Raw genomic sequence first — 55,118 nt, 5'->3', positions numbered from 1 at the left:
CCGGACCCGGGTGCCGGGGGTGCCGCGCACCGGGGTGCGCGGCAGCGCGCGCAGCAGGTGGGCGGCGCTGAAGGTGGCGTACGGGCTGGTGAACCAGCGGGGCACCGCGGCGGGGGCGAGGCCGACCGGCAGCCGGGGCAGGCCGGAGGTGTGGGTGGCCAGGTGCAGCAGGGTGATCGGGCGCTCGTGCGGGTAGCCGGGCAGTACCTCGGCGGGCAGGTAGCGGTCGATCGGGTCGTCGTAGGACACCTCGCCGCGGGCGACCATGTCGGCGAGCAGCAGGCCGGTGAAGGTCTTGGTGACCGAGCCGAGCTCGAACCGGGTGTCGGCCCGGACCGGGCGCTCCCCGGCCCGGTCGGCGTAGCCGCGGCAGGCGACGGTGCGCTCGGTGCCGCGGATCACCGCGACGGCGAGGCCGCCCTCGGGGGCGCCGGCGGCGAACAGCGGGCGCAGCAGGTGCTCGAGGTCCGGGTCGGTTAACGGAGGCTGGGCGGTGTCGGCGCCCACGTCTCCTTCCGCTCGGGGACCCACGGCCTGGACCGGTATGGGTTCGGTTTCCTGACTGGGCATCGGTTCCTCCATGACGGAGCGGGCCGCCGGGGTGGCGACCCGCTTCTGCCGCCGACCCTAGGAACCCGGCGGGTCGTCCGCATCCGGCCGAACCCATCCGGGTCAGCGCGCCGGAGCCTGCCCCGGAATCCCCATAAAGTGGGACGAACCGATTGCCCGCTTGTCACGCGCCGTAGGATGTCAAGGAATCACCAAGAACCTGAGGCGCGCCGGGAAGTCTGGTCGGCACTGCACCACCCGTGTGTCCGCATGCCGCCCGCCCCAGGAGGTCCCCCGCCGTGGCCAGCCCGTCGTCCGACAACCGCCGTCCCTTCCTCGGCCTGCTGTCGCTGCCCGAGCGCCGCTACCTCACCGACGCGCTGCGCACCGAGACGGTCGGCGGCGTGCTGCTGCTGGTGGCCGCGGCCTGCGCGCTGGTCTGGGCGAACGTCTGGCCGCACGCGTACGAGGCGGTGCTGGCGTACACGATCGGGCCGAGCGGGCCGCTGCACCTGGACCTGCCGCTGGAGGCGTGGGCGCAGGACGGGCTGCTGACGGTCTTCTTCTTCGTGGCGGGCATCGAGCTGAAGCGCGAGTTCGTGGCCGGGGAGCTGCGGACGCCGAGCGCGGCGGTGCTGCCGGTGGTGGCGGCGGTGTGCGGGGTGCTGCTGCCCGCGGTGCTGTTCACGGTGGTCAACGTGACGGCGCCGAACGGGCACCCGGCGGGCTGGGCGATCCCGACCGCGACCGACATCGCCTTCGCGCTGGGCGTGCTGGCGGTGGTGGGCAGTCACCTGCCGTCCGCGCTGCGGGCGTTCCTGCTGACCCTGGCGGTGGTGGACGACCTGATCGCGATCCTGATCATCGCGGTCTTCTACTCGTCCGGGATCGAGTTCTGGGCGCTGGGGGCGTCGCTGGCGGGGCTGGTGCTGTTCTGGTTCCTGCACCGGCGCGGGGTGCACGGCTGGTGGCTGTACGTGCCGCTGGCGGTGGTGATCTGGGCGCTGATGCACGAGAGCGGGGTGCACGCGACGGTGGCGGGCGTGGCGATGGGCCTGCTGCTGCGCTGCTACCGCGAGGAGGGCGAGGAGCAGTCCCCCGGCGAGCACATCGAGCACCTGGTGCGGCCGCTGTCGGCGGGCCTGGCGGTGCCGGTGTTCGCGCTGTTCGCGGCGGGCGTGCCGGTGTCGGCGGAGATCCTGGGCGAGGTGTTCACCCAGCCGGCGCCGCTGGGCATCGTGATCGGCCTGTTGGTCGGCAAGTCGGTGGGCATCTTCGGCGGCACCTGGCTGGCCGCCCGCTACACCCGGGCCACCCTGAACCCGCAGCTGACCTGGTCCGACCTGGTGGCGCTGGCCACCGTCGCGGGCATCGGCTTCACGGTGTCGCTGCTGATCAGCGACCTGGCGTTCCCGGACGACCACCACCTGGCCCAGCTGTGCAAGGAGGCCGTGCTGGTCGGCTCGCTGGCCTGCGCGGTGGTCGGCTCGCTGCTGCTGAAGCGGCGCAACCGGCACTACCGGGAGCTGTACGACGAGGAGAACCGGGACGAGGACGGCGACGGCGTCCCCGATGTGTACCAACGCCAGGGATGACACGCCGTCGGGCGGGTACCCGGAGTGGTGCCCGACTCGCCGGTAGGGGCATGATGCTGAGCTGACACACACTCGCGTGACGGCCGCTCAGGACGCCTCACCCAGCCCTTCGAACGGAGACCTCCCGATGGCCGCAGGAGCCGCACCCCCGAACGGCCGCACCCCGCACGAGGGCGAGCGGACCGTCGGCGAGCTGTTCGCCGACGCCACCGCCGAGCTGTCCAGCCTGGTGCACGACGAGATCGCGCTGGCCAAGGCCGAGATCAAGGCCGACGTGGTGCGCGGCGGGATCGGCACCGCGGCGGGCGTGGTGGCGGGCGTGGTCGCGCTGGCGTCGATCCCGATGTTCTCCTTCGCCTTCGCCTGGGGCCTGCAGGCGCTGGGCATCACCACCGGCTGGTCGTTCGCCATCGTCGGCGGGGCGTACGTGCTGATCGCGCTGCTGCTGGCGTTCCTGATGGTCCGGTACTTCAAGAAGGTCCGGAAGCCGGAGCGGACCATCGCCGGCGCCCAGGCCACCGCGCAGGTGCTGAAGAACGCCAAGCCCCGGCCGGCCACCAAGGAGGAGATCGACCGGGCGCTGGGCCGGATCCAGTGAGCGGCGGCCGGTAACGGTTGCGCGCGGGCGTGGGCGCCGGGCGGGTGCGGGGGGTGCGGATGTGACAGGCTGCGGGTATGTCGTTGGACCAGAAGCCAGTGGATGAGACCGCGCCCGGGCCCGTGCCGCCCCTTCCCGGTGAGCCGTGGAGCGTCCGCTCGGCCGGGCCGTGGACGCACCGGGACCTGGCGGCGAACGGCGCGCGCTTCCACATCGCCGAGCTCGGCGAGGGGCCGCTGGTCCTGCTGGTGCACGGCTGGCCCGAGTACTGGTGGGCGTGGCGGCACCAGCTGACGGCGCTGGCCGGGGCGGGCTTCCGGGCGGTCGCGCTGGACCTGCGCGGGATGGGCGGTTCGGACCGCACCCCGCGCGGCTACGACCCGGGCAACCTGGCGCTGGACGTCACCGGCGTGATCCGCTCGCTGGGCGAGCAGCAGGCGCACCTGGTCGGGCACGCCACCGGCGGCACGCTGGCCTGGGTGGCGGCGGTGATGCGCCCCTCGGTGATCCGCAGCCTGACGGTGGTCTCGGCGGCGCACCCGCGGCACCTGCGCCGGGCGCTGCTGACCGACCGCAAGCAGATCGCCGCGTTCGAGCACGTGCTGGGCTTCCAGCGGCCGTGGATCCCGGAGCGCCGGCTGGTCGCGGACGACGGGGCGCTGGTCGGCGAGTACCTGCGGGCCTGGACCGGGCCGAACCTGCTGTCCGCGGAGGCGGTGGCGGCGTACCGCGCGGCGATCCGGGTGCCGAGCACCGCGCACTGCTCGATCGAGCCGTACCGCTGGCTGATGCGGTCGATGGCGCGGCCGGACGGCATCCAGTTCGCGCGCCGGATGAAGAAGCAGATCGGCGCGCCGGTGCTGCACGTGCAGGGCGCCTCCGATCCGGTGCTGCTGTCGCGGACGGCGCTGGGGGCGGGCGAGTACGTGTCCGCGCCGTACCGGTGGCGGCTGCTGCCGGGGGTCGGGCACTTCCCGCACGAGGAGGTTCCGGAGGAGTTCACCGCGGAGCTGATCGAGTGGGTCCGGCGGCACGAGGGGCGTTGAGCGGGGGCGGTCCAACCGGTCGCCGCTCCGGCCCAGTTGACTGCGTTCATATGACAAACGCATAGGCCAGGAGGAGGGTCCGGCGGCGGTTACTCCGGCCGGGCCGGGGGAATCCCTCCGGTATGACCTGGATGCCCGATCGAGAAGCCCAGCCGCGCCGACGCCGCCGTGGCAGCAGCAGCTCGCAGCAGCACGTGCCGCAGCCGGAATGGCCCTACGAGCCCGCCGAGCGGACGCCACGCAGCGCGGGGTACCGGCTGGGCATTCCGAAGATCATCGGACGGCGCGCCCGCTGGGTCGGCGCCCGGCTCCGCCGGGAGGGGTGAACCCGCCCGGCAGGTGCGAACGGCCGGGGCCCGGGCGGAGATCCTCCGCCCGGGCCCCGGCCGTTCGTCCGGCGGGCCGGCTCAGCTCAGCACGGTCGGCGAGATCGCGGTGGACCACAGCAGCAGCGCGAAGGTCGCCAGCGTCATCACCGGCACCAGGATCTTGGTCTCCACCTTGTTGCCGGTGCGCTTGATCAGCACGACCTCGTAACGCTCCTTGTGCGGCCACAGCAGCGGTGAGCCCTGCTTGGTCAGGCAGTCGCCCAGCAGGTGCGCCAGCGTGCCGAGGGCCACCGCGTACGGCAGCCAGCCCGGGGCGCTCGGCAGCCAGTTGAGCATGCCGAAGGTGCCGAGCGCGGCCAGGCCCATCACGGTGATCCAGCCCTGCGGCCCGTCCCCCGGCGGGTGCAGGTGCAGCGCCTTGATCGCCATCGCGAGCAGGAAGAACGTCAGGCCGATGGTGAAGTTCCGGCCCCCGTAGGTGATCCCGGCCCAGCTGCCGCCGCCCATCAGCGCCACGAACAGCAGCGAGTGGGTGGCGTGCCGGTGGCCGCCGGAGATCCAGGCCACGAACTGGCACAGCACCTTGGAGATGGGGCCGAGGAAGTTGGCGATGGTGCCGTCGTGGTGGTCCAGGTCCGGCAGCAGGGCCGCGCCCGCGCACAGCACGGTGCCCATCAGCACGTCCGCCGGCTGCAGGTGCAGGCCCATCAGCGGCGGGACGAACGGCGCGGTGGCCGCGAACAGCAGGGCGCCGCTGACCGCGTGCGAGTGACCCATCATGACGTGTGTCCGACCTCCTGTGGGGCTCCTGTCCATGGCGGCCCGGCTGGGCCGTTCGGGTGAGCTCGGCCGACGCTACCAGGCCCGGCGGACGGGCCGTCAGAGTGTGCTCGCCGAGCGGACGGTCACAGCGCGCAGCCCTCGGTGCTGACCTTCCCGCTGGCGGTGGCACCCTGCGTGACGTCGTCCTTCACCTCGGCGGAGGTCAGCACGTAGCCGGTGTCGGAGCTGTCCAGCGACTTGGCGAACACCACCCCGTACACCTGCCCCTCCGGGGTGAGCAGCGGACCGCCGCTGTTGCCCTGGCGGACCAGCGAGCGCACCGAGTAGACGTCCCGGACGACCTGGCCGCGGTGGTAGATGTCCGGGCCGTTGGCCTGGATCCGGCCGCGGATGCGGGCGGGCTGGACGTTGAACGAGCCGTTCTCGGGGAAGCCCGCGACGATCGCCGAGTCGTTGGAACGGGCCTCGCCCGCGAAGGACAGCGGCGGGGCGTTCAGCTTCGGGACGTCCAGCACCGCGATGTCGCGCTGCCAGTCGTAGCGGACCACCGTCGCGTCGTAGAGCTGGCCGGCGCCGCCGATCTGCACGGTCGGCTCGTCGACACCGCCCACCACGTGGGCGTTGGTCATCACCCGGTGCGGGGCGAACACGAAGCCGGAGCCCTCCAGGGTCTTGCCGCAGGAGGCGGCGGTGCCCAGCACCTTCACCAGCGAGCCCCTGGCCTTCAGCACGCCCGGGCTGTTGGCCAGCTCCGGGTCGGGCGGCTCCACCTCGGTGATCGGCTCCTGCTCGAACGGGTTGAACACCTGCGGGAAGCCGTTGCGGGCCAGGTCCTGGCTGAGGTCGGAGAACCAGTTCGGGGCGTCGGCGGGCAGCGCGCCCTGCACCGTGCTGAGCACCTTCGAACTGCGGACCTGCTTGGAGACGGTGGGCAGCGAGGTGCCCGCCAGCGCCGAACCGATCAGCCAGGCCACCAGCAGCATCGACAGCACGTTGACCAGCGCGCCGCCGACCGCGTCCAGGGTCTTCACCTTGGCCCGGCCGATCCGGCCGCGCAGCTTCCACCCGAAGTGCGTGGTGACCGCCTGCCCGATCGCGGCCAGCACGATCACCACCACCACGGCCACCACCGAGGCGGTGGTGCCCGGCGAGAGGTGGCGCAGCAGCAGCGGCAGCAACTGGACGGCGACCAGGCCGCCGCCCAGGAAACCCAGCACCGACAGCGCACCGACCACGAACCCCTGCCGATAGCCGGAGACGGCGAAGCCGAGCGCGGCGGCGATCAACAGCAGATCCAGGACGTTCACCCGAACACCCTCCCATGTCCCGCCGGGCGGGGGACAGCGGTCCCCGGCCGTCGCCCGATCGGGTCAGTCCGGCGGGCAGCGCGGCCGGGGCGGTTGGGACGGTCTGACCATCCGACCTTCCGCTCAGCCGACCAGGGAACAGGGAGCCGAACCATGGAACAACCCAGGTGGGACGCGCCGGTCGTGGACCGCACCGAGTTCCAGCCCGCCCTGGACATCCCGCCACCCGGCCCGCAGAACCGGCTCACCGTGCTGCTGCGCCTGCTGCTGCTGGTCCCGCAGTACGTGGTGCTGTGGCTGCTGTCGATCGTCGCCTTCGTGGTCGTGGTGATCGGCTGGTTCGGCGCGCTGTTCGCCGGCCGGCTGCCCCGGTTCGCGGCCGGCTGGCTGAGCGGGTACCTGGCGTACGACACCCGGGTCTACGCCTCCCTGCTGCTCGTCACCGACCGCTACCCGCCGTTCCGGTTCGACGCCGCCGACCACCCCGTCCGGATCGAACTGCGGGCCGGCGGGCCGCTGAACCGGCTCGCGGTGTTCTTCCGGCTGCTGCTGGCGATCCCCGCCGCGATCGTCCAGGGGCTGCTGCAGACCGGCTGGTGGGCGGTGTCCTTCATCAGCTGGCTGGTGGTGCTGGTGCTCGGGCGGATGCCGCAGGCGCTGTTCGAGGCCACCGCCGCGGTGCTGCGCTACCGGATGCGGTTCCAGGCGTACCTGATGATGCTCACCGCGGCCTACCCCAAGGCCGTGTTCGGCGACCCGGCCGACTCCGAGCCGGTGCGCTCCGCGACCCGGCCGCTTGTGCTGACCGGGGCCGCGAAGGCGCTGCTGGTGATCTACCTGGTGCTCGGGGTGATCGGGTCGGCGGCGAGCTCGGTGACCACCGACTGGGACTCGTACGAGAACGGCGACACCGTGTCGACCATGGCGCCGCTCGGGCGGTGAGCGGCCGGCGGGTCAGGAGCCGTGGCGCTGGGCCAGCGTCACGGCCTCCTCGGACAGCTCGACGGTGCGGCGGGTGTCCCAGGGGCGCTCCAGGCCGCTGAAGTGCAGCACCCGGTCGATCACCCCGGCGGTGAAGCCCCACACCAGGCGGCCGGCCACCTGGAACGCGGGACCGGTGAAGCCCGACGGGTGGCGCAGCTTCGCCCGGTTCGCCGGATCGGTCAGCTCGGCCAGCGGCACCCGGAACACCGCGCCGGTCTCCGCCGGGTCGACCACCGCGACCGGCGACTCCTCCCGCCACCAGCCCAGCACCGGCGTCACCACGAACCCGCTGACCGGGATGTACAGGGCCGGCAGCCGGGCGAACAACTGCACGCCCGCCGCGTCCAGGCCGGTCTCCTCGACCGCCTCGCGCAGCGCCGCCGCCAGCGGGCCGCCGCCCGCCGGGTCGCCGTCCTCCGGGTCCAGCGCGCCGCCCGGGAAGGACGGCTGGCCCGCGTGCGAACGCAGGCTGCGGGCCCGCTCGATCAGCAGCAGGTCCGGCCCCGCCGGACCCTCGCCGAACAGCATCAGCACCGCCGACGGGCGGCCGCCCTCGGCGGGCGGCAGGAACCGGCTCAGCTGCTCGGGCACCGCCCGCTCGGCGGCCTCCCGCACCGGCAGCAGCCACTGCGGCAGGCCGTCCCGGTGCAGCACCGGCGGGGTCGGGAACGTCGTCACGAAGCCTCCTCCGCGGTCGGCAGGGCCTGCGGGTCGGTGTCCGGCAGCGGGTGGCCGACGGCCAGTTCGGCGCGGGCCGCGGCCTCGCCCGGGAAGTCCGCCGGGGGGCGCAGGCGCTGGCCGGGCTGCCCGGCCAGCTCGTACTTGAGCAGCTTGCGGGCCTGCTCCGGGTCGGTCTCGCCGACCCCGTACGACGGGCAGAGCGGAGCGATCGGGCACGCCCCGCAGGCGGGGCGGCGGGCGTGGCAGACCCGGCGGCCGTGGAACACCACCCGGTGCGAGAGCATCGTCCACTCCGACTTCGGGAAGATCGCCATCACGTCGGCCTCGACCTTCTCCGGGTCCTCCTCGGCCGTCCAGCCGAAGCGGCGGGCCAGCCGTCCGAAGTGGGTGTCGACGGTGATGCCGGCCCCTCCGAACGCGTTCCCGATCACCACGTTGGCGGTCTTGCGGCCCACGCCCGGCAGCGTGACCAGGTCCTCCAGCTTGCGCGGCACCTCGCCGCCGAAACGGTCGCGCAGCGCGATCGACAGGCCGATCAGCGACTTCGCCTTGGCCCGGAAGAAACCCGTCGGCCGGATGATCTGCTCCAGCTCCTCGGGGACCGCCGCCGCGAGGTCCTCCGGCGCCGGGTACTTCGCGAACAGCGCCGGCGTGGTCTGGTTCACCCGCAGGTCGGTGGTCTGCGCCGACAGCACGGTCGCCACCAGCAGCTGGAACGGCCCGTCGAAGTCCAACTCCGGGTGCGCGTACGGGTACAGCTCCGCCAGCTCGCGGTTGATCCGCCGGGCCCGCCGCACCATCCCCAGATGCGTCTCGGGCTTCTTCCGCCCGACCTTCGCCACCTTGCTCTCTGCCATGCACGAAGGCTACGCCGCAGCGGGCGGGCCATGGCCGGGAATCGGCCGGGGCTGCTACCGCGGGGGGATCGAGGAGAGGGGAGGGAGGAGGGAGGAGAGAGGGGGGAGGACGGGGACGGGGACGGCCGAAGGCTACGTCGCACGGGCGGACCATGGCCGGGAATCGGCCGGGGCTGCTACCGCAGGGGGATCGGGAGGAGGGAGGAGGGGTGCGGGGACGGCTGCGTCGCAGCGGGCGGGCCATGGCCGGGGCCGGCTCGCCGGAGGGCGGGCAGTGGAGGGAGGGGTGTGGGGGAGGTCGGGTCGCGGCTTCCCTCCGGGGGAACGCCGAAGCGGCCGGGCCGCGGCCGGAGTCGGGCCGCGGGCCGGCCGCGGCCGGGGTGGGGGTCAGGGGGTGCGGGTGCGGAGGGTGAGGAGGGAGGTGAGGGCGCCGAGGAGGGCGAGGAGGGCGGCGCCGAGGAAGGCGGTGGAGAAGCCGTGGGTGAGGGCGGTGGGGTCGGTGAGTCGGCGGGAGCCGTTGGCGGCGGCGACGGCGGTCATGGCGGCCAGGCCGAGGGCGGAGCCGACCTGGTAGGAGGTGTTGACGATGCCGGAGGCGAGGCCGCCCTCGGCGGGGTCGGGGACGGCGAGGGCGGTGCCGAGGGAGGGGATGAAGGCCAGCGACATGCCGATCGCGGCGAGCAGGGAGGCGGGCAGCACGTCGACCGCGAAGCTACCGTCCGGGCGGGCCAGCGAGAGCCAGTACATGCCGGCCGCGAGGGCGGCGAGGCCGGTGGCGATCAGCGGCTTGGGGCCGAAGCGGGCGATCAGCCGGGGCGCCAGGACGATCATCATCAGCATGATCGCGGCGGTCATCGGGAGCAGTGCCGCGCCCGAGGCGAACGCCCCGAGGCCGAGCACCTGCTGCAGGTAGAGGTTGAGGAAGAACCACATCGGGATCCAGGCCGCCGCCATCAGCAGTTGGGCCAGGTTGGCTCCGGCCAGGTTCGGGCTGCGCCAGATGCCGAGCCGCATCAGCGGTTCGCGGCGGCGGGACTGCAGCAGCACGAACGCGGCGATCAGCAGCAGGCCGGCGGCGAGGGCGAGCCAGGTCCGCGCCGAGCCCCAGCCCGCTTCCGGGGCGCGGACGACGGCGAGGACGGTGACAGCGAGGCCGGCGGTGACGGTGACCGCGCCGAGCCAGTCGATCGAACCGCGGCGGGCCGCGGCGGCGGGCATCACGGACGGGGTGGCGGCGAGCACGGCCAGCGCCACCGGGATGTTGATCCAGAACACCCACTCCCAGCTGGCGTACTGGGTGATCAGGCCGCCGAGGAACACGCCCGCGGTGCCGCCGGCCGGGGCGGCCGCCCCGTACAGGGCGAACGCCTTGGGCAGTTCGGCGGGGCGGGGGCCGAAGAGCGTCATCAGCAGGGTGAGCGCCGCCGGGGCGATCAGGGCCGAGCCCGCGCCCTGCACGGCGCGGCCGACCAGTTCGACCCAGGCGGTGCCGGCCAGGCCGGCCAGCAGGGAGCCGGCGGCGAAGACCGTCCAGCCGGCCGCGAAGACGCGCTTGGCGCCGAGCAGGTCGGAGAGCCGTCCGCCGAGCAGCAGCAGGCCGCCGAAGGCGATCACGTAGGCGTTGAACACCCAGGACAGGCCCTCCGGCGAGAAGTCGAGCGCGGAGCGCATCTCGGGCAGGGCCACGCCGATGATCGAGGTGTCCATGATGACCATGAACTGGGCGAGGGCGATCAGGGTGAGCGCCGTCCAACGGCGCGGTGCGGGTGGTGCGCTGGGGTCGGACATGGTCGGGGACTCCTCCGAGATATACCGGGTGGGGGTATGCAGGGGGCGGACGGGTGCACGGGGCGGGGACAGCGGGGTCAGTGCCGGTGGGTTTCGGCGGTGAGGGTGAAGGCCGCGGTGTGGACGGTGCCCCGGTGCTGGAAGTCCAGGAAGAGGCGGTAGTCGCCCGGGCTCGGCGCGGTCGCGGTGAAGTCGATCTCCGGGCCGGGGGCAGTGGCGCCGTCGCCGGGTTCGCCGTCCGGGTGGACGTGCAGGTAGCCGAGGTCACCGGCGCGCAGGACCACCAGGTGTCCGTAGGCGGCGAGGTGCGGGTCGAGGTCGGTGACCGGGCGGCCGTCCTCGGTCACGGTGAAGGCGAGGCGGCCGGGCCGTCCCGGGGCGAGGTCGCCGGTGAGGGTGAGGGTGTAGCCGTCGACGGTGACGGTGCGGCCGGTCTGCGGGAGGGCGGCCGGGCGGTGGTCGCCGGCGGCGTGCAGGTCGGCGCCGAGGGTGAGCGGGTCGGTCTCGGCGGCTGGGGTGAAGTCGGCGAAGACCCGGTAGTCGCCGGCCGCGGCGATGTTCGCCGGGGCGGTCCAGGTGCCGTCGGCGGCGCGGACCGGGTGCAGGTGCTGGAAGTCCGTCAGGTCGCGGTTGGCGACGATCAGGTGCAGTTCCTTCTCGTGCGCGGGCCGGTAGGCGGTGAGCGGGTGCCCGTCGGGGGCCAGTACCCGGAAGCTCAGTTCGGTCGGGCCCCCGGCCGGGACGACGGTGCGGTCCAGGCTGAGGGTGTAGCCGCGTTCGGCGGCCTGCAGGCCGCCGACCTGGTGGTCGGCGTGGGCGGTGGTGCCCGCGTCGTCGGCCGGGTGGGCGGCGGGGTGCGGCTGGGAGGGGGCGGGGCCGACGGCGCGGCCGACGCCGTACGCGGCGGTGAAGGTGGCGGCGAGGCCGGCGGCGAAGGCGGTGGCCTTGAGAGCGGTGTTCACGGCGGGCTCCTGGGTGGTGGTGCGAGAGGGGGCCGGGATCGCTCCCTGGGCTCCGGGGCGTTCCGACGGCAGCGAGTAGATACCCCTGGGGGGTATGTGTCAACCAGGGCCGGGAGGGCGGGCAGGGGCGGCGGCGGTCGAGCGGGCGGCATTTCCCCAGGCCAGGAGGGAGTCGCAGGCGGGACGGGAGGGGTGCAAATTTCCGGGACGGCGAAGGGGCGGGCGACTTTTCCCGGACCGACGCTTGCGATACATACCCCCCGGGGGTACAACTGGAGACATGAAGGCGATACCCCCACCGGGTATCGCAGACCACATCGGAGGTTCCCATGTCCTGCTGCTCCAGCGAAGGCACCTGCTCCACCACCGCGACCGTGGCCGCGCCGGCCGCCGTCACCACCGTGTTCACCGTCGCCGGGATGACCTGCGGCCACTGCGAACAGGCCGTCGCGAAGGCGGTCGGCGCGCTGGAGGGCGTGCAGGCCGTGCGGGTCGACGTCGAGGGCGGGCTGGTGAGCGTCGACTCGACCGCCGGGTTGGCCGACGAGGCGGTGCGCGCCGCGATCGACGAGGCCGGTTACGAACTGACCGGCCGGGCCTGAGAGACCGACCGCAGGAACCCGGCCGCGGCCGGGAGAGACCACGAGGAGCCCTGATGACCACCCAGGCAGCACCCGCCTCCACCGAGGTGGAACTCCGCATCGGCGGCATGACGTGCGCGTCCTGCGCCGCGCGGATCGAGAAGAAGCTCAACCGCATGGACGGCGTCCGGGCCAGCGTCAACTACGCCACCGAGAAGGCCCGGGTGGTCGTCGAGGGTCCCGTGGAGGTCGCCGACCTGATCGCCACCGTCGAGGCCACCGGCTACACCGCCGCGCTGCCGGAGCCCCCGGCGGAGCAGCGGGAGGCGGCCGGAGGGGACGGGCGGGCCGACGAGCTGGCGCCGCTGCGGCAGCGGCTGGTCGCGGCCGTCGCGCTGGCGGTGCCGGTGATCGCCATGGCGATGGTGCCGGCCCTGCAGTTCGACAACTGGCAGTGGCTGTCGCTGACCCTGGCCGCGCCGGTGGTGACGTACGCCGCCTGGCCGTTCCACAAGGCCGCCTGGACCAACGCGAAGCACGGCGCGGCGACCATGGACACCCTGGTCTCGCTGGGCACCGGCGCCGCGTTCCTGTGGTCGCTGTGGGCGCTGTTCTTCGGGGACGCGGGCATGCCGGGGATGCGGCACGGCTTCGAGTTCACCATCGCCCGTTCGGACGGCTCCTCGAACATCTACCTGGAGGCGGCGGCCGGCGTCACCGCGTTCATCCTGGCCGGACGGTACTTCGAGGCCCGCTCGAAGCGGACCGCGGGCGCCGCGCTGAAGGCGCTGCTGGAACTGGATGCCAAGGACGTCGCCGTGCTGCGGGACGGGCGCGAGGTCCGCGTCCCGGTCGGTCAACTGGCGGTCGGGGACCGGTTCGTGGTGCGGCCCGGCGAGAAGGTCGCCACCGACGGCACGGTGGTCGAGGGCAGCTCCGCGGTGGACGCCTCGATGCTCACCGGCGAGTCGGTGCCGGTGGAGGTCGGGCCCGGCGACAGTGTGACCGGCGCGACCGTCAACGCGGGCGGCCGCCTGGTCGTCGAGGCGACCCGGGTCGGCGCGGACACCCGACTGGCCCGGATGGCCAAGCTGGTGGAGGACGCGCAGAACGGCAAGGCCGCCGCCCAGCGCCTGGCCGACCGGATCTCCGGCGTGTTCGTGCCGATCGTGATCACCCTGGCGCTGGCCACCCTGGGCTACTGGCTGGGCACCGGCGAGGGCTGGAGCGCGGCGTTCACCGCGGCCGTCGCGGTGCTGATCATCGCCTGCCCGTGCGCCCTCGGCCTGGCCACCCCCACCGCCCTGTTGGTCGGCACCGGGCGCGGCGCCCAGCTCGGCATCCTGATCAAGGGCCCCGAAGTCCTGGAGAACACCCGCAAGGCCGACACCGTCGTGCTCGACAAGACCGGCACCGTCACCACCGGCCGGATGGCACTGCTGGGCGTGCACACCGCCGAGGGCACCACCGAGGACGAGGCACTGCGCCTGGCCGGCGCCCTGGAACACGCCTCCGAGCACCCGATCGCCCAGGCCGTGGCCACCGCCGCACAGGACCGGTTCGGCGACCTGCCCGCCGTCACGGACTTCGAGAACCTCCCCGGACTGGGCGTGCAGGGCGTGGTCGACGGGCACGCGGTGGTCGCCGGGCGCGAGGCGCTGCTGGCCGACTGGTCGCAGCACCTGCCAGCCGGGCTGCTCGCGGCGAAGGCCACGGCCGAGCGGGCCGGGCGGACCGCGATCGCGGTGGGCTGGGACGGGACGGCCCGGGCCGTGCTGGAGGTCGCCGACGCGGTCAAGCCGACCAGCGCCGAGGCGATCGCCGAACTGCGCGCCCTGGGCCTGCGCCCCGTCCTGCTGACCGGCGACAACCGGCTGGTGGCGGAATCGGTGGCCGCCGAAGTCGGCATCCCGGCCGAGGACGTGATCGCCGAAGTGCTGCCCGAGGACAAGGTCGCCACCGTCCAACGGCTGCAGGCCGAGGGCCGCACCGTGGCGATGGTCGGCGACGGCGTCAACGACGCGGCCGCCCTCGCCCAGGCCGACCTCGGCCTGGCCATCGGCACCGGCACCGACGCCGCGATCGAAGCCGCCGACCTGACCCTGGTCCGCGGCGACCTGCGCTCCGCCGCCGACGCGATCCGACTCTCCCGACGCACCCTGGCCACCATCAAGGGCAACCTGTTCTGGGCCTTCGCCTACAACATCGCCGCGATCCCGCTCGCCGCCGCCGGCCTGCTCAACCCGATGATCGCGGGCGCCGCGATGGCCTTCTCCTCGCTGTTCGTGGTCGGCAACAGCCTGCGGTTGCGGACCTTCAAGGCCCGCTGAGGCCGTCGACGCCGCAGTGGAGTCCGGCCCGGGGCCGGGCTCCACTGCTTTTGGCTTTGGCTTTGGCTTTGGCCTTGGCTTTTGGCGCGACCGGTCGAGCCGGTCAGTTTCCGAGAAGCCGGGAGGGCCGCCCGGTTCCTAGGATCGGTGACGACGGAGAACGGAAACGGGAGGACCGGCCATGGCGGAGAAGCACGAGGGTTTCACGGCGGACGAGCGCGCGGCGATGAAGGAGCGCGCCAAGGAGCTGAAGGCGGAGTCCAAGCGGGCCTCGGCCGCGGCAAAGGCGGCCGAGGCCGAGCAGGACCTGCTGGCGAAGATCGAGGAGATGCCGGAGGAGGACCGGGTGCTCGCCCGGCGCTTCCACGAGATCGTCGCCGAGGCGGCGCCGCAGCTGGCCCCGAAGACCTGGTACGGCATGCCCGCGTACAACAACGCGGACGGCAAGCCGGTGTGCTTCTTCCAGAGCGCCGCCAAGTTCAAGTCCCGGTACGCGATGATCGGTTTCAGCGACAGCGCCAAGCTGGACGACGGCGCGCTGTGGCCGACCTACTTCGCCGTCGCCGAGCTGGGCGACGCGGAGGCGGCCCGGGTCGCCGAGCTGGTGAAGCGCGCGGTGTCCTGACGCCCGATCAGCGGCTTGGTCAGCGGCCGGGTCGGCGGCTCGGTCGGCGGTCTGGCCGGAACCCGGACCAGAGGTCTGGTCAGCGGCCGGGCCGGCGGCCGGCGAGCAGGCCGTTCAGGGTGCCGTAGTCGAGCGCGCCGCCCAGCGCGCCGTACGTGCCGGTACCGAGCAGTTCGGTGGCGGCCCGATGCGCGGCGGTGTACGCGGCCTGGGCGAGTGCGGTGCCCAGGCTGATCCGGCGGACCCCGGCGGCGGCGAGTTCCGCGACGGTCGGGCCGCCCGGGACGGCCATCGCGTTGACCGGCAGCGGGGACGCGGCGGTCAGTTCCTTCAGCGCGGCGAGGTCGAGCAGGCCGGGGACGAACAGCGAGTCGGCCCCGGCCGCCGCGTACGCCTCGGCGCGGCGCACCACCTCGGCCGGGCGGCCGTCCGCCGGGCCGACCCCGAACAGGTGAACGTCGGTACGGGCGTTGACCAGCAGCCCGGGCAGGCCCGCCTCGGCGGCGGCCGCCCGGGCGGCGCGCAGCCGGGCGGACTGCTCGGCGACGGTGAACAGCGGACCGCCCGGGGCGGCCGAGTCCTCCAGGTTGACGCCGACCGCGCCCGCCGCGACCACCGCGCGGACGGTCTCGGCCACGTCCTCGGGCGCCGGGCCGTAGCCGCCCTCGACGTCGGCGGTCACCGGGACGTCCACGGCGGCCGCGATCCGGCGCACCGCCTCGGCCATCGCCGCCCGGTCCAGGCCCTGGCCGTCGCCGCGGCCCGCCGACCAGGAGACGCCGCCGCTGGTGGTGGCGATCGCGGCGGCGCCGGCCGCGGCGATCACCGCCGCGCTGCCCGCGTCCCAGGCGTTCGGGAGCAGCAGCGGCGCGTCGGCGGCGACGAGGGCGCGGAGGGTGGCGGCGTGCTCGGCGGAACGGGCGGGGAGGGTGCGGTTCGACATGCGGGGCTCGCTTCCGGTGCGGGGTGGGCACGGTGGTCGGAACCGATCCTGCCCGGCCGGGCGGGGCTGCGCCGACCGATTAAGCTGCGGCCTAATCGACGGCGGCGGATGCGGGGGTGGCTGGGTGCGGACCGGGCTGCCGCTGACGGCGGACGACCTCGCGCTGACCAGGTTCGCGGTCTCGCCGATGTGGGAGGTGGTCGCCGCCTGCCGCGCGCTGGCCGCCGACCCGGTGCCCGTGCCGCACCGCCGCTGGGCCGCGCAGGTCCGGCCCCGGCTGGCCGCCGCCGGGCTGGACCGCGGCTGGCTGGCCGAACTGGTCCCGCCGCACGGGCACCTGCCGGACTTCCTCAACCCCGTCCCGGACCGGCCGGTCACCGACCTGGCCGCCGAACTGGCCGCGATCCGGGCCACCGGCCCCGCCCTGCTCCGGCACGACCTGGACTGCCTGCACGCCGACCGCGGCGGCCGTGACGGTCGGAGCGGTCGTGACGGTCGGAGCAGCGGTGACGGTCGGAGCGGACCCCGGTTGCGGGCGCTGGAACGCGAACCCGAGCAGGCGCTGCGGCGGATCACCGCCGAGATCGAGGCGTTCTGGCAGCTCGCCCTCGCCCCGTACTGGTCGCGGATCGGAGCGGTGCTGGAGGCGGACGTCCTGCGGCGCGCCCGGCGGGCCGCCGAACGGGGCAGCGCGGCCGTGCTCGGCGAACTGCACGGGACGGTGCGCTGGGCGGACGGCACCCTGCACCTGTCGGAGCGACACTGCGCCGTCACCCGGATCCCGACCGGCGCCGGACTGCTGCTGGTGCCCTCGGTGTTCGCCTGGCCCCGGCTGCTGACCCGCACCGTCGCCCCCGACCCGCCGCAGCTCTGCTACCCCGCGCTGGGCGCCGCGACCGTCTGGGAGCACCGGCCGGCCCCGCGCGCCGAGGCGCTCGCGCCCGTGCTCGGCCGCACCCGCACCCGGCTGCTGGCCGAACTGGACGTCCCCGCCTCCACCACCGAACTCGCCGCCCGCTGCGGCGTCACCGCCCCGGCGGCCTCCCAGCACCTCACCGCGCTGCGCACCGCGGGGCTGGTCTCCTCGCACCGGGCGGGGCGCTTCGTGCTGTACGCCCGGACCGCCGTCGCGGACGGGTGGCTGGCGGCGCTGCCGTAGCGCGCAGCGCCGGTGGACGGCGGGCGGGCTCAGCCCGCGTAGGCTCGGAGGGTGCGAAGGGCGGCCAGGGTGACGCCCGGGCGGGCCTCGTGCTCGGTGGCGGCGGACCAGCGGGCCCAGGTGATCGGCCAGCCGCCGTCCGGGAGTTGGGCGGCGGCCAGGTGGTCGAGGCCGCGCTCGGTCTCGGCGTCGGTGAACCAGGCCCGGGCCAGGCTGTCCGGGGTGGGCGCGAAGTCGTGCGGGAAGTGGAACTCGCCGGGCGCGTAGCCGGGCGCCAACCGGACCTGCCCGGGGCGGACCGGGTCGAGCAGCACCAGCTGCTGCTCACGCACCAACTCCCCCAGCCGGTCGGCCTGTTGCCCGGCCCAGGCGCGGTCCGGGGCGGCGTCCAGGAATCCGACGGCGGTGATCACCTCGTACGGGTGGGTCGTCCCGATCGCCTCGATCGCGCGGCGGCAGAACTCCGCCGCGCCGGTCAGCCAGGGGTGCTGCAGTCCAGCCCTGAGCAGCGGGGCGGCGATCTGGCCGGTGGAGAGCAGTTCGGCGGGCGGGTCGTCGGCGAGCGGCAGGAAGGGCGGGTGCGGGTAGCGGCGCAGGCTGGGCAGGACGGCCGGGACGCCGCCGTCCCCGGTGGTCAACGTGGCGGCCCAGTCGCAGAGTTCGGCGCCACGCGGGCCGTTCAGGGCGTCCGCCTCGGCCAGGATCCGGGCGGCCGCGCCGGCCGCCAGCGGCTGGGCGGCGGGCCCGCGGACGTCCGGCTCCAGGCCGTACGCCCAGCCGCCGCCGGGGGCGCGGTAGGCGTCCAGGGCGGCCAGGACGCCCACCGGGTCGGGGACTTCGCCGAACAGGTGGGCGAAGCGCCGCTGTTCGAGGACCCGGCCCGCCGTCCACAGGTAACCGGCCGCCCGGTCGATCGTGCTGTCGTCGATGCGTGCCATGGTCCGAACCGTACGGGCCGGAAAAAACTTTGGCGAGGACCGATGAGTTCCGCCGGGGCGCCGCGTCTTCTCCTGTGACGGCAGCGCGCTGCGCGCAGCGCGTGGAACACGGTGCGCGGAACACGGTGCGCGGTGCGCGGAACACGGACATGGACGGAGCGAGCAGATGGGCGTCAAGGGACCGGCCAGCTACTTCCCCTCGATCGAGCAGAAGTACGGGCGCCCGATCGCCGAGTGGCAGCAGCTGATCACCGATTCGCCGCTGACCAAGCACATGGAGCTGGTGGCCTGGCTGAAGTCCGAGCACGGGCTGGGCCACGGGCACGCCAACGCGCTGGTCGCGCACACCCTGGCCGACGCCGGCAGTTGAGCGGGGCGGGGCCGGGAGCGGCCGGTCGGAAAACCAGGGCAATCAGAGCAAGCGATCAGAGCAACCAGAGCAACTAGAGCTATTTGAGAGGGAGTTGGCATGACCGAGTACGTGACCTCCGCCGACGGCACCCGGATCGCCCACCAGGTGGCGGGCGACAGCGGCCCGGCCGTGGTGATCGTGGACGGCGCGCTGTGCCACCGCGCGTTCGGGCCGTCGGGCGGTCTCGCGGCCGAACTCGCCGGGGCGCACCGGGTGTTCAGCTACGACCGGCGCGGGCGCGGGGAGAGCGGTGCGGGCGGGCCGTACGCCGTGGAGCGGGAGGTGGAGGACCTGGCGGCGGTCGTCGCGGCGGCGGGCGGCCGGGCGACGCTGCTGGGTCTGTCCTCCGGGGCGGCGCTCGCGCTGCGGGCGGCCGGGGCGGGCATCGGGGTGGAGCGGGTGGTGGCGTACGAGCCGCCGTTCAGCACCTCCGAGGAGCAGCGCGCCCGGTTCGCGGAGTACCGGGCGGGCGTCGAGAAGGACGTCCTGGCGGGCGAGCCGGGCGACGCGGTGGCCCGGTTCATGCTCTTCGTCGGCTCCCCCGGGCCGATGGTCGAACAGCTGCGGCAGTCGCCGGTGTGGCCGGCCTTCGTGGCGGTGGCGCCGACCCTGGTCAACGACGCGGAGGTGCTGGACGGGGCGGCGGGCGCGCCGGTGCCGACCGCGCTGCTGGCCGGGCTGCCGGTGCCGGTGCTGGTCGCCGACGGCGAGCTCAGCCCCGCGATGCTGCGTGACGCCGCCACCGCGACGGCCGCCGCCGCGGGCGCCGAGCACCGCACCCTGGCGGGGCAGACCCACGAGGTGGCGCCGGAGGTGCTGGGGCCGGTGGTGGCGGAGTTCGTCGCCCGGGGCTGAGACCGCGCGGGGCCGGGGCCGGGTGTTACGGGGCTTCGGCCAGGCGGCGGAGCAGGTGGCTGAGGGCGTCCGGGGTGAGGGACGGGGAGCCGTGGGCGGCCGGGGTGAAGAAAGTGCGGTCGACCGCCTCGACGGCCGGGATCGCGGCGCGGGCGAGGGCGGTGCCGCGGGGAGTGATGCGCAGGCGGCGGGCCCGGGTGTCGTCGGGGTCGGTGGTGCGGTCGAGCAGGCCCTTGGCCTCCAGTTTCCGCACCACCTGGGAGGTGGTGCGGACGTCGGTGCCGGCCTGGGCGGAGAGTTCCTGCTGGTTGGGGGTGGCGCCCTGCTCGTTGAGCCACCAGGCGCAGGAGAGCAGCACGAACTGGGGGTGCGTCAGGTCGTACGGGGCGAGGGCGGCGGCGACCTCGCGCTGCCAGCGCAGGGTGGCGTGCCAGAGCCAGAAGCCGGGGCTGTTCGCCGGGCCCTCGACCAGTCCGTCCATCGTCCCGTCCTCCTTCGTGCGTCACCGGCGTTTCCGGTCGGCCGGACCATCCAACACGGTCGGGCGGTCGACCCGGTCGGGCAGTCGCCCCGGTCGAACGGTCGGGCGGTCGTTCCGGCCAGGCGGTCAGGCGGTCCGTTCGGCGCGGGCCAGCAGGGCGGCCATCGCGTCCGGGAAGTCCTCGGTGATCATCGGGCCGAGTTCGGGGCCGAGCCGGTCGGCCTCGGGGCCGGTGATCTCCAGGCGGTGGACCACCCGGGTGCCGCCGGCGGGGAGGGCGGTGAGGGTGTGCGAGAAGTCCAGTACGGCGCCGCCGAACTCGGTGCGGTCGGCGTAGGCGCGGTCCGCCTCGATCCGGGTGATGACGGAGACGATCGGCTCCTGCCCGGTCGGGGTCATCGAGACCCGGCCGCCGACCTCGAAGGGGCCCTCCAGGGCGACGGCCTCCATCGAGGTGTCCCAGTCGGTCCAGTGGTCGAGGTCGCTGAGCACGGCCCAGACGGCACTCGGCGCGGCGGCGGTCTCGGCGGTGTACTCGTGCTGCCACATGGCGGTTCCCCCTGCGGTCGGTGTTCCATCCGATTTCCTCTACGCAGAGATTATCCCTGCGGGGACTATCCCCGCAAGGGAGGGCGCACCCCGCGTGCGGCGGGCCCGAAAGGCGCTGCAGCGGCTTCCCCGCCCCTGCTACGGTCGGGGCGAATCCACCCGCTGCAACCGCCGTACTCAGAGGAGAACCGACTCCGATGCATGATGCCCGCGTCCTGATCGACCTGGGGGACGAAGCCGTCCGGCTTCTGGCACGTCGTGGCTACCGGCTCGACCTGTCCGCGCTGGAGGCGCTGCAGTCCCGCCGCAACAGCGGCATCCAGGCCGGCGACGAGCTGCGGGCCCGCTCGAAGCAGGTCGCCCAGGAGGTGCAGCGCACCGCGAAGCAGGGCGGGGACGTCACCGAGCTGAAGGAGACCGCCCGCGCCCTCAAGGAGCAGGTGCAGCAGAACGAGGCGGAGCTGGAGCAGGTCCAGCAGGAGCTGACCGACCTGCTGCTGACCATCCCCAACCTGCCCGACGACGAGGCTCCCGACGGCTTCTCCGACGAGGACGCCCGCGAGTTGCGCCGGGTCGGCGAGCCGCAGCACTTCGACTTCACGCCCAAGGACCACGTCGACCTCGGCGAGACCATGGGCATCATGGACTTCGGCCGGGCCACCAAGCTGTCGGGCTCGCGCTTCAGCGTGCTGCGCGGCGCCGGCGCCGCCCTGGAGCGGGCGATCGTCGCCCTGCTGCTGGACGTGCACACCCGCCGGCACGGGTATGTCGAGCACGCGGTGCCGTACCTGGTCAACCGGCGCACCATGACCGGCACCGGGCAGCTGCCGAAGTTCGAGGAGGACCTGTTCCGGACCGGCGTCGCGGACCGGGACCTGTTCCTGATCCCGACCGCCGAGGTGCCGCTGACCAACCTGTACGCGGACGAGATCGTCCCGCCCGCCGAACTGCCGCTGGCGCTCACCGCGCACACCCCGTGCTTCCGCTCGGAGGCCGGCTCGTACGGGCGCGACACCCGCGGGCTGATCCGGCTGCACCAGTTCTCGAAGGTCGAGATGGTCCGGATCTGCGCCGCCGAGCAGGCCCGGGAGCAGATGCTGCTGATGGTCTCGCACGCCGAGACCTGCCTGCAGGAGCTCGAACTCGCCTACCGCGTCGTCATGTTGGCGGCCGGCGACACCGGATTCTCGTCGCGCCTGACGTACGACCTGGAGGTGTGGCTGCCCAGCCAGGACACCTACCGGGAGATCTCCTCGGTCTCGGACTTCGGCACCTTCCAGGGCCGCCGGGCCGGCATCCGCACCCGGGACGAGAAGGGCAAGCCGACCCCGGCCGCCACCGTCAACGGCTCGGGCCTGCCGCTGGGCCGGACCATCGCGGCGGTGCTGGAGCAGCACCAGCAGGCCGACGGCTCGGTCCTGCTGCCGAAGGCGCTGCGCCCGTACCTGGGCTTCGCCCGGATCGCGGCCGACGGCACGCCCGTCGAGGAGTAGGAACGCAGAAGCCGGCAGTGGCGGTGGCGCACGGTGAACTGCCGTGCGCCACCGGCGCGTTCGGGGCTGTCTGCGTGTTCGGGACCACCGGCGTGTTCAGGGCCACCAGCAACGTTCGGGGCCGTCGGCGCGTTCGGGACCGTCGGCCGCGGGGGTCAGTCCCCGGTCGGGATCCGGGCCTCGACCCGCCAGCCGGGGCCGGCCGGGTCGAGCGGGCCGGCCGCCAGTTCGCCGCCGAGCGCGGCGAGCCGGGTGCGCAGCGCGTCGAGCCCGCTGCCGCCGCCCGGGCGGGGGTGCGGGTGGGCGGGGCCGCCGTCGGTGACGGTGGCGGTGAGGCCGCTGCCGGGGGCGTGGGCGAGCGTGACGGTGACCCGGTCCGCGGCGGGGGCGTGGCGGCGGACGTTGGTGAGCGCCTCCAGCACCGCCCGGTAGGCGGCGTCCTCGACGGCGGGCGGCAGGGCGGGCAGTCCGGCCAAGCCGTGCAGGGCGGGCGGGGTCGGGAAGTGGCCGAGCAGCGCCGGGAGTTCGGCCAGGGCGTGGCGGCGGGGCGCGGCGCCGTCGGGGGCCCGCAGGGCGTCCAGGGTGTGGTCCATGGAGACCAGCGCGCGCTGCCCGGCGGCCTCCAGCCGGGCCAGCAGCCGGGCGTTCTCCGCCTCGTCGTGGCCGCCGAGCCGCGCGGCCTGCACCTCCAGCAGGATGCCGGTCAGCTCGTGGGCGACGTAGTCGTGCAGGTCCCCGGCGACGGCCAGGCGCTGTGCGCGGCGGGCGTCGTCGACCGCGCGGGTCCGCCGTTCGTCCTGTCGGCGCAGGTACAGGCCGGTGCCGACGGCCGCGGCGACCGGCACGGCGGCGATGAGCAGTCCGGCGACCGAGGCGTCCAGCGGGTGCGGCTGCCGGAGCGCGAAGCGCAGCGGCAGGGCCGGCCCGGCCAGCGCGCCGAGCGCCCCGCCCCACCAGGCCCGGCGGCCGGGCAGCCACCGGACGGCGCGCACCGTGAGCACCAGCAGCAGCGCGTACTCGACCGGCATCCAGAGCAGCGCCGGCCCGTTCTCGCCGACGTGGCCGAGGTCGGCGGCCAGCGAGAGCCCGGCGGCCCAGCACACCGCCGCCGGGCCGCCCAGCGCGGTGAGGGCGAGCACCGCGGCGGCGGTGAGCGCCGGGAGCCAGACCGGCCACGGGCCGAACGGCGCGGGGACGAGCAGCAGCAACGCGGCGGCGGCCGTCGCCGCCACCCGGCGGGTACTCACCGCCACCCGGTGAGTGCTCGCCGCCGTCCGGCGGGTGCTCACGCCGGGCCGCCCGGCAGGTCGGTGAGGTAGCCGAGCTCGAACGCCCGCATGGCGACGCCGACCCGGTTGCGGACGCCCAACTTGCGCTGGATGTGCGCGACGTGGGTCTTGACGGTGCCCGCCGAGATGAACAGCGCGGCCGCGATGTCGGCGTTGGTGCGGCCCTCGGCGACCTCCCGGGCGATCTCCGTCTCGCGCGGGGTCAGCGGCTCCGCCGGCGGGTCCGCGCCGGGGCGGCGTCCGGTGACGTGGCGCAGCAGCCGGACCGTGACGGACGGGCTGATCAGGCTGTCCCCGGCCACCGCGGCGCGCACCGCCTCGATCAGCAGCGCCGGTCCCGAGCGCTTGAGCAGGAAGCCGGACGCGCCGCCGCGCAGCGCCGGGTACACGTACTCGTCCAGGTCGAAGGTGGTCACCACGACCACCCGGACCTGCGGGTCGGCGCCCGGCCCGCACAGCTGCCGGACCACCTCCAGGCCGTCCATCCGGGGCATCCGGACGTCCACCAGGGCGACGTCCGGGCGCAGCGCGCGGGCCGCCTCGACGGCGGCGACCCCGTCGCCGGCCTCGCCGACCACGGTGAGGTCCGGCTGGGTCTCCAGGATGCGCCGCAGCCCCCGCCGCACCATCTCCTGGTCGTCGGCGATCAGCACCCGGATGGTCACCCGGCGGATTCTGCCACAGGGATGCGGCGCGCCGGGCGGGGTAGCTGACAGGGCGTTACGGTCGACGGATGGGAGAGGCGGCGAGGGCGGTGTGGCCGGCGAGGGCGGTGTGGTCGGCGCGGGCGGCGATCGGGTGCGGGCTGGCGGCGGTGCTGCTGCTGGCCGCCGGGGCCGGGCTGCGCGGGGCGCTGGTGGTGGCGGTCGGGGTGGCCGCGCTGGCGCTGATGGCGGTCGGCGGGTGGTGGGCGCTGTCGCGGCGCGGGCCGGTGCGCTGGCTGGGGGTGCTGCTGGCGGTGGCGGCCCCGGTGGGCGCGGTGGTGCTGTACGTGGGCGGCGGAACGTGGCCGTGGGTGCTGGGCGCGGTGGCGCTGTGGGCGGCGGGCCTGTGGCTGGCCCGGGTGGCGCTGCGCGCGGCCGGGCGGTCCCGGGAGATGCCGGAGCGGGAGGTCGATCCGCCGCGCAAGGCCGTCCTGATCATGAATCCGAAGTCCGGCGGCGGGAAGGTGGAGAAGTTCCACCTGGCGGAGCGGGCCCGGGAGTTGGGCGCGGAGGTGGTGCTGCTGGACCCGGACGCGCAGCAGGACGTCACCGAGCTGGCCGAGCGGGCCGTCGCGGACGGCGCCGACCTGCTGGGCGTGGCGGGCGGCGACGGCACCCAGGCGCTGGTGGCGCAGGTCGCGGCCCGGCACGGGCTGCCGTTCCTGGTGGTCTCGGCGGGCACCCGCAACCACTTCGCGCTCGACCTGGGCCTGGACCGCGACGACCCGGCCCGCTGCCTGGACGCGCTCGCCGACGGCGTCGAACTGCGGGTCGACCTCGGCGAGGTCGCGGGCCGGGCCTTCGTCAACAACGTCTCGTTCGGCACCTACGCGGAGGTGGTGCAGAACCCCGAGTACCGGGACGCGAAGGCCGCCACCGTCCTGGCCATGCTGCCGGACCTGCTGGTCGGCTACGCGGGCGCGCAGCTCGCCGCCGAGGCCGGCGGGCAGCGGCTGGAACGCCCGCAGGCCGTCCTGGTCAGCAACAACCCGTACGACGCGGGCGACCTGCTCGACCCGGGGCGGCGTTCGCGGATGGACCGCGGCGCGCTCGGCGTCCTCGGGGTCCGGGTGGACGGCGCGGCGCAGGCCGCCGACCTGGCGCTGCGTGGTACGAGTGCGGAGGCGGTGACGGTCCTGGTCGGCCGCGAGGTGCTGGTCACGGCGGATGTGGCGAGCATCCCGGTCGCGGTGGACGGCGAGGCCCTGGAACTGGACGTGCCGGTGCGCTGCACGATCCGGCCCGGTGCGCTGCGGGTGCGGGTCCCGCGCGACCGGCCGGGCACGGTGGCCCCGGTACCGGCCCTGAAGTGGAGCCGGCTGGCGCACCTGGCGTCGGGCCGGACCGATCCGAACGGCGGTGCGTAGTGCAGGCGTTGACGCGGTGGGTGCTGGCGGGACAGCGCGTGGTGGCGGACTTCTCGGCGGTGGACGAGGCGGTGTACGTCGCGGTGGCGGCGACCCCGACGCCGACCCTGGACAAGCGGCTGCGGCAGCTGTCCACGGCCGCGAACAACTCGAAGGTCTCGATCGCGGTGGCCTGCGGGCTGGCCCTGCTGCCGGGGCGGCCGCGCCGGGCCGCGCTGGTCGGCCTCGGGTCGGTGGCGGTGGCCTCGGCGGCGGCGAACCTGCTCGGCAAGACGCTGGCCCGCCGCCCGCGGCCGGACCGGGTCGGCGGGAAGGTCCCCGAGGCCCGGCACGTGCCGATGCCCGCGTCGGCGTCCTTCCCGTCCGGGCACACCGCGTCGGCGTTCGCCTTCGCCACCGGGGTCTCCTCCCAGCTGCCGTGGGCGGCGGCGCCGCTCGGGCTGCTGGCCGCGACGGTCGGCTACTCGCGGGTCCACACCGGCGTCCACTACCCGGGCGACGTCGTCGCGGGCGCGCTGCTGGGCACGGTCGCGGGCAGCGTGGTCGCGGGCCTGGACGCGTGGGTGCCCGGCCTGGGCGCGGGGCGCGGCCGGCCCTGACGGCGGGCCCGCCGGGCGCCCGCGAGACGCGACCGGGGCCCGGGGGGTCTTCTCGACTGTACGGCGCGGGAGTTGGCCTGGTGCGCGGCCGGCCGTCCCGGGCGGGGAGCGTCCGGGACGGCCTGCGCAGGGAACTGACGGTCCGTCACTTGATTGCGGCGACAGCCTGGTTGAGTTCGAGGACGTTGACGCCGGGCTGGCCGAGGAAGCCGAGCGAGCGGCCGTCGGTGTGCTCCTCGACCAGCCGGTCGAGCTGGGCCGCGGGGAGGCCGCGCTCCCGGGCGACGCGGTCGACCTGCTGCTTGGCGTAGGCGACGGAGATGTGCGGGTCGAGGCCGGAGCCGGAGGCGGTCAGCGCGTCCGGCGGGACGGTGGCCGGGTCGACGCCGTCGAAGGCGGCGACGGCGGCCCGGCGCTCCTGCACGGCCTTCAGCAGGCCGGCGCTGTTCGGGCCGAGGTTGGAGGCGCCGGAGGCGGCCGGGTCGTAGCCGCCCGCGGAGGGGCGGGGCTGGAACCACTTCGGGTCGGGCCGGGCCGGGGCGCTCGGGTCGGACTGCGGCAGGTCGAAGCGCTGGCCGAGCAGGCTGGAGCCGACCGGTTTGCCGTCGACCTCGACGATCGAGCCGTTCGCCCGTTGCCGGAAGGCGAGTTGGCTGACGCCGGTGACCAGCAGCGGGTAGGCGATGCCGAGGATCACGGTCATCACCAGCAGCATCCGCAGCGCGGTGAGGTGGGTGCGCAGGAAGGTGGGCATGTCTCGTTCTCCTCTCTTGTCAGTTGAGGCCGGGGACGAACTGGACGACCAGGTCGATCGCCTTGATGCCGACGAACGGCACGACCAGGCCGCCGATCCCGTAGATCCCGATGTTCCGGGACAGCAGCGAACTCGCTTCGGTGGGCCGGTACTTGACGCCGCGCAGGGCGAGCGGGATCAGGCCGACGATGACCAGGGCGTTGAAGACGACCGCCGAGGTGATCGCGGAGGTCGGGCTGTGCAGGCCCATGACGTTGAGGTGCCGCAGGCCCGGGTGGACGCCCGCGAACATCGCCGGGATGATCGCGAAGTACTTGGCGACGTCGTTGGCGATCGAGAAGGTCGTCAACGCGCCCCGGGTGATCAGCAGTTGCTTGCCGATCTCGACGATCTCGATCAACTTGGTGGGGTTGGAGTCGAGGTCCACCATGTTGCCGGCCTCCTTGGCCGCCATGGTGCCGGTGTTCATCGCCACGCCGACGTCGGCCTGGGCCAGCGCCGGGGCGTCGTTGGTGCCGTCGCCGGTCATCGCGACCAGCTTGCCGCCCTCCTGCTCCTGCTTGATCAGCGCCATCTTGTCCTCGGGCGTGGCCTCGGCGAGGAAGTCGTCGACGCCCGCCTCCTCGGCGATCGCCCGGGCGGTCAGCGGGTTGTCGCCGGTGATCATCACGGTCCTGATGCCCAGCCGCCGCAGCTCCTCGAAGCGCTCCCGCATGCCCTCCTTCACCACGTCCTTGAGGTGGATCACGCCGAGCACCCGCGACACGCCGCCGCCCTCGCGCTCGGCCACCACCAGCGGGGTGCCGCCCGCCGCGGAGATTCCCTCGACCAGCGCGGCCACGTCCGCGCCGACGCTGCCGCCGCTGACGGTCACCCAGTCGGCGACCGAACCGGCCGCGCCCTTGCGGACCTGCCGGCCGTCCACGTCCACGCCCGACATCCGGGTCTGCGCGGTGAACGGCACCCAGGCGGCGTGCGCCAACTCGCCCTGGGCGCGGGCCCGCAGGCCGTACCCGGTCTTGGCGAGGACGACGATCGAGCGGCCCTCCGGGGTCTCGTCCGCCAGCGAGGACAACTGCGCGGCGTCCGCCAACTCCTCGACCGTGACCCCGGACGCGGGCAGGAACTCGGCGGCCTGCCGGTTGCCGAGCGTGATGGTGCCGGTCTTGTCCAGCAGCAGCGTGTTGACGTCGCCCGCGGCCTCCACCGCCCGGCCCGACATGGCGAGCACGTTGCGCTGCACCAACCGGTCCATGCCGGCGATGCCGATCGCCGAGAGCAGCGCGCCGATCGTGGTCGGGATCAGCGCCACGATCAGCGCGACCAGCACGATCGTCGGCTGCGGGGCGCCCGCGTAGGTCGCCATCGGCTGCAGCGTCACCACGGCGACCAGGAAGACGATCGTCAGCGAGGCCAGCAGGATGTTCAGGGCGATCTCGTTCGGCGTCCGCTGCCGGGCCGCGCCCTCCACCAGGGCGATCATCCGGTCGATGAAGGTCTTGCCCGGCTCGGAAGTGATCTTGACGACGATCCGGTCGGACAGCACCTTGGTGCCACCGGTCACCGCGCTGCGGTCGCCGCCGGACTCCCGGATCACCGGCGCGGACTCACCGGTGATCGCCGACTCGTCCACCGACGCGACACCCTCGACCACGTCGCCGTCGCCCGGGATCACCTGCCCCGCCTCGACCACCACGTGGTCGCCCAACCGCAGCGCGGTGCCCGGGACCTCCTCCTCGGACCGGGAGCCGGGCCAGCCGGTCAGGCGGCGCGCGACCGACTCGGTCCTGGCCCTGCGCAGCGTGTCGGCCTGCGCCTTGCCGCGGCCCTCGGCGACCGCCTCCGCCAGGTTGGCGAAGACCGTGGTCAGCCACAGCCAGAGCGTGATCGCCCAGCCGAACACCGACGGGTGGGCGACCGCGGCGACGGTGGTGACCACCGAGCCGACCTCGACCACGAACATCACCGGGTTCTTCACCATCACCCGGGGGTCGAGCTTGCGCACCGCGTCGGGCAGCGAGGCGAGCAGCAGTTTCGGATCGAGCAGGCCGCCCGCGGCCCGCTGCGGAACTTCAGGGACGGTGGTGGACATCAGTGGAGACCTTCTGCGATCGGCCCGAGGGCCAGGGCCGGGAAGTAGGTGAGGCCGACGACGATCAGCACGACGCCCGACAGCAGGCCGACGAACAGCGGCCGGTGCGTGGGCAGCGTGCCCGCACTCGCCGGGACGGGCCGCTGCCGGGCCAGCGAACCGGCCAGCGCGAGGACGAACACCATCGGCAGGAACCGGCCGCACACCATCGCCAGGCCCAGCGCCGTGTCGTACCAGGTGGTGTTCACCGTGATGCCCGCGAACGCCGAACCGTTGTTGTTCGCCGCCGAGGTGAACGCGTACAGCACCTCGGAGAAGCCGTGCGCGCCGTCGTTCAGCATCCCGGCCCGCTCGCCGGGCAGCGCGATCGCGGTACCCGCGCCGATCAGCACGACGGCGGGGGTGGTGAGGATGTACAGCGAGGCGAACTTCATCTCCCGGCCGCCGAGCTTCTTGCCCAGGTACTCGGGGGTGCGGCCGACCATCAGGCCCGCCACGAAGACGGCGACGATCGCGAGGATCAGCATGCCGTACAGGCCGGAACCGGTGCCGCCGGGCGCGATCTCGCCGAGCATCATGTCGAAGACGGTCAGCCCGCCGCCCAGCGGCGTGAACGAGTCGTGGAAGGAGTTCACCGCGCCGGTCGAGGTCAGTGTCGTCGACGCCGCGAACAGGCTGGACGCCGCGATGCCGAAGCGCTGCTCCTTGCCCTCCATCGCCGCGCCGGCCGCCTGCAGCGCACTGCCGGAGTGCTGGTGCTCGAAGAAGGTGACCAGCGCCGCCGAGGCCACCCAGAACAGGCCCATCACCGCGACGATCGCGTAGCCCTGGCGGTGGTCGCCGACCATCTTGCCGAAGGTGCGCGGCAGGGCAAAGGCGATCACCAGCAGCAGGAACACCTCCAGCAGGTTGGTGAAACCGGTCGGGTTCTCGAACGGGTGCGCCGAGTTGGCGTTGTAGAAGCCGCCGCCGTTGGTGCCCAGCAGCTTGATGACCTCCTGCGAGGCCACCGGCCCGCCCGGGACCTGCTGCGAGCCGCCCGACAACGTGGTCACCTGCTCGAAGCCGTGGAAGTTCTGCACCACGCCACTGGCCGCCAGCACGAGGGCGAAGACGATCGAGACCGGCAGCAGCAGCCGCAGCACGATCCGGGTCAGGTCGACCCAGAAGTTGCCGACCCGGTCGGTGCGGTTGCGGGTGAACCCGCGGATCAGCGCCGCCACCACCGCGATGCCGACCGCCGCCGAGACGAAGTTCTGCACCGCCAACCCGGCCATCTGCACCAGGTGGCCCATCGCCGACTCACCGCCGTACGACTGCCAGTTGGTGTTGGTGGTGAACGAGATCGCGGTGTTCCACGCCTGGTGCGCCTCCATCCCGGGCACGCCCAGGCTCAGCAGCAGGTGCGTCTGCAGCCGGATCAGCCCGTACAGGAACAGCACCGACAGCGCGGAGAACGCCAGCACCGACCGCAGGTACACCGGCCAGCGCTGGTCGGCGTCCGCGTCGACGCCGACCAGCTTGTAGAGACCGCGCTCGGCTCTCAGGTGCTTGGCGGAGGTGAGCAGGTGGGCGATGTGGTCGCCCAGCGGGCGGTAGCACAGGGCCAGCGCGCCGACCAGGGCGACGGCCTGCAGCCACCCGGCGAGAGTCGGACCCATGTCAGAACTTCTCCGGATGGACCAGCGCGAGGACGAGGTACCCGACCAGCGCGGCGGCGACGAGGAGACCCGCTATGTGCTCGGCGCTCACAGCTTCTCCACCCCCCGCGCGATCAGGGCGATGACGGCGAACACGGCGACCGTGACACCGACGTAGATCAGGTCTGACATGGCATCCACCAAGGTGGCTCGGAACGGAACCGGTGCTTTTCCCGGCACCCCCGAGCCAAGCAGCGGAACCGGCCGTCCCCGCGCTCCCTGACGCCCCCCATACGGCTGCCCGCGCGACCTTGACGCCCCCTTGACGGACCCCTCCCGCGACCTGCGCGACCTGCGGCGACCTGCGCGGCTACCGCGCGAAGGGCGCGGCCAGCGCGGTCAGGGCCTCGCCGAGCGGACGGTCCACCCGGACCGCGGCCAGGTCGTCGCCGCGGGTGGTGCCGCGGGTGACGATGGCGACCGGCTTGCCGGCCTTCGCGGCGTGCCGCACGAAGCGCAGGCCGGACAGCACCGCCAGCGAGGACCCGAGCACCAGCAGGGCCCGGCCCTCGTCCACCAGCCGGTAGCAGTGCTCGACCCGCTCCTTGGGGACGCTCTCGCCGAAGAACACCACGTCCGGCTTGAGCACGCCGCCGCAGGAGGCGCACGGCGCGACGGCGAACGAGGCCACCAGGTCGTCCGGCAGCTCGACGTCGCCGTCCGGGTTGATCCGCGAACCGGCGTCCCGGAAGGCCGGGTTGAGGACGGCGAGGCGCTCGTCCAGCTCGGCGCGGGGGCTGCGGGCACCGCAGTCCAGGCAGACCACCCGGTCCAGGCCGCCGTGCAGCTCGACCGCGTCGGCGGTGCCCGCGGCCCGGTGCAGGCCGTCCACGTTCTGGGTGATCACCGCCGCCACCCGGCCCGCCTCCCGCAGCCGGGCCACCGCGAGGTGCCCCGCGTTCGGCCGCGCCCCGGCGATCACCGCCCGCCCCGCGTGGCTGCGCGCCCAGTACCGCCGCCGGGCCGGCTCCCCCGCCACGAACTCCTGGTACGTCATCGGCGCCCGGTTCCGGCGGACCCCGTCCGGCCCCCGGTAGTCCGGGATCCCGGACTCGGTCGACAACCCGGCCCCGCTCAGCACCACCACCCCGCCCCGGCCAGCAGCCGGGCCACCGCGGGAAGTCCGTCCTCGTGCGCGCTCATGCCGTCCATTGTGCGTCGGCCCCGCGCGGAACCGGCGGGCCCGGGCAGGAACCCGGCGGGAACCCGGGCGGAAACCCGGCGGCCCAGGCAGTACCCCCACGCACCGCCCGGGCCGCCCCGGGTGCGGCCGTTCCGGCCCCCACAGCCCGAACTTCCGCTGGCTCCTTTGTACTTCGATTCACCACCCGGACAGAAGACGCGTACTGACCTTTCTTGGGAGCGCTTCCACGAAACCACCGCACGCCGGACGCCACCCGAGCCCCTCCCGGGCACCGCCCGCGCCCCCACCCACCCCGCGACGCCCGCCTCACGACGCCCGGACCGGCCGCGGCCCGGACGGCGCCCCCACGCACCGCCCGGGCCGCTCCCGTTCGCGGCGGCCGGGCCCCACAGCCCCGACCGCCGCCGCTCACCGCGCCGTCACCCCGTCGTCCGGCCCGTCGTCCGGCCCGCCGTCCCGCCCGTCGTCCGCCACCGGGCCGACACCCCGCCCACCAGGGCGGCGAGCAGGGCCGCGCCCGTGAGCAGCGCGAGGTGCCCGGCCTCGACGGCCGGCCGGGACCAGCCGAGCTCGGCATGCCGGTGCTCCGCGAAACCGTTGTGGAACAGCCAGACCGCCGGGCCGATCAGCGGCGCCGCCACCGGCCTCGACCACCCGCCGAGGGCCGCGCACCCCGCGGTGAACACCGCCAGCGCGAACCAGCCGGGCCGCAGCTCCCCCAGCAGCCCGAGCCCGGCGGCCAGCCCGGCCCCGTGAGCAGCGCCAGCACCGCCGACAGGTCGGCCGGCAGCCGCCCCGGCACCGTCGCCGCGCTCATCCCCGCCCGCCCGGCCGCCGCCCCGCACCGACCAGCCCGCGCAGCTCCGCGTCCACCCCGCGCCCGCTCAACCCGTCCAGCACCAGGGCGAGTTCGGGCCGCGGCACCACCAGCACCGGGCAGCGGGCCGCGCGCACGCAGCGGGTGGGAACGGGGCGGTGCAGGCCGCGGTGCCACCAGGGGCCGGACGGGCCGAGCACCAGCAGGTCGCCGGGCCGGTCCGCGGCGGCGAGCAGGACGGCGGCGGGCTCGCCGCGCACCGTCCGGGCGGTGACGGGCACGCCGGGGTCGGCCCCGCCGAACGCCTCCGCCAGCGCCTCGGCCAGCCGCTCCTCGGCGGCGGCCCGGACGGCGGACAGCAGCGGCGGGCAGGGCGAGCGCCGGTACCCGAACTCGCCGCCGGGCGGCTCCCAGGCGTGCAGCACCAGCACCTCCGCGCCGCCGCCCGTACTGCCGCCCGTACCGCTGCCCGCACCGCCGACCGCCCGCCGGGCCTCGGCGACGGCGCGGTGCAGGGCGGCCAGGCTGCCGAGCGACCCGCTGACTCCCACCACGACGCGCACCGGCTCCGCCATCACGCCCGCCATCCCCTTCCGGTCCGCTCCGGTCCGCTCCGGTCCGTTCCGGACCGCTCCGGACCGCTCCGGACCGCTCCGGACCGCTCCGGTCCGTCCCTACGTGTCCCGCCCCGTCTCGGCTCGTGCCGCCGGGTGCGCGGGCCCCGGCCTTCCGGTCGCCGGGGCCCGCGTCCCCACCAGCAGACCGGCCCACGCTCCCCCGCCCGGGCAGCCTGAATCGTCAACTCACTTGCAGGACAAGCAAGTTGACTGAACCCTCGGAAGCGGTTTGATTGGTTCCGGAACTTGTCAGGCCGAGCCTCAGCACTGCCCCGGGAGCGACACCATGCACGTCACGCTGTTCCGCCAGGTCCGCCCGTTCGGCGGCCCGGTCACCGACCTGGTCGCCGTGGACGGCATCCTGGCCGCCGGACTCCCGCCGGGCGCAAGCCCGTTCTCCGTACTGGAGGGCGGCGGCCGGATCGCGCTGCCGACGCTGGTGGACGCGCACATCCACCCGGACAAGACCAGCTGGGGCGAGCCCTGGTACAGCCGCCGCCCGGCGCACGGCCTCCCGGAGTACGTGGTCGGCGACGTCGAGCTGTACGAGCACCAGCGGGCCCCGATCGGCGAGCGCGCGCACCGCCTGCTGGCCCACGCGGTGACCCGCGGCACCCGCGCCGTCCGCGCGCACGTGGACGTCGCCCCCGCGTACGGCCTGGCCGGCGCCACCGGCCTGCGCGAGGCCGCCGAGCGGCTGGCCGGGAAGCTGGACGTGCAGTCGGTGGCGTTCCCGCAACACGGCGTGGTGCGCACCCCGGGCGTGGCGGAGCTGCTGACCGAGGCGGCCCGCGCACACCTGGTGGACGCGGTCGGCGGCATCGACCCGGCCGGTTTCGACGGCGGCAGCGCGGACGGCCGCGAGCAGTTCGACCTGCTGTTCGGCCTGGCCGAGCGGTACGGCGTGCTGCTGGACGTGCACCTGCACGACCGCGGCGCGGCCGGCCTCGGCCCGCTGCGTGAGCTCGCCGCCCGGACGGTCGCGGCCGGCCTGCAGGGCCGGGTCACGGCCAGCCACGTGTTCTGCCTGCCCGAGCTGCCCACCGCCGAACTCGCCCGCACCGCCGACCTGTTGGCGGACGCCGGGATCGCCCTGACCACGGTCGCCCCGTCCGCGCACCAGGTGTTGCCGTTCCGCGAGCTGCAGGCCCGCGGCCTGCGGATCGGCCTCGGCTCGGACGGCGTCCGGGACTCCTGGAGCCCGTACGGCAACGCCGACATGTTGCACCGGGCGCACCTGCTCGGCTGGACCACCGACGCTCGCACCGACCAGGAGCTGACCGACTGCCTGGAGCTGGCCGCGCACGGCGGCGCCGAGCTGCTCGGCCTGCCCCGGGCCGACCTGACGCCCGGCTCGCCCGCCGACTTCCTGCTGGTGGACGGCGAGTGCACCCCGCAGGTGGTGGTCGACCTGCCGCCGCGCGAGCTGGTGGTGAAGGCCGGCCGGGTGGTCGCCGAGCACGGCTCGCTCGTCAGCTGACGGACGGTCATCAACGACCTGATGGTCGTCGGTGGATCGACGACCGTCAGCGGACCGACATTCGTCAGCGGACCGACGTTCGTCAACTGACGAACGTCCACCGATCGGCGCACGCCAAGGCAGCGGTGGCCGCCCCGGCACCGGGGCGGCCACCGCCGTGCGCGCGCCCGCTCAGTCGCGTTCGACATCGACCTCGGTCAGCCGGGCGAACCGCTCCGGGTCGGTGCGCCGGATCCGCCGGGCGACCAGCCAGCCGACCGCCGCGACCACCGGCACCGGCACCAGCAGCAGCCAGTTGACCAGGCCGGTGCGCCCGGTCAGCAGGTCGAAGTTGAACAGCGCGAGCACCGCCAGCACGGCCAGTCCGGCGGCCGCCAGCAGCGGCGCCCAGACCACCCGGAACGCCGACATCCCGCGCCGGTCGGTGCGGAAGAACGCGAACACCGCGACCGCCGCCAGCGCCTGCATCACCATGATGCCGAGCACGCCGACGCTGTTCGACCAGAGCAGGACCACCAGGTACGGGTCGACCGCGAGCACCGCGCCCAGGCCGATCACCAGCGCGTTGAACCCGGACTGCACCAGCACCGCCCGCCCGGGCGAGCCGGTCCGCGGCGACACCCGGCCGAGCCCGCGCGGCAGCAGGCCCTCGCGGCCCAGCGCGTACAGGTAGCGGGCGGCGGCGTTGTGGAAGGCCAGCGCGGAGGCGAACGCCGACACGATGATCAGCACGTGCATGGTGTCCGACAGCCACAGGCCGACGAACCGCTCGGCGGCCCGGAAGGTCAGGTCGGGGCCGCCGTCGGCACGGGCCTGGGCGACCGCGTCATCAGTGCCGTAGGCCCCCATCACGATCCAGGTGCCCAGGGCGTAGAACACCGCCAGGAAGCCGATGGCGATGAACGTCGCCCGGGGCACGGTGCGAGCCGGGTCGCGGGCTTCCTCGGCGTAGATCGCGGTCGCCTCGAAGCCGGTGAACGCGCCGATGACCAGCACGAACATGCCCGCCACCCCGGCTTGGGTGAGCAGTGACGGGTCGAAGGAGACCGGGTCGAGCGCGGCCGTCCCCCGGTCGGCCAGCACCCCGCCCTCCATCAGCAGCAGCGACAGCACCTCCAGCACCAGCGCCACACCGAGCACCTTCGCCGACAGGGTGACCTTCAGCCAGCCGAGCACGCCGACCACCGCCACGCAGCCGCCGGACAGCAGCCACCAGGGCACGTGCGCACCGGTCCGCTGCTCGATGTGGCCGGCCGCGAAGTAGCCGAACGCGGCGGCCACGCCCGGGGTGATCAGGTTGTAGCTGACCACCGCGACGTAGGCGGTGACCACGCCGAGGGTCCGCCCCAGCCCGCGCGCCACGTACGCGTAGAACGCGCCCGCGTTGCGCACGTACCGGCTCATCGCGGTGAACCCGGCGGCGAACAGCACCAGCAGCGCGCCCGAGATCAGGTACGCGGCCGGCGCGGACGCCCCGCCCACCCCGATGGCGAACGGCGCGATCCCGGCCAGCACGGTGAGCGGCGCGGCCGCGGCAACCACGAAGAACACCAGGTCAGTAGTACCGATCAGGCCCTTGGCCAGCCGGTCCGGAGACGCCGTGGACCGGCCGGACGCCGCAGACGGGTCGGACGCCGCGGACGGGCCGGGCGGTTCGGCCGGGGCGGCGGCCCGGTCCGCGGAGGGGGTGAGGGTCATGGTGGGGGGTCCTTCCGGGGTGCTGCGGATGTGCGTGGGGGAACTGCGCTACTGCGAAAGGGCGTCGGGCCGGTCCAGCACGGTGCGGCCGCGGTGCAGCACCAGCAGCCGCCCGGGATGCGCGGCGACGGCCTCGGGCACCGAGTGCGCGGCGACGGCCACCAGGTTCGCGGGCCGCCCGACGGCGATCCCGTACTCCTCGACTCCCAGCGCCCGGGCGGCGTGGCCGGTGGCGAACTCGGCCGCCAACGTGAGGTCCTGATCGGTCATCAGGTCACCCTGCAGGCCGATGACGGTGGTCCGCTCCAGCATGTCGCCGGTGCCGTACGGCCACCACGCGTCGCGGATGTTGTCGGAGCCGGCGAACACCAGCACACCCAGCTCGTGCAGCAGCTTCACCGGCGGCATGGTCCGGGTCGGGCCGTTGGTCATCACGGCCACCCCGGCCGCCGCCAACGCCGAGGCGGTGCGGGTGAGTTCGGGTTCGGCCAGCTGCCCCAGGCAGTACGCGTGGCTGACCGCGACCTTCCCGCCCAGGCCCAGCGCCGCGGTCCGCCCGGCGATCGCCCGCAGCTGCGCCGCGCCGGCCTCGCCGCCGTCGTGCAGGTGGATGTCGACGCCCGCGCCGTGCCGTTCGGCGAGGCCGAAGACCACGTCGAGCTGGCCGTCCACGTCGTTGTCGAAGCCGAACGGGTCCAGTCCGCCGATCAGTTCGGCGCCCTCGCGGAGCGCCGCGTCCAGCAGCCCGGCCACTCCGGGCTCGGCCACCACGCCGCTCTGCGGGAAGGCCACCAGCTGCACGTCGATCAGTTCCCGCACCCGCTCGCGCGCCTCCAGCACGGCGTGCAGGTGGTCCAGCCCGGTGTCCGGGTCGACGTCGACGTGCGAGCGGACGAAGCCGGTGCCCAGTGCGGCCATCCGGCGGGCCAGCGCCTCCGCCCGCTCCGCCACCGGGGTCTGCGCGGCGACCTCGCGGCGCAGCGTCCGCTCGGAGGCGATCTGCTCGCGCAGGTTCGCCGTGGCGCGGTGCGGCTGCCAGGGCGCGCCGAGGAAGGTCTTGTCGAGGTGGGCGTGCCCGTCGACCAGGGCGGGCAGCAGCAGTGCCCCGTCCAGTGCGGCCTCGCCCGGGCCCGGTTCGGCCCGTTCGCGCCCGGCCGGGACGGGGGTGAGCGCGGTGATCCGGCCGTCCGCGATCCGCAGGTCGGCCCGGGAGCCGTCCGGGAGGGTGGCGTCCAGCAGCAGGTGCGGGCCTGGTGGCGGGAGGGCGGTCACGGGGGCCTCCTGAGGGGGGTGGGTGCGGGCGGTCGGCGCGGGGGCCGTCCTGTCCGCGCCGGTCGGGCGGCCAAGCTATCTGGTATACCGAATACCAGACAAGAGGGCGGTCCGCACCGATCTGGAATGATCTGATCTACTGCCTGCTCCGTCCGCCCGCTTCCGCCTGGAGCCCCCCGATGACCGACACCCTCGGCGACGCCCACCAGTCGCTGGCGGACCTCGTCTACGTCCAGTTGCGCGAACGGATCATCGAGGGCGAGTACCCCGCCGGGCAGCGGCTGGTCGAACGCGAACTCGCCGACGGCATGGGCGTCTCCCGGATCCCGGTCCGCGAGGCCATGCAGCGCCTCGAACGCGAGGGCTTCCTCTCCGTCCAGGCCCGCCGCGGCGCCGTCGTCGCCGATTTCGGCCCCGACGAGGCCGAGCACTTCTTCGCCGTCCGCGAGTCCCTGGAGGCCCTGGCCGCCAGTCTCGCCGCCCGGCACGCGACCCCCGCCGGCATCCGCGGCCTCGAACGCATCCTGGCTCGCACCCGCAAGGCCGCCGAGGCCGGCCGGCTGCGCGAGACGGTCAGCCTGAACGCCGACTTCCACCGCGAGATCGTCGACCTCTCCGGCAACCCGCTGCTGCGCGACATGATGGCCCCGCTCGACGGCCGGCTGCGCCGCCTGTTCCGGCTCACCTCCGACGCCGAGACCAGCCTCCCGATGTGCACCGAGCACCAGCAGCTGCTCGACGCCATCAGGGCCCGCGACCCCGAGACCGCCGCCGCCCTCGCCCGCCACCACGTCGCCGGCACCCGCGCCTTCGCCCGGCAGGCCCTCGGCGAGTAGCTCCCCGGTGGCGCGAAACGCCTACCCGAACTGCGCGAATGGCCGCGTAGGCCCCACCCCGGCACACCCCCTCCTCATATGATCGGAGCGACATGCGTCATCCTTGGTGGTGAGTAGCACTGCCCAGACACCAGCAGGAGGAAGCTCGTGGACGACGTTCTGCGGCGCGCCGCGCTGTTCGCGGCACTCGACGACGACCAGGCTGCCGAGCTCCGCGCTTCCATGACCGAGGTGACGCTCGCCCGCGGTGAGTCGCTGTTCCACGAGGGCGACCCGGGCGACCGGCTCTACGTCGTGGTCGAGGGCAAGGTCAAGCTGCACCGGGCCTCCCCCGACGGCCGCGAGAACATGCTCGCCGTGCTCGGCCCCTCCGAGATGATCGGCGAGCTCTCGCTCTTCGACCCGGGCCCGCGCACCGCCACCGCCACCGCCCTCACCGAGGTCAAGCTCCTCGGCCTCGGCCACGGCGACCTGCTGCCGCTGCTGCACGCCCGCCCCGAGGTCTCCATCGCGCTGCTGCGGGCCATCGCCCGCCGCCTGCGCCGCACCAACGACGTGATGTCCGACCTGGTCTTCTCCGACGTGCCCGGCCGCGTCGCCAAGGCCCTGCTCGACCTCTCCCGCCGCTTCGGCGTCCAGTCCGACGAGGGCATCCACGTCGCGCACGACCTCACCCAGGAGGAGCTCGCCCAGCTGGTCGGCGCCTCCCGCGAGACGGTCAACAAGGCGCTCGCCGACTTCGCCGGCCGCGGCTGGCTCAAGCTGGAGGCCCGCGCGGTCGTCCTGCTCGACGTCGAACGCCTCTCCCGCCGCTCGCGCTGAACCCGGCCGACCGCACCGCGCCCGACCGCACCGCCAGGTGCCCCCGGGCGCGGTTCGGCGTTCCGGGGCCGCGGGCCGCGGGCCGCTTCAGATCAGGCCCCGGTCCTCCAGGTACGTGAGCTGCGCGCGCACCGAGAGCTCCGCCGCGGGCCACAGCGCCGGGTCGACGTCGGCGTACACCCGGGCGACCACCTCGGCGGCCGTCCGGCAGCCGGCCTCGACCGCGGTCTCGACCTGGGCGAGCCGGGCCGCCCGGTGCGCCAGGTAGTAGTCGACGGCGCCCAGCGCGTCCGCGAGGACGGGCCCGTGGCCGGGCAGGACGGTGCGGACGCCGTACTCGGAGGCCATCGTGTGCAGGCGGCGCAGCGAGTCGAGGTAGTCGCCGAGGCGCCCGTCGGGGTGGGCGACCATCGTGGTGCCGCGGCCCAGGACGGTGTCGCCGGTGAGGATCGCGCCGTCCGCGGGCAGGTGGAAGGTCAGCGAGTCGGAGGTGTGCCCGGGGGTGGCGACGACCCGCAGGTCGAGGCCGCCGACGTCGAGGCGCTGCCCGCCGTGCAGGCCCTCCTCGCCGAGCCGCAGCGCCGGGTCGAGGGCGCGGACGGGCGTGCCGGTGAGTTCGGCGAACCGCGCGGCGCCCTCGGCGTGGTCGGCGTGGCCGTGGGTGAGCAGGGTGAGGGCGATCCGCTTGCCCTGCTGCTCGGCGGTGTCGACGATCCGGCGCAGGTGGGTCTCGTCGAGCGGGCCGGGGTCGATGACGGCGGCGAGGTCGGAGCCGGGTTCGGAGAGCAGCCAGGTGTTGGTGCCGTCCAGCGTCATCGGGGACGGGTTGGGGGCCAGCACGCACTGGGCGCGCGGGGTGGCGACCCCGCCGACGGCGTCGGCGGGGTCGCCCGGGAGCAGGCCGCTCACGCGGTGTCCTCGGGGTCGTTCGCGGCGGCCCGCGCCGCGCTCACTCGGAGTCCCGTTCGGCGCGGCTGAGCCGGCGGGCCGGCAGCGGGCGGAGCAGGGCCCGGCCGGGCAGGGCGCGGGTGAGCGGGCGGGCGGTGTCCCAGGGCGCCGTTCCGTCGCAGGCGGCGGCGCGGGGGGTGACGGTGCGGGCGGGGGTGGCCGAGGTCCGGCGAGCCACGTCGTTGTGGGTCATCGGAGTCTCCTTCCGAGGTCAGAACGTCAGAGCGTCAGGACGGTGGGCGTGTTTCCGGCAGCGGTACGGTCCGGCACGGGGCCGGGTGATCGTTCCGGGGGAAGGTTCTCACGCCGGGAACACGCCGTCGATAGTCAGCTCGTCATACCCGTCCCAGCGCACCGTCATGCGGTTCCCGACCACCTCGGCGCGGCCCAGCACCCGGTCCACCGTCCGGCCCGCCGCGGCGGCCGGCGCCTCGGCCGCGGTGCGCAGCGGCAGCAGCTCGCGCAGCACGGTGACGGTCGGCGGCAGCATCCCGAACTCGCCCGCCTCGAACCCGGCCACCGCCGCGGCCGGGGTCAGCCAGGCGACCCGGTCGGCCTCCCCGACGGTGTCCGCGGCGGCCTGCCCGGGCGGCAGCGCGGCCACGAAGAACCAGGTGTCGAAGCGGCGCTCCTCGAACTCCGGGGTCACCCAGCGGGCCCAGGGCGCCAGCAGGTCGCTGCGCAGCACCAGCCGGTGCTCGGTCAGGAACTCGGCCAGCGAGAGCTCGTGGCGCTCCAGCGCGGCCCGCTCGGCCGCCCAGTCCCGGGGTTCGACCAGCGTGCCCGCGTCCGGCCCGGCCAGCAGCACCCCGGCTTCCTCGAAGGTCTCCCGGACGGCCGCGCACAGCACCGCGCAGGCGGTCTCCCCGTCCACCCCGAGCCGCTCGGCCCACTCCTCGACCGTCGGCCCGGCCCACGGCGGGCGCACCTCCCGGTCCCGCGGGTCGACCCCGCCGCCCGGGTAGGCGTACATCCCGCCGGCGAAGGCCATCGTGGTGCGCCGGCGCAGCAGGTACGCCTCCGGCCCGGCCGCGCCCTCGCGCAACAGCACCACGGTGGCGGAGGCCCGGGGCGGGGCGGGGACGAGCTCCCCGGCGGCCAGGGCGCGGATTCGGTCGGGCCAGGACTGCGGCATCTCCAGCATGTTCACGGATGTTAACCGCCGTCGCCGCGCACGCGAAGGGCCCGCCTCACCGAGGCGTACCGCAGCGCGGCCGCCGGCACCGCCGCCGAGCACGCGAAGGGCCCGCCACCGCGCACGGCGACGGGCCCCGCCCGAACCTCCCGGCCGGTGACCGACCAGCACCGGTCAGCACCGACCGGTTCAGGTCAGTTCCGCTCGGTTCCGGTCAGTCCCGGACCCGGACCATCAGTTCGACCTCGACCGGCGCGTCCAGCGGCAGCACCGCAACGCCGACCGCGCTGCGGGCGTGCACGCCGCGCTCGCCGAAGACCTTGCCCAGCAGTTCGCTGGTGCCGTTGACCACGCCGGGCTGGCCGGTGAAGTCGGGGGCGGAGGCCACGAAGCCGACCACCTTGACGACCTGCTCGACCCGGTCCAGGTCGCCGACCACGGACTTGACCGCGGCCAGCGCGTTCAACGCGCAGACCTGCGCCAGCTCCTTGGCCTCCTCCGCGGTGACCTCGGCCCCGACCTTGCCGGTCAGCTGGAGCTTCCCGGACACCATCGGCAGCTGACCGGAGGTCAGCACGTGCACGCCGTCGCGCACCGCCGGGACGTACGCGGCGACCGGGGCGGCGACCTCGGGCAGCGTCAGCCCGAGCTCGGCGAGCTTCTGCTCGACCTGGCCCATGACTACTCCTTCTCGCGCTTGAGGTACGCGACCAGCTGCTCCGGGTTCGGCCCGGGGACGACCTGGACGAGCTCCCAGCCGTCCTGGCCCCAGGTGTCGAGGATCTGCTTGGTGGCGTGCACGAGCAGCGGCACGGTGACGTATTCCCACTTGGTCATGGGGGTGACTCTAGCCGCCCGGGCCGGTGTGAGGTGGGACACAAAGCGGGCATGATTCGCCGGGGCCACCGGGATGCTCCCGGCATCCGGAGCGCTCGCTGGTTACCCTCGCGGTGAGGGGCGCCGCGGGCCCCCGGACGAGAGCGACGGACGGAGAGCGGGCGTGGCGGGCACCAGCGGTACGGCGGGGCCGACCGAGCAGGCACCGCCGCGCGAGCCGGACTGGGAGGGCGTCCGGCTGCACGTGGTCAGCGGCAAGGGCGGCACCGGCAAGACCACGCTGGCCGCCGCACTGGCCCTGGCGCTGGCCGCCGACGGGGGCCGCACCCTGCTGATCGAGGTGGAGGGCCGCCAGGGCATCGCCGAGCTGTTCCAGATCGCCGCGCTGCCGTACGAGGAGCGCCGGGTCGCCACCGTGACGCCCGCCCAGCTCGGCCTGCCCGGCCGGGGCCACGGCGAGGTGCACGCGCTGGCCATCGACACCGAGCAGGCGCTGCTGGAGTACCTCGACATGTTCTACAAGCTGGGCCGGGCCGGGAAGGCCCTGCAGAAGGTCGGCTTCGTGGACTTCGCCACCACCGTCGCCCCGGGCGTGCGCGACGTGCTGCTCACCGGCAAGGCCTGCGAGGCGGCCCGCCGCAAGGGCCCGGACGGGCGCCGCCGCTACGACGCGGTGGTGATGGACGCCCCGCCGACCGGCCGGCTGACCCGCTTCCTGAACGTCAACTCCGAGGTCGCGGGCCTGGCCCGGATAGGGCCGATCCACTCCCAGGCGCAGGCGGTGATGCGGGTGCTGCGCTCCCCGGAGACGGCGGTGCACTTCACCACCCTGCTGGAGGAGATGCCGGTGCAGGAGACGGTGGACGGCATCGCCGACCTGCGCGAGTCCGGCCTGCCGGTCGGCGGCGTGCTGGTCAACATGGTGCGCCCGCCGATACTGGACGCGGCTGCGGTGGCGGCGGCCGACGGCGACCACCGCGAGGAGGTCGCGCTGGCCCTCGGCGAGGCCGGCCTGGGCGGGCGCTCGCGCAAGCCGGAGACCGTCCGGGCGCACGTCGAGCCGCTGCTCGACCCGCTGCTCGAACAGGCCAGGGAGCACGCCGAGCGGGTCGAGCTGGAGCGCGCCCAGCGCGCCGACCTCCAGCAACTTCGGCTCCCCACCTACGAGTTGCCGCTGATCGGCGAGGGCATGGACCTGGCCGGGCTGTACCGGCTGGCGGGCGAGCTGAAGCGGCAGGGAGCGGCGTGAGCCCGGGGAACGGCGCGGGCACGGCAGGCGGCGCGCCCGCAGCGGGCGACGCGACGACCGCGACGACGGGGAGCGGCATGACCGGGCTGGACATCGACACCCTGATCGACGACCCGCGGACCAGGATCGTGGTCTGCTGCGGCTCCGGCGGCGTCGGCAAGACCACCACCGCAGCCGCGATCGGCCTGCGCGCCGCCGAACGCGGCCGCCGCGTCGTGGTGCTGACCATCGACCCGGCCCGCCGGCTGGCCCAGTCGATGGGCCTGAGCGAGCTGGACAACACCCCGCGGGTGGTCGAGGGCACCCGCGGGAAGGGCGAGCTCCAGGCCATGATGCTGGACATGAAGCGGACCTTCGACGAGGTCGTGCTGGCCCACGCGGAGCCCGACCGCGCCAAGGCGATCATGGACAACCCGTTCTACCAGTCGCTGTCGGCCGGTTTCGCGGGCACCCAGGAGTACATGGCGATGGAGAAGCTCGGCCAGCTCCGGGCCGAGGACCGCTGGGACCTGATCGTCGTCGACACCCCGCCGTCCCGCTCCGCGCTGGACTTCCTGGACGCCCCGAGCCGCCTCGGGTCCTTCCTGGACGGCCGGGTGATCCGGCTGCTGACCGCCCCCGCCAAGGTCGGCGGCCGGTCCGCGATGAAGTTCCTGAACGTCGGCATGGGGCTGATCAGCGGCACCCTCGGCAAGATCTTCGGCGCCCAACTGCTCACCGACATCCAGACGTTCGTCTCCGCGACGGACTCGATGTTCGGCGGATTCCGGGAGCGCGCCGACCGCACCTACCAGCTGCTGAAGGCCGAGGGCACCGCGTTCCTGGTGGTCGCCGCCCCGGAGCGGGACGCGCTGCGCGAGGCCGCCTACTTCGTCGACCGGCTGGCCGACGACGACATGCCGCTGGCCGGCCTGGTGCTCAACCGGGTGCACTCCACCGGCGCCCCGCAGCTCACCGCCGAGCGCGCGCTGGCCGCCGCCGAGGCCCTGGAGGAGAACGGCACCCCGCACGCCACCGCGGAGGCCGAGACCCTGGCCGCCGGGCTGCTGCGGCTGCACGCCGAGCGGATGCAGATCATGACGAGGGAGCGGCGCACCCGCAACCGCTTCGCCTCGGTCTACCCGGACGTGCCGATCGTCGAGGTGCCCGCCCTCCCCGGCGACGTCCACGACCTGGACGGCCTCCGGTCCATCGGCGACCGGCTCGGCTCCCCCGCCCGACCCGCCGGGCCCGGCGCCCCCGCCTGACCCGGTGGACCCGCGGGAGGGCCGATGGCCCGCCCGACGAAGCTTCCTGACGTCGCGTCAGACCGCCTGGGCGTAGTCCCGCAGGACCACCCCGGTCGCCAGCGACTCCTCGTACTCGGTGCGCGCGGTCTCCAGCAGCCGGCGCCAGGAGTCCACGGTCGGCCGCCGGCGCAGCAGCGCCCGCCGCTCGCGCTCCGTCATCCCGCCCCAGACGCCGAACTCGACCCGGTTGTCGAGCGCGTCCGCGAGGCACTCGGTGCGCACGGGGCACCCGCTGCACACCGCCTTGGCGCGGTTCTGCGCCGCCCCCTGCACGAACAGTTCATCCGGATCGCTCGTGCGGCACGCCGCCTGCGCGCTCCAGTCGTCCACCCAGCCCATCCCGGCGCCGTCCTCTCCCGATTCGGGGCTCCCCCACGGCGGCAACGGCATATTCACCGTTGCCAGTTGAGGACGTTACGGAAGAACGGCACAGCGCAACAGCCCCTGTGTGCCCAATCTCGAATGACCCGATCGGACTATGGGTGTCCAGTAGCTCACTCGTTGGAGTGATTGCAGGTCGGGGGCCTTGCCGGGGGTGGAAAGGGGCCTTTTCGTCACGGTGCGCGACGGCGGCCCGCTGCACACCCGCCCGGATCACGGACATAATCCCGCGAATCGGACAAAGCTCATCACTCACAAGAGTGATGACGATGAACAGAGCGAAGCTGTCGCAGTTCTGTGACAAGCGTAGGCGAACACCTGCCCCCTTGTACGGGATTCCGAGACGTAGGGTTCTCCCCATGGCACCTACGCGATCCACCGGCTCCCTCTTGGACAAGGCAGGGCACGGCGTCAAGTTCCTCGGCGGCTCGATCCTGGCCGGCGTCCTGGTCGCCGGCATGGCCCTGCCCGCCGTCGGCGCGTTCGGCCTGACCGCCAAGGACACCGCCGAGTCGTTCGACAACATCCCGGACGACTTCAAGCAGCCCCCGCTCTCCCAGGTGTCGATGATCTACGACGCCAAGGGCGGCCTGATCGCCAAGGTGTACGACCGCGACCGCACCATCCTCACCGCCGAGCAGATGGCCCCGGTGATGCGCCAGGCCCAGGTCGACATCGAGGACGCCCGCTTCTACGAGCACGGCGCCATCGACCTCAAGGGCGTGCTCCGCGCCGTCACCAAGAACGCCGAGTCCGGCACCACCGCGCAGGGCGCCTCCACGCTCACCCAGCAGTACGTGAAGAACGTCTTCGTCGAGCAGGCCGGCGACGACCAGGCCGCCTTCCTCGAGGCCACCAAGAAGAGCCTGGGCCGCAAGATCCAGGAGCTCAAGTACGCCATCAAGCTGGAAGAGGACCTGAGCAAGGACCAGATCCTCACCAACTACCTGAACATCACGTTCTACGGCCACCAGGCGTACGGCGTCGAGGCCGCCGCCAACCGGTACTTCAGCAAGAGCGCCAAGGACCTCACCGTCCCCGAGGCCGCGATGCTGGCCGGCCTGGTGCAGAACCCCACGGCGTACGACCCGATCGCCCACCCGCAGGCCGCGCAGACCCGCCGCAACACGGTGATCAACAAGCTGCTCGAGTACAAGCACATCACCCCCGAGCAGGCCAAGGACGCGCTGGCCGCGCCGCTCGGCATCAAGTACTCCGAGCCGCAGAACGGCTGCATCACCGCGGACAAGGGCATGGGCTTCTTCTGCGACTACGTGCGCCACGTGATCAAGCAGGACCCGGCGTTCGGCGCGACCGCGGCGGACCGTCAGAAGCTGTGGTCCCAGGGCGGGTTGAAGATCAACACGACCATCGACCCGGACAAGCAGGGCGCCATGTACAACGCGGTCACCAAGAAGGTCTACGTGACCGACCCGGTGTCCGCCGCCGGCACCATGATCGAGCCCGGCACCGGCAAGATCCTCGCCATGGCCCAGACCCGCCCGTACGGCCTGGACACCTCGAAGAACCAGACCGTGCTGAACCTCAACGTCGGCGCGTCGATGGGCGGCGGCAACGGCTTCTCCCCCGGCTCGACCTTCAAGCCGATCGTGGCCGCGGCCGCCCTGGAGTCCGGCATCCCGATCACCCAGGAGTACCCCTCGCCCTACAGCATGGAGTACCCCAAGATGACCACCTGCGAGGGCACCACCCACGACCCGCAGACGCTGACCAACGAGTCCAGCAGCGAGCACGGCCCCTACAGCCTCCAGATCGCCATGCAGAAGTCGGTCAACACCTACTTCATCCAGCTCGAGCAGCAGATGGGCCTCTGCCCGGTGAAGCAGATGACCGACAAGCTCGGCCTCGGCACCCTGGCCAACGGCACCAAGATCCAGCAGGTCGCCTCGATGACCCTGGGCACCCAGGAGGTCAGCCCGCTGCAGATGGCCACCGCCTACGCGGCGTTCGCGGCCCGCGGCCTCTACTGCTCGCCGATCGCCATCACCTCGGTCACCGGCGGCGACGGCAAGGAGATCCACGTCCCGGGCGCCAACTGCAACCAGGCGATGTCCCAGACCACCGCGGACGGCATCAACACCCTGCTGCTCGGCGTGACCGAGAAGGGCACCGGCTCCGCCCTCGGCCTCGACGACGGCCGCCAGATCGCCGGCAAGACCGGCACCACCGACAACCGCTACGCGGCCTGGTTCACCGGCTACACCCCGAACCTGTCCACCTCGGTCTGGCTCGGCGGCGTCGGCGGCAACGTCTCGATGCGCAACATCCGCATCGGCGGCAAGCCCTTCAGCGCGGTCTACGGCTCCGACGGCCCCGGCCCGATCTGGCAGAAGGCCATGAACGACGCCCTGGACGGCAGCCCGGCGGCCAGCTTCCAGAAGGTCGACATCCCGCAGCCCACCCAGCCCCCGGCCACCCCCGACCCCGGCGACAGCCCCTCCGCCCCCTCCGGCGACAACGCCCAGGGCGGCGGCAACGGCTGGCCCACCGGCGGGAACACCGGCGGCGCCGTCAACGGGGGCTTCACCCTCCCGCCGAACGTCATCGGCGGCAACACCGGCAAGCCCGGCCGCCACTGACCGGTCGAACACGCGGAACCGCCCGCAGGGAGATGTTCTCCCTGCGGGCGGTTCCGCGTTCCGGCCGCTCCCGGCCGGTTCCTGTCGGCTCGGTGCCGGTCCCTGTCGGCCCCTGTCGGCCCCGCGTCGGTCCTCAGCCGGCCAGCGCGGCCTTCACCGCGGCGGCCACCCGGCCGCCGTCCGCCTTGCCCTCCACCTGCGGACGCACCAGCTTCATCACCGCGCCCATGCCCTGCGGCCCGCTCGCCCCGGACTCCGCCACCGCGGCGGCCACCACCGCGGCCAGCTCCTCGTCCGTCAGCTGCTTCGGCAGGTAGGCGTCCAGCACCTCGCCCTCGGAGCGCTCCCGGGCGGCCTGGTCGGCCCGGCCCGCGCCCTCGAACGCGTCCGCGGCCTCCCGGCGCTTCTTCGCCTCCTTGCCGATCACCTGCAGCACCTCGGCGTCGGACAGCTCCTTCTTCTGCTTGCCCGCCACCTCCGCGCTGGTGACCGCGGACAGCGTCAGCCGGAGGGTGGACGAGCGCAGCTCGTCCCGTGCCTTGATCGCAGCCGTGAGGTCCTCCTGCAGCTGCTCCTTGAGCGTCGTCATGCCGCCGATTCTGGCACCTGCCCCGCCCCGACGCCGCTCCTTTACCTCCCGCCCCGCCCCTGACGCCCCGTCAGCGCCTCCCGACCCCGGGCCGCCGTCGGCCCGTTCGACCCGTCTGCGACCATGGACCGATGCGACCGCTGTACTCCGTCCCGCTCGGTGTCGCCGCCACCGGCGCCGCCTGTCTCGTCTACGCCGCCGGGTACGAGGTCCGCTCGTTCCGCCTGCGCCGCGTCGAGGTCCCGATCCTGCCCGCCGGCGCCCGACCGGTCCGGATCCTCCAGGTCTCCGACATCCACATGGTCAACGGCCAGGCCAAGAAGCAGCGCTGGCTGAAGAGCCTCGCCGGCCTCCGCCCCGACCTGGTCGTCAACACCGGCGACAACCTCTCCGACCCGCTCGCGGTCCCCGCCGTCCTGGACGCCCTCGGACCGCTGATGGACTTCCCCGGCGTCTACGTCTTCGGCTCCAACGACTACTACGGCCCCGCCCGCAAGAGCCCCACCCGCTACCTCAAGGCCCTCCGCAGCGGCGTCCACGGCCTCAACAACCCCGACGGCACCGGCCGCCGCGGCATCACCGGCGCCGTCCACAACCCCTGGCAGAAACTCCGCGACGGCTTCGACCAGGCCGGCTGGCTCGACCTCAACAACGCCCGCGGCCGCCTCGCCGTCGCCGGCCTCGACATCGAGTTCACCGGCCTCGACGACCCGCACATCCGCCACGACCGCTACGCCGCCGTCGCCGGCGGCCCCTCCCCCGACGCCGACCTCTCCCTCGCCGTCGTCCACGCCCCCTACCTCCGCACCCTCGACGCCTTCACCGCCGACGGCTACCCCCTGATCCTGGCCGGCCACACCCACGGCGGCCAGCTCTGCATCCCCTTCTACGGCGCCCTCGTCACCAACTGCGACCTCGACGCCGACCGCGTCAAGGGCCTCTCCACCCACACCGCCGCCGGCCACCGCTCCCACCTCCACGTCTCCGCCGGCTGCGGCACCAACCGCTACACCCCCGTCCGCTTCGCCTGCCCCCCCGAAGCCACCCTCCTCACCCTCACCCCCACCCCGCGCTGACCAGCCCCGAAACCGGATTTCGTCTCTGGCCCCACCTCCTGTAGAGTTCTACTCGTTGCGCCGGACACGGAAGGCAACAACGCAGGACCGGGGTATAGCGCAGCTTGGTAGCGCGCTTCGTTCGGGACGAAGAGGCCGTGGGTTCAAATCCCGCTACCCCGACTTCGTAACACCAGCTGGGGCCGGTGACTCGCAAGAGTCACCGGCCCCAGCTGTTTTTCGTCGGCCGTCCGGGAGGGGGGCGGACGCGGGTGAGGGGGCGTCAGGTGGGGCGTTGGGCTGTTCCGGTGAGGGGCGGGACGGGGGTGACGGGTTATCGGATGCGGGGTGGGGGTGGGGGGCTGAGGGTGGGGGGTGGGCTCCGGTGGGCGGGGCTGTCGGGAGGTGGTGGTGGATGAGCACGGCGGAGGTGCCGAGTCCGGAGGGGTCGTCGGCGGCGGCGGTGGCGGCGGGGAAGGTGAAGGCGGTGGCGGCGCCCAGGATGACCTGGGTGACGCTGGCGCTGATGACGACCAGTTCGGTGGCCAGTCTGCGGTCGTCGCCGACGATGGCGGTGTACGGGCTGGCGTGCGTGTTCCTGTACGTGGTGCCGGCGATCGTGTTCCTGCTGCCGACGGCGCTGGTCTCGGCGGAGCTGGCGTCGGGGTGGGAAGGCGGCGTGTACAACTGGGTGGCCCAGGGGCTGTCGAAGCCGTTGGGGTTCCTGGCGGTGTGGTGCCAGTTCGCCATGACGATCTTCTACTACCCGAGTCTGCTGGCGTACGTGGCGAGCACGATCGCGTACGTGGTGGATCCGAGGCTGGCCAGCAACGGGCTGTACACGGCGATCGTGATCATGGTGCTGTACTGGACCGGCGTGTGGGTGTCCGCGCGCGGGACGAACGCGGTGGCGGGCCTGGCGTCCTGGGGGCTGATCATCGGGACGCTGATCCCGGGCGCGCTGCTGGTGGTGCTGGGCTTCGTGTTCCTGGGGCAGGGCAACGACTCGGCGGCGCCGATGACGGCGGACCACCTGCTGCCGGCCTGGACGGGCCTGGCGAGCCTGGTGCTGATCGTCAACAACTTCCTGAGCTACTCGGGCATGGAGATGAACGCGGTGCACGTCTCCTCGCTGAAGAACCCGGGCAAGGAGTTCCCGCGGTCGATGTTCCTGGCGGTCGGCATGGTGCTGCTGATCTTCATCCTGCCGGCGCTGGCGATCAGCTGGGTGGTGCCGGCCGACCAGCTGTCGCTGACGGCGGGCGTGATGCAGGCGTTCGACGCGTTCTTCCAGTACTTCCACATCGGGTGGCTGACGCCGCTGATCGCGGTGGGCCTGGTCGCGGCCTCGCTGGGCGGCATGCTGACCTGGCTGGCAGGCCCGTCGAAGGGCCTGCTGATGATCTCCCGGCAGGAGGGCTACCTGCCGCCGTCGCTGCAGAAGCTGAACAGCCACGGGGTGCAGCAGAACATCCTGGTCGCGCAGGGCGTGGTGACCACGGCGATCGCGCTGATGTACGCGCTGATCCCGAACGTCTCCAGCGTGTACTGGATCTTCTCGGTGATCACCACGCAGGTGTACCTGATCGTCTACCTGCTGATGTTCGTGGCCGCGATGCGGCTGCGGAAGCTCCAGCCGGACCACCCGCGCGGCTACCGCGCCCCGGCGCTGGGGGTGCTGTGCGTGGTGGGCCTGCTGGCGTCGGCGGCGGCGATGGTGATCGGGTTCGTGCCGTCCTCGCAGTTCGGCAACGGCAGCATCTGGGCGTACATCGGGATCGTCGGCGGCGGTCTGCTGCTGCTCGGCGTGGTCATCCCGTTCGGTTTCCTGAAGGCCAGCAAGCCCGAGTGGCGCGACCCCGCGGCGGCCGCGGCCATCGAGGAGGAGGCGGCGTGAGCGAGCGGACCAGCAGGAGCGAGCGGACCAGCAGGAGCGAGCGGGCCACCAGGGGCTGCGCATGAGCACCCGGATGGCCTCCGAGCACAGGTGGATCTACGTCGGGGCGATCGTGGTGCTGGTCGCCATGGTGGTGGTCGGCCTGCTGACGTTCACCCAGCAGCACGCCACCAACGAGTCGTACCGGAAGGCGGACGAGCTGATCTCCAAGCTCCAGGCGGACGGCTACCCGGCGCCGGACCGGGGCCAGGTGGCCCGGACGCTGGGGACGGACGGCGGGCCGGTGTGCGCGGACCCGGCGAGCGCGCTGAGGACCGGGCTGCAGCGGGTGCAGATGTCGAACGGGGCCGCCGGGCCCGGGCAGCGGCCGGTCATCGTCGCCGCCCGGACGGTGCAGGCGGAGGCGCTGGTGCTCAGCGTCTACTGCCCCGACCAGCTGGACGACTACCAGGACAGGATCAAGGACATCAAGACCGATGACACGGTCAGGAGTTGAGGGGGAACGATGATCACCGCCGAGGAGCGCCCATGAGCACCGACACCGAACTCGCCGCCCGTGTCGCGGCGTTGATGCCGCAGGCCGAGCGGGACCTGGCCGAGCTGGTCGCCATCCCCTCGGTCGCCGACCCGCGGCAGCAGCCGCCGGAGAAGTGCCGGCAGGCCGCCGAGTGGGTGGCCGCCGCGTTCACCGGCGCGGGCCTGCGGGACGTCCGGCTGGCCGAGACCCCGGACGGCAGCCACGCCGTCCTCGGGCACCGCCCGCCGCCGCCCGGCGCGCCGACCGTGCTGCTGTACTGCCACTACGACGTGCAGCCGCCGCTGGACGACGCCGCCTGGACCACGCCCCCGTTCGAGCTGACCGAGCGGGACGGGCGCTGGTACGGGCGCGGCGCCGCGGACTGCAAGGGCAACATCGTCATGCACCTCACCGCGCTGCGGGCGCTCGGCGACGACCTGCCGGTGGGGATCAAGCTGGTCGCCGAGGGCTCGGAGGAGCAGGGCACCGGCGGCCTGGAGGCGTACGTCCCGCAGCACCCCGAGGACCTGCACGCGGACGTGCTGCTGGTCTGCGACACCGGCAACGCGGCGGTCGGGGTGCCGACCGCGACCACCTCGCTGCGCGGCCTGGCGAACGTCGTGGTGACGGTGCGGACGCTGGCGTCGGACATGCACTCCGGGATGTTCGGCGGCCCCGCCCCGGACGCGCTGGCCGCACTGGTGCGGATCCTCGACTCGCTGCGCGACGCCGAGGGCGGGACCCGGATCGACGGGCTGGACAACGACGGCACCTGGGAGGGCGTCGGGTACGACGAGCAGCAGTTCCGGGCGGACGCGGGCGTGCTGGAGGGCGTGGGCCTGACCGGGTCGGGGACGGTCGCGGACCGGCTGTGGGCGCGCCCGGCGGTGACGGTGCTGGGCATCGACTGCGCGCCGGTGGTCGGTTCGGCGGCGGCGATCCCCGGCACCGCCCGGGCCCGGGTCAGCCTGCGGGTGCCGCCCGGCATGGACCCGGGCACCGCGCAGGACGCGCTGACCGCGCACCTGGTGGCCGCGGCGCCGTGGGGCGCGCAGGTCACGGTGGAGCCGGAGTCGAAGGGCTCGCCGTTCCGGGCCGCCACCGACGGCAGGGCGTACGCGGCGCTGGACGCGGCCGCGCAGGAGGTCTACGGGAAGCCGCTGTCCTTCCTCGGGCAGGGCGGGTCGATCCCGCTGTGCAACGTGCTGGCGGCGCAGTACCCGGAGTCGGAGATCATCCTGATGGGCGTGGAGGAGCCGCGCTGCCTGATCCACGCGCCCAACGAGAGCGTGGACCCGTCCGAGATCGAGCACATGGCCACCGTGGAGGCGCTGTTCCTGCGCCACTACGCGGCCGCCCACCACCGCTGACGGCCGTCGACCGCCGCCGACCGCCGCCGATTCGAGAGGGAGCCCATGCCCGCGCCGTTCACCACCGCCGACTTCCAGGCCCGGATGGCCCGCGCCGCGACCGCCGCCGCGGACGCCGGCCTGGCCGGACTGGTCGTCACCCCCGGCCCCGACCTGACCTACCTGACGGGCTACCAGCCCACCGCGACGACCGAGCGGCTGACCGCCCTGGTGATCGCCGCGGGGGCCGAACCGGTGCTGCTGGTACCGAAGTTGGAGCGCCCGGACGCCGAGCAGGCGCCGGGTGCGGAGGCCGTCCGGATGGCCGACTGGACGGACGGCAGCGACCCGTACGCGGCGCTCGCGCCGAACCTGGACGGCGGCGGCCGGTACGGGATCTCCGACAGCGCCTGGGCGATGCACCTGCTCGGGCTGCAGCAGGCGCTGCCGGGCAGCTCGTACGCGGCGCTGACGGCGGTGCTGCCGATGCTGCGGGCGGTGAAGGACCACGACGAGCTGGAGCGGCTGGCCGCGGCCGGGGCGGCGGCGGACCTGGCGTACGGGGAGATCCTGGGGATGCCCTTCGTCGGGCGGACCGAGAACCAGGTGGCCGCCGACCTCGCCGCGCTGCTGATCAAGCACGGGCACAGCCAGGTCGACTTCACCGTGGTCGGCTCGGGGCCGAACGGGGCGAACCCGCACCACGAGGCCGGGGAGCGGCTGATCCGGCAGGGCGACACCGTGGTGCTGGACTTCGGCGGGCTGAAGGACGGCTACGGCTCCGACACCACCCGGACCGTGTTCGTCGGCACCGAGCCGCCGGAGGAGGTGCTGGCCGTGCACGACCTGGTGCGGCGCGCCCAGCAGGCCGCGTTCGACGCCGTCGCGCCCGGGGTGACCTGCCAGGACATCGACCGGGTGGCCCGCAAGGTGATCACCGACGGCGGGTACGGCGAGTACTTCATCCACCGGGTCGGCCACGGCATCGGGCTCACCACGCACGAGCCGCCGTACATGGTCGAGGGCGAGACCCGGCCGCTGGTGCCCGGGATGTGCTTCTCGATCGAGCCGGGGATCTACCTGCCGGGGAGGTTCGGCGTCCGGATCGAGGACATCGTGACCGTCACCGAGGACGGCGGGCTGCGGTTCAACGGGACGCCGCACGAGCTGGCGTTCGTGAACTAGGCAACGGGGAGGCGGGGAAGGGCCGCCCGGTGGCGGCCCTTCGTCATGCCGGGGGTGCCGGGAGGTGGAAGGCCCGGCGCAGGGCGGAGAGCAGGGCGGCCAGGGCCGGGGGCGGGGACGGGCGGTTGACCAGGGCGAGCAGCGCCGGGGTGGTCAGGTCGGCGATCGGGACGGGGGTGAGGGCCGGGAAGGCCGCGGCCATCGAGCGGCTGAGCACGGCCACGCCGAGGCCGCGGGCGGCCAGGTCGGCGATCGCGGCGGCGGCGCCGGCCTCCAGGGCGATGCGCGGGGTGAGGCCGCGGGCGGCGCAGTCGCGGTCCAGGACGGCGCGCAGGCCGGTGCCGCGGGGCATGCAGATCAGCGGGTGGGCGAGCAGGTCGGCGAGGGCGGGGGCGGGGGCGTCCAGCAGCGGGTGGCCGGGCGGGACGGCGGCGACCAGCGGCTCGCCGACCACCACGTGCGCGTCCAGGCCCTCGGGGGCGGGGGCGGGGCGGCCGATCAGGGCGAGGTCGAGGGCGCCGGTGCGGACGGCTTCGGTGAGGTGCTCGGAGTCGTCCTCCAGCAGGGCGAGTTCGACGCCCGGGTGGGCCCGGTGGAAGGCGGCCAGGCCGTCGAAGAGCGGGGTGAGGGTGCAGCCCGCGACCATGCCCAGCCGCAGGCTGCCGCGGACCAGGCCGGTGACCTCGCCGACCGCCTGCTCGACCGCGCGGGCGGCGGCCAGGGCCTGCCGGGCGTGCTCCAGGGCGGCCTTCCCGGCGACGGTGAGGGTCACGGCGCGGGCCGAGCGGTCGAACAGCTCGGCGCCCAACTCCCGTTCCAGCTGCCGGACCTGGGCGCTCACCCCGGACTGGCTGATGTGCACCCGCTCGGCGGCGCGGGTGAAGTTGCGCTCCTCGGCGACCGCGACGAAGTACTCCAGCTGCCTCAGTTCCATGAGTAATGATTCTAGTATGGAGCAGAACCAGCTGTTGGACTTCTGATCGGGGCGGGAGGAGGGTGGAGGGCACAGGGCAGGACGACGAGCGAAGGAGCCGACGATGGGCGAGTACGA

General features: G+C 74.1%; 56 protein-coding genes and 1 tRNA gene (2 of these 57 cut by a window edge). 27 read left to right on the top strand and 30 right to left on the bottom strand.

Annotated elements, in window-relative coordinates:
* Positions 1–507, bottom strand: partial view of a serine hydrolase domain-containing protein gene (locus tag EDD39_RS08585; RefSeq protein WP_244256657.1) — the start only. 567 nt of this gene lie to the left of the window's left edge; 507 of the gene's 1,074 nt are visible here — the first part of the coding sequence; its start codon is at positions 505–507; the stop codon falls past the left edge of the window.
* A gap of 341 nt (positions 508–848) precedes the next feature.
* On the opposite strand from EDD39_RS08585, the gene nhaA reads away from it, so the two are divergent.
* From nhaA to EDD39_RS08565, 4 genes are all read left to right on the top strand, one after another.
* Positions 849–2,144 (top strand): Na+/H+ antiporter NhaA, encoded by a 1,296-nt coding sequence (nhaA, locus tag EDD39_RS08580; RefSeq protein WP_123554504.1) that lies wholly within the window; start codon positions 849–851, stop codon positions 2,142–2,144.
* Between the two features lie 127 nt (positions 2,145–2,271).
* Complete coding sequence (locus tag EDD39_RS08575; RefSeq protein WP_030907823.1) at positions 2,272–2,742, top strand: phage holin family protein; 471 nt, start codon at positions 2,272–2,274, stop codon at positions 2,740–2,742.
* A gap of 77 nt (positions 2,743–2,819) precedes the next feature.
* A complete protein-coding gene (locus tag EDD39_RS08570; RefSeq protein WP_244256655.1) occupies positions 2,820–3,788 on the top strand; it encodes an alpha/beta fold hydrolase in 969 nt (322 codons plus the stop codon).
* 131 nt (positions 3,789–3,919) lie between these two features.
* Positions 3,920–4,114: a hypothetical protein gene (locus EDD39_RS08565; RefSeq protein ID WP_227480321.1), complete on the top strand. Its 195-nt coding sequence runs from the start codon at positions 3,920–3,922 to the stop codon at positions 4,112–4,114.
* Positions 4,115–4,195: 81 nt separating this feature from the next.
* On the opposite strand, the gene EDD39_RS08560 is transcribed toward EDD39_RS08565, so the two are convergent.
* Positions 4,196–4,897 carry a metal-dependent hydrolase gene (locus EDD39_RS08560; protein ID WP_162869975.1) on the bottom strand — a complete coding sequence of 234 codons (702 nt, stop codon included), beginning with the start codon at positions 4,895–4,897 and terminating at the stop codon, positions 4,196–4,198.
* Between the two features lie 125 nt (positions 4,898–5,022).
* Complete coding sequence (locus EDD39_RS08555; RefSeq protein ID WP_123554500.1) at positions 5,023–6,207, bottom strand: MarP family serine protease; 1,185 nt, start codon at positions 6,205–6,207, stop codon at positions 5,023–5,025.
* Positions 6,208–6,360: 153 nt separating this feature from the next.
* Here EDD39_RS08555 and EDD39_RS08550 point away from each other — a divergent pair, with 153 nt between their 5' ends.
* Positions 6,361–7,149 (top strand): DUF4389 domain-containing protein, encoded by a 789-nt coding sequence (locus EDD39_RS08550; protein ID WP_123554499.1) that lies wholly within the window; start codon positions 6,361–6,363, stop codon positions 7,147–7,149.
* 12 nt (positions 7,150–7,161) lie between these two features.
* Here EDD39_RS08550 and EDD39_RS08545 read toward each other — a convergent pair whose 3' ends face one another.
* The 4 genes from EDD39_RS08545 to EDD39_RS08530 all read right to left on the bottom strand — a co-directional run bounded on the left by EDD39_RS08545 (position 7,162) and on the right by EDD39_RS08530 (position 11,479).
* Positions 7,162–7,869, bottom strand: coding sequence for an NUDIX hydrolase (locus EDD39_RS08545; protein ID WP_123554497.1), 708 nt, complete (start codon positions 7,867–7,869; stop codon positions 7,162–7,164).
* Positions 7,866–8,729 carry an endonuclease III gene (gene nth / locus EDD39_RS08540; protein WP_244256652.1) on the bottom strand — a complete coding sequence of 288 codons (864 nt, stop codon included), beginning with the start codon at positions 8,727–8,729 and terminating at the stop codon, positions 7,866–7,868. The genes EDD39_RS08545 and nth overlap by 4 nt, the downstream gene beginning before the upstream one ends.
* Before the next feature lie 387 nt (positions 8,730–9,116).
* Positions 9,117–10,517 (bottom strand): MFS transporter, encoded by a 1,401-nt coding sequence (locus EDD39_RS08535; RefSeq protein WP_123554495.1) that lies wholly within the window; start codon positions 10,515–10,517, stop codon positions 9,117–9,119.
* 77 nt (positions 10,518–10,594) lie between these two features.
* Positions 10,595–11,479, bottom strand: coding sequence for a hypothetical protein (locus EDD39_RS08530; protein WP_123554494.1), 885 nt, complete (start codon positions 11,477–11,479; stop codon positions 10,595–10,597).
* 329 nt (positions 11,480–11,808) lie between these two features.
* Here EDD39_RS08530 and EDD39_RS08525 point away from each other — a divergent pair, with 329 nt between their 5' ends.
* From EDD39_RS08525 to EDD39_RS08515, 3 genes are all read left to right on the top strand, one after another.
* Positions 11,809–12,081 (top strand): heavy-metal-associated domain-containing protein, encoded by a 273-nt coding sequence (locus tag EDD39_RS08525; RefSeq protein ID WP_123554493.1) that lies wholly within the window; start codon positions 11,809–11,811, stop codon positions 12,079–12,081.
* A gap of 53 nt (positions 12,082–12,134) precedes the next feature.
* A complete protein-coding gene (locus tag EDD39_RS08520; protein WP_123554492.1) occupies positions 12,135–14,390 on the top strand; it encodes a heavy metal translocating P-type ATPase in 2,256 nt (751 codons plus the stop codon).
* Between the two features lie 181 nt (positions 14,391–14,571).
* Positions 14,572–15,015, top strand: a complete 444-nt coding sequence (locus tag EDD39_RS08515; protein ID WP_123554491.1) for an iron chaperone — start codon at positions 14,572–14,574, stop codon at positions 15,013–15,015.
* Between the two features lie 79 nt (positions 15,016–15,094).
* Here EDD39_RS08515 and EDD39_RS08510 read toward each other — a convergent pair whose 3' ends face one another.
* On the bottom strand, positions 15,095–15,958 hold the full coding sequence (locus EDD39_RS08510) for an isocitrate lyase/PEP mutase family protein (protein ID WP_123554490.1): 864 nt from the start codon (positions 15,956–15,958) through the stop codon (positions 15,095–15,097).
* 124 nt (positions 15,959–16,082) lie between these two features.
* On the opposite strand from EDD39_RS08510, the gene EDD39_RS08505 reads away from it, so the two are divergent.
* Positions 16,083–17,117 (top strand): ArsR/SmtB family transcription factor, encoded by a 1,035-nt coding sequence (locus EDD39_RS08505; RefSeq protein ID WP_244256651.1) that lies wholly within the window; start codon positions 16,083–16,085, stop codon positions 17,115–17,117.
* Positions 17,118–17,146: 29 nt separating this feature from the next.
* On the opposite strand, the gene EDD39_RS08500 is transcribed toward EDD39_RS08505, so the two are convergent.
* Positions 17,147–18,055: a hypothetical protein gene (locus tag EDD39_RS08500; protein ID WP_123554488.1), complete on the bottom strand. Its 909-nt coding sequence runs from the start codon at positions 18,053–18,055 to the stop codon at positions 17,147–17,149.
* Positions 18,056–18,221: 166 nt separating this feature from the next.
* Here EDD39_RS08500 and EDD39_RS08495 point away from each other — a divergent pair, with 166 nt between their 5' ends.
* Positions 18,222–18,425: a DUF4287 domain-containing protein gene (locus EDD39_RS08495; protein ID WP_123554487.1), complete on the top strand. Its 204-nt coding sequence runs from the start codon at positions 18,222–18,224 to the stop codon at positions 18,423–18,425.
* Positions 18,426–18,524: 99 nt separating this feature from the next.
* Positions 18,525–19,322, top strand: coding sequence for an alpha/beta fold hydrolase (locus tag EDD39_RS08490; protein ID WP_123554485.1), 798 nt, complete (start codon positions 18,525–18,527; stop codon positions 19,320–19,322).
* A gap of 25 nt (positions 19,323–19,347) precedes the next feature.
* On the opposite strand, the gene EDD39_RS08485 is transcribed toward EDD39_RS08490, so the two are convergent.
* Together EDD39_RS08485 and EDD39_RS08480 are read right to left on the bottom strand one after the other, a co-directional pair.
* Positions 19,348–19,803 (bottom strand): MarR family winged helix-turn-helix transcriptional regulator, encoded by a 456-nt coding sequence (locus EDD39_RS08485; protein ID WP_123554483.1) that lies wholly within the window; start codon positions 19,801–19,803, stop codon positions 19,348–19,350.
* 126 nt (positions 19,804–19,929) lie between these two features.
* Entirely contained in the window at positions 19,930–20,352 is a 423-nt protein-coding gene (locus EDD39_RS08480) for an SRPBCC family protein (protein ID WP_123554481.1), read from the bottom strand.
* 197 nt (positions 20,353–20,549) lie between these two features.
* Here EDD39_RS08480 and serS point away from each other — a divergent pair, with 197 nt between their 5' ends.
* Positions 20,550–21,845, top strand: a complete 1,296-nt coding sequence (gene serS / locus EDD39_RS08475) for a serine--tRNA ligase (RefSeq protein WP_123554479.1) — start codon at positions 20,550–20,552, stop codon at positions 21,843–21,845.
* Positions 21,846–22,000: 155 nt separating this feature from the next.
* Here serS and EDD39_RS41955 read toward each other — a convergent pair whose 3' ends face one another.
* Positions 22,001–23,098 (bottom strand): sensor histidine kinase, encoded by a 1,098-nt coding sequence (locus EDD39_RS41955; RefSeq protein WP_279638380.1) that lies wholly within the window; start codon positions 23,096–23,098, stop codon positions 22,001–22,003.
* 32 nt (positions 23,099–23,130) lie between these two features.
* Entirely contained in the window at positions 23,131–23,799 is a 669-nt protein-coding gene (locus tag EDD39_RS08465) for a response regulator (protein ID WP_123554477.1), read from the bottom strand.
* A gap of 68 nt (positions 23,800–23,867) precedes the next feature.
* Between EDD39_RS08465 and EDD39_RS08460 the strand changes: the two genes are divergently transcribed.
* Both EDD39_RS08460 and EDD39_RS08455 read left to right on the top strand, forming a co-directional pair.
* Positions 23,868–25,205, top strand: coding sequence for a diacylglycerol/lipid kinase family protein (locus EDD39_RS08460; RefSeq protein WP_244256650.1), 1,338 nt, complete (start codon positions 23,868–23,870; stop codon positions 25,203–25,205).
* Entirely contained in the window at positions 25,205–25,804 is a 600-nt protein-coding gene (locus EDD39_RS08455; protein WP_123554473.1) for a phosphatase PAP2 family protein, read from the top strand. The genes EDD39_RS08460 and EDD39_RS08455 overlap by 1 nt, the downstream gene beginning before the upstream one ends.
* Before the next feature lie 145 nt (positions 25,805–25,949).
* On the opposite strand, the gene kdpC is transcribed toward EDD39_RS08455, so the two are convergent.
* From kdpC to EDD39_RS08420, 7 genes are all read right to left on the bottom strand, one after another.
* Entirely contained in the window at positions 25,950–26,558 is a 609-nt protein-coding gene (gene kdpC, locus EDD39_RS08450; RefSeq protein WP_123554471.1) for a potassium-transporting ATPase subunit KdpC, read from the bottom strand.
* Between the two features lie 19 nt (positions 26,559–26,577).
* Positions 26,578–28,650 (bottom strand): potassium-transporting ATPase subunit KdpB, encoded by a 2,073-nt coding sequence (gene kdpB, locus EDD39_RS08445; RefSeq protein WP_123554468.1) that lies wholly within the window; start codon positions 28,648–28,650, stop codon positions 26,578–26,580.
* A complete protein-coding gene (gene kdpA / locus EDD39_RS08440; protein WP_123554466.1) occupies positions 28,650–30,311 on the bottom strand; it encodes a potassium-transporting ATPase subunit KdpA in 1,662 nt (553 codons plus the stop codon). The genes kdpB and kdpA overlap by 1 nt, the downstream gene beginning before the upstream one ends.
* A 1-nt stretch (position 30,312) precedes the next feature.
* Positions 30,313–30,402, bottom strand: a complete 90-nt coding sequence (kdpF, locus tag EDD39_RS08435) for a K(+)-transporting ATPase subunit F (RefSeq protein ID WP_037876428.1) — start codon at positions 30,400–30,402, stop codon at positions 30,313–30,315.
* A 258-nt stretch (positions 30,403–30,660) separates the two neighbouring features.
* Positions 30,661–31,431: an NAD-dependent protein deacetylase gene (locus EDD39_RS08430; protein ID WP_425269744.1), complete on the bottom strand. Its 771-nt coding sequence runs from the start codon at positions 31,429–31,431 to the stop codon at positions 30,661–30,663.
* A 482-nt stretch (positions 31,432–31,913) separates the two neighbouring features.
* Positions 31,914–32,135 carry a hypothetical protein gene (locus EDD39_RS38920; protein WP_148089411.1) on the bottom strand — a complete coding sequence of 74 codons (222 nt, stop codon included), beginning with the start codon at positions 32,133–32,135 and terminating at the stop codon, positions 31,914–31,916.
* Between the two features lie 172 nt (positions 32,136–32,307).
* The gene (locus EDD39_RS08420) at positions 32,308–32,886 is read right to left on the bottom strand and encodes a universal stress protein (RefSeq protein WP_244256649.1); all 579 of its coding nucleotides are present in this window, start codon (positions 32,884–32,886) and stop codon (positions 32,308–32,310) included.
* Positions 32,887–33,214: 328 nt separating this feature from the next.
* Here EDD39_RS08420 and EDD39_RS08415 point away from each other — a divergent pair, with 328 nt between their 5' ends.
* Complete coding sequence (locus tag EDD39_RS08415; protein WP_123554460.1) at positions 33,215–34,408, top strand: amidohydrolase; 1,194 nt, start codon at positions 33,215–33,217, stop codon at positions 34,406–34,408.
* Positions 34,409–34,579: 171 nt separating this feature from the next.
* On the opposite strand, the gene EDD39_RS08410 is transcribed toward EDD39_RS08415, so the two are convergent.
* Positions 34,580–36,106: an APC family permease gene (locus tag EDD39_RS08410; protein ID WP_123554458.1), complete on the bottom strand. Its 1,527-nt coding sequence runs from the start codon at positions 36,104–36,106 to the stop codon at positions 34,580–34,582.
* 48 nt (positions 36,107–36,154) lie between these two features.
* Positions 36,155–37,378 carry an amidohydrolase family protein gene (locus EDD39_RS08405; RefSeq protein WP_123554456.1) on the bottom strand — a complete coding sequence of 408 codons (1,224 nt, stop codon included), beginning with the start codon at positions 37,376–37,378 and terminating at the stop codon, positions 36,155–36,157.
* Between the two features lie 179 nt (positions 37,379–37,557).
* Between EDD39_RS08405 and EDD39_RS08400 the strand changes: the two genes are divergently transcribed.
* Positions 37,558–38,214: a GntR family transcriptional regulator gene (locus EDD39_RS08400; RefSeq protein ID WP_123554454.1), complete on the top strand. Its 657-nt coding sequence runs from the start codon at positions 37,558–37,560 to the stop codon at positions 38,212–38,214.
* A gap of 147 nt (positions 38,215–38,361) precedes the next feature.
* Positions 38,362–39,036 carry a Crp/Fnr family transcriptional regulator gene (locus EDD39_RS08395; RefSeq protein ID WP_014136744.1) on the top strand — a complete coding sequence of 225 codons (675 nt, stop codon included), beginning with the start codon at positions 38,362–38,364 and terminating at the stop codon, positions 39,034–39,036.
* An 87-nt stretch (positions 39,037–39,123) separates the two neighbouring features.
* On the opposite strand, the gene EDD39_RS08390 is transcribed toward EDD39_RS08395, so the two are convergent.
* The 5 genes from EDD39_RS08390 to sp36 all read right to left on the bottom strand — a co-directional run bounded on the left by EDD39_RS08390 (position 39,124) and on the right by sp36 (position 41,956).
* Positions 39,124–39,945 (bottom strand): MBL fold metallo-hydrolase, encoded by an 822-nt coding sequence (locus EDD39_RS08390; protein WP_030461879.1) that lies wholly within the window; start codon positions 39,943–39,945, stop codon positions 39,124–39,126.
* A 40-nt stretch (positions 39,946–39,985) separates the two neighbouring features.
* Entirely contained in the window at positions 39,986–40,177 is a 192-nt protein-coding gene (locus EDD39_RS08385; protein WP_123554452.1) for a hypothetical protein, read from the bottom strand.
* A gap of 108 nt (positions 40,178–40,285) precedes the next feature.
* Positions 40,286–41,128: an NUDIX hydrolase gene (locus EDD39_RS08380; protein ID WP_123560253.1), complete on the bottom strand. Its 843-nt coding sequence runs from the start codon at positions 41,126–41,128 to the stop codon at positions 40,286–40,288.
* 205 nt (positions 41,129–41,333) lie between these two features.
* Entirely contained in the window at positions 41,334–41,798 is a 465-nt protein-coding gene (locus EDD39_RS08375) for a RidA family protein (RefSeq protein ID WP_123554450.1), read from the bottom strand.
* Positions 41,799–41,800: 2 nt separating this feature from the next.
* Complete coding sequence (gene sp36 / locus EDD39_RS39425; RefSeq protein ID WP_014136749.1) at positions 41,801–41,956, bottom strand: Sp36 family protein; 156 nt, start codon at positions 41,954–41,956, stop codon at positions 41,801–41,803.
* Positions 41,957–42,119: 163 nt separating this feature from the next.
* On the opposite strand from sp36, the gene bagA reads away from it, so the two are divergent.
* On the top strand, positions 42,120–43,205 hold the full coding sequence (gene bagA, locus EDD39_RS08370; RefSeq protein WP_369794987.1) for an ATPase BagA: 1,086 nt from the start codon (positions 42,120–42,122) through the stop codon (positions 43,203–43,205).
* Positions 43,202–44,452: an ATPase BagB gene (bagB, locus tag EDD39_RS08365; RefSeq protein ID WP_425269665.1), complete on the top strand. Its 1,251-nt coding sequence runs from the start codon at positions 43,202–43,204 to the stop codon at positions 44,450–44,452. Before bagA ends, bagB begins: the two co-directional genes overlap by 4 nt.
* Before the next feature lie 57 nt (positions 44,453–44,509).
* Here bagB and EDD39_RS08360 read toward each other — a convergent pair whose 3' ends face one another.
* A complete protein-coding gene (locus tag EDD39_RS08360) occupies positions 44,510–44,833 on the bottom strand; it encodes a WhiB family transcriptional regulator (RefSeq protein WP_030919726.1) in 324 nt (107 codons plus the stop codon).
* Positions 44,834–45,234: 401 nt separating this feature from the next.
* Between EDD39_RS08360 and EDD39_RS08355 the strand changes: the two genes are divergently transcribed.
* The gene (locus EDD39_RS08355; RefSeq protein WP_123554448.1) at positions 45,235–47,475 is read left to right on the top strand and encodes a transglycosylase domain-containing protein; all 2,241 of its coding nucleotides are present in this window, start codon (positions 45,235–45,237) and stop codon (positions 47,473–47,475) included.
* Between the two features lie 133 nt (positions 47,476–47,608).
* Here EDD39_RS08355 and EDD39_RS08350 read toward each other — a convergent pair whose 3' ends face one another.
* Positions 47,609–48,064, bottom strand: coding sequence for a GatB/YqeY domain-containing protein (locus EDD39_RS08350; protein WP_123554446.1), 456 nt, complete (start codon positions 48,062–48,064; stop codon positions 47,609–47,611).
* Between the two features lie 131 nt (positions 48,065–48,195).
* Between EDD39_RS08350 and EDD39_RS08345 the strand changes: the two genes are divergently transcribed.
* The 6 genes from EDD39_RS08345 (at position 48,196) to EDD39_RS08315 (ending at position 54,067) form a co-directional block, all read left to right on the top strand.
* Positions 48,196–49,140 (top strand): metallophosphoesterase, encoded by a 945-nt coding sequence (locus tag EDD39_RS08345; RefSeq protein WP_123554443.1) that lies wholly within the window; start codon positions 48,196–48,198, stop codon positions 49,138–49,140.
* Between the two features lie 88 nt (positions 49,141–49,228).
* Positions 49,229–49,302 (top strand) — tRNA-Pro (locus EDD39_RS08340).
* A 232-nt stretch (positions 49,303–49,534) separates the two neighbouring features.
* Positions 49,535–51,016: a glutamate/gamma-aminobutyrate antiporter GadC gene (gadC, locus tag EDD39_RS08330; RefSeq protein WP_123554441.1), complete on the top strand. Its 1,482-nt coding sequence runs from the start codon at positions 49,535–49,537 to the stop codon at positions 51,014–51,016.
* A 61-nt stretch (positions 51,017–51,077) separates the two neighbouring features.
* Positions 51,078–51,512 carry a hypothetical protein gene (locus EDD39_RS08325; RefSeq protein WP_123554439.1) on the top strand — a complete coding sequence of 145 codons (435 nt, stop codon included), beginning with the start codon at positions 51,078–51,080 and terminating at the stop codon, positions 51,510–51,512.
* 32 nt (positions 51,513–51,544) lie between these two features.
* The gene (locus EDD39_RS08320) at positions 51,545–52,903 is read left to right on the top strand and encodes a dipeptidase (protein WP_123554437.1); all 1,359 of its coding nucleotides are present in this window, start codon (positions 51,545–51,547) and stop codon (positions 52,901–52,903) included.
* 45 nt (positions 52,904–52,948) lie between these two features.
* Positions 52,949–54,067, top strand: a complete 1,119-nt coding sequence (locus EDD39_RS08315; RefSeq protein ID WP_123554435.1) for an aminopeptidase P family protein — start codon at positions 52,949–52,951, stop codon at positions 54,065–54,067.
* 43 nt (positions 54,068–54,110) lie between these two features.
* Here EDD39_RS08315 and EDD39_RS08310 read toward each other — a convergent pair whose 3' ends face one another.
* Positions 54,111–55,001 (bottom strand): LysR family transcriptional regulator, encoded by an 891-nt coding sequence (locus EDD39_RS08310; RefSeq protein WP_123554433.1) that lies wholly within the window; start codon positions 54,999–55,001, stop codon positions 54,111–54,113.
* 103 nt (positions 55,002–55,104) lie between these two features.
* On the opposite strand from EDD39_RS08310, the gene EDD39_RS08305 reads away from it, so the two are divergent.
* Positions 55,105–55,118: the 5' end (the start) of a YybH family protein gene (locus EDD39_RS08305; protein ID WP_030463221.1), read on the top strand. Its footprint extends 358 nt past the window's final position; 14 of the gene's 372 nt are visible here — the first part of the coding sequence; it begins with the start codon at positions 55,105–55,107; the stop codon falls past the right edge of the window.

It is taken from the genome of Kitasatospora cineracea, from assembly GCF_003751605.1.
GTDB classification, from domain to species: Bacteria; Actinomycetota; Actinomycetes; order Streptomycetales; family Streptomycetaceae; genus Kitasatospora; species Kitasatospora cineracea.
The sequence above is the reverse complement of the archived record's forward strand: the minus strand, read 5'-3'. Positions and strand labels throughout refer to the sequence as shown.

Excerpts from the sequence above, each read along its gene's own strand:
- EDD39_RS08575 (WP_030907823.1), top strand. The coding sequence starts at position 2,272 with ATGGCCGCAGGAGCCGCACCCCCGAACGGCCGCACCCCGCACGAGGGC.
- EDD39_RS08570 (WP_244256655.1), top strand. The coding sequence starts at position 2,820 with ATGTCGTTGGACCAGAAGCCAGTGGATGAGACCGCGCCCGGGCCCGTG.
- EDD39_RS08565 (WP_227480321.1), top strand. The coding sequence starts at position 3,920 with ATGCCCGATCGAGAAGCCCAGCCGCGCCGACGCCGCCGTGGCAGCAGC.
- EDD39_RS08560 (WP_162869975.1), bottom strand. The coding sequence starts at position 4,897 with ATGATGGGTCACTCGCACGCGGTCAGCGGCGCCCTGCTGTTCGCGGCC.
- EDD39_RS08550 (WP_123554499.1), top strand. The coding sequence starts at position 6,361 with ATGGAACAACCCAGGTGGGACGCGCCGGTCGTGGACCGCACCGAGTTC.
- nth (WP_244256652.1), bottom strand. The coding sequence starts at position 8,729 with ATGGCAGAGAGCAAGGTGGCGAAGGTCGGGCGGAAGAAGCCCGAGACG.
- EDD39_RS08535 (WP_123554495.1), bottom strand. The coding sequence starts at position 10,517 with ATGTCCGACCCCAGCGCACCACCCGCACCGCGCCGTTGGACGGCGCTC.
- EDD39_RS08525 (WP_123554493.1), top strand. The coding sequence starts at position 11,809 with ATGTCCTGCTGCTCCAGCGAAGGCACCTGCTCCACCACCGCGACCGTG.
- EDD39_RS08520 (WP_123554492.1), top strand. The coding sequence starts at position 12,135 with ATGACCACCCAGGCAGCACCCGCCTCCACCGAGGTGGAACTCCGCATC.
- EDD39_RS08515 (WP_123554491.1), top strand. The coding sequence starts at position 14,572 with ATGGCGGAGAAGCACGAGGGTTTCACGGCGGACGAGCGCGCGGCGATG.
- EDD39_RS08510 (WP_123554490.1), bottom strand. The coding sequence starts at position 15,958 with ATGTCGAACCGCACCCTCCCCGCCCGTTCCGCCGAGCACGCCGCCACC.
- EDD39_RS08500 (WP_123554488.1), bottom strand. The coding sequence starts at position 18,055 with ATGGCACGCATCGACGACAGCACGATCGACCGGGCGGCCGGTTACCTG.
- EDD39_RS08495 (WP_123554487.1), top strand. The coding sequence starts at position 18,222 with ATGGGCGTCAAGGGACCGGCCAGCTACTTCCCCTCGATCGAGCAGAAG.
- EDD39_RS08490 (WP_123554485.1), top strand. The coding sequence starts at position 18,525 with ATGACCGAGTACGTGACCTCCGCCGACGGCACCCGGATCGCCCACCAG.
- EDD39_RS08485 (WP_123554483.1), bottom strand. The coding sequence starts at position 19,803 with ATGGACGGACTGGTCGAGGGCCCGGCGAACAGCCCCGGCTTCTGGCTC.
- EDD39_RS08480 (WP_123554481.1), bottom strand. The coding sequence starts at position 20,352 with ATGTGGCAGCACGAGTACACCGCCGAGACCGCCGCCGCGCCGAGTGCC.
- serS (WP_123554479.1), top strand. The coding sequence starts at position 20,550 with ATGCATGATGCCCGCGTCCTGATCGACCTGGGGGACGAAGCCGTCCGG.
- EDD39_RS08460 (WP_244256650.1), top strand. The coding sequence starts at position 23,868 with ATGGGAGAGGCGGCGAGGGCGGTGTGGCCGGCGAGGGCGGTGTGGTCG.
- kdpC (WP_123554471.1), bottom strand. The coding sequence starts at position 26,558 with ATGCCCACCTTCCTGCGCACCCACCTCACCGCGCTGCGGATGCTGCTG.
- kdpB (WP_123554468.1), bottom strand. The coding sequence starts at position 28,650 with ATGTCCACCACCGTCCCTGAAGTTCCGCAGCGGGCCGCGGGCGGCCTG.
- kdpA (WP_123554466.1), bottom strand. The coding sequence starts at position 30,311 with ATGGGTCCGACTCTCGCCGGGTGGCTGCAGGCCGTCGCCCTGGTCGGC.
- EDD39_RS08420 (WP_244256649.1), bottom strand. The coding sequence starts at position 32,886 with ATGGCGGAGCCGGTGCGCGTCGTGGTGGGAGTCAGCGGGTCGCTCGGC.
- EDD39_RS08415 (WP_123554460.1), top strand. The coding sequence starts at position 33,215 with ATGCACGTCACGCTGTTCCGCCAGGTCCGCCCGTTCGGCGGCCCGGTC.
- EDD39_RS08410 (WP_123554458.1), bottom strand. The coding sequence starts at position 36,106 with ATGACCCTCACCCCCTCCGCGGACCGGGCCGCCGCCCCGGCCGAACCG.
- EDD39_RS08400 (WP_123554454.1), top strand. The coding sequence starts at position 37,558 with ATGACCGACACCCTCGGCGACGCCCACCAGTCGCTGGCGGACCTCGTC.
- EDD39_RS08385 (WP_123554452.1), bottom strand. The coding sequence starts at position 40,177 with ATGACCCACAACGACGTGGCTCGCCGGACCTCGGCCACCCCCGCCCGC.
- EDD39_RS08380 (WP_123560253.1), bottom strand. The coding sequence starts at position 41,128 with ATGCTGGAGATGCCGCAGTCCTGGCCCGACCGAATCCGCGCCCTGGCC.
- EDD39_RS08375 (WP_123554450.1), bottom strand. The coding sequence starts at position 41,798 with ATGGGCCAGGTCGAGCAGAAGCTCGCCGAGCTCGGGCTGACGCTGCCC.
- sp36 (WP_014136749.1), bottom strand. The coding sequence starts at position 41,956 with ATGACCAAGTGGGAATACGTCACCGTGCCGCTGCTCGTGCACGCCACC.
- EDD39_RS08360 (WP_030919726.1), bottom strand. The coding sequence starts at position 44,833 with ATGGGCTGGGTGGACGACTGGAGCGCGCAGGCGGCGTGCCGCACGAGC.
- EDD39_RS08355 (WP_123554448.1), top strand. The coding sequence starts at position 45,235 with ATGGCACCTACGCGATCCACCGGCTCCCTCTTGGACAAGGCAGGGCAC.
- EDD39_RS08350 (WP_123554446.1), bottom strand. The coding sequence starts at position 48,064 with ATGACGACGCTCAAGGAGCAGCTGCAGGAGGACCTCACGGCTGCGATC.
- EDD39_RS08345 (WP_123554443.1), top strand. The coding sequence starts at position 48,196 with ATGCGACCGCTGTACTCCGTCCCGCTCGGTGTCGCCGCCACCGGCGCC.
- gadC (WP_123554441.1), top strand. The coding sequence starts at position 49,535 with ATGAGCACGGCGGAGGTGCCGAGTCCGGAGGGGTCGTCGGCGGCGGCG.
- EDD39_RS08325 (WP_123554439.1), top strand. The coding sequence starts at position 51,078 with ATGAGCACCCGGATGGCCTCCGAGCACAGGTGGATCTACGTCGGGGCG.
- EDD39_RS08320 (WP_123554437.1), top strand. The coding sequence starts at position 51,545 with ATGAGCACCGACACCGAACTCGCCGCCCGTGTCGCGGCGTTGATGCCG.
- EDD39_RS08315 (WP_123554435.1), top strand. The coding sequence starts at position 52,949 with ATGCCCGCGCCGTTCACCACCGCCGACTTCCAGGCCCGGATGGCCCGC.
- EDD39_RS08310 (WP_123554433.1), bottom strand. The coding sequence starts at position 55,001 with ATGGAACTGAGGCAGCTGGAGTACTTCGTCGCGGTCGCCGAGGAGCGC.